This window comes from Longimicrobiales bacterium, from assembly GCA_035764935.1.
In the GTDB taxonomy this organism is placed as follows: domain Bacteria; phylum Gemmatimonadota; class Gemmatimonadetes; order Longimicrobiales; family RSA9; genus DASTYK01.
The window spans coordinates 1-45,519 of record DASTYK010000137.1; the positions used below are offsets into that span (position 1 = coordinate 1).

Genomic DNA, 45,519 nt, shown 5'->3' on the forward strand with positions numbered 1-45,519 from the left:
ACTGGACTCGTTCGACTTGCATGTGTTAGGCACGCCGCCAGCGTTCGTCCTGAGCCAGGATCAAACTCTCCAAAAAGAAAAGTCCGATACAGCTCTCATCAACGAAACGCTCACGTGTTGTTCTGTGAACGTTCGGAATCAATCTACTTTGGAATCCCTCGTACTGCTCCGGAGCGAAGTAGTGCGCTCCGATTCGAGGGCCGCCCAAATCTTCCGAAAACCCGAGTTGTCAAAGAGCGTTGGCCGATGTTGGTGGCCAGCTTTGAATCTTAACAGATGGGGCCTGAACCGTCAAGGGGCGGGCTCTTCCGTCACGGAACCGGTTCGCCCGCCATCTCGCCTCGACAGCACTCTTCGGGGAATACCCGCGACATCGGCCGGGGTGCTGCAGCTGCACTGCTGTGCCGCTGCGAGACCTACCCACGAAGAAAAAGCGCCGCGCTTGCGACGCTCGCCGTCCTGCCCCATGCGCCCGGAAGGAATCGAACCTTCAACCTTGGGATTAAGAGTCCCCTGCTCTGCCAGTTGAGCTACGGGCGCGAACACTCATGCTTCAAACATCCGGGCCGATGCCGTACGTGCTGCGCGGCGATCGAAGGGTGAGCGAGGGGACTTGAACCCCCGACCTCCAGGGCCACAACCTGGCGCTCTAACCACCTGAGCTACGCCCACCGTAACAGCGCGCCCGATAGGATTCGAACCTATGACCCGCGGCTTAGAAGGCCGCTGCTCTATCCAACTGAGCTACGGGCGCCCGGCGCGGTCTGCGGGATGACCGCCGAACCAGCCGAGCACAGCATTTTAGCGGCAATTGCGGTCTCCCGCAACCCAACCGATGCAGCGCGATGCGGCGGAAACGACAGCAGATGCGACAGCGAATGTGGCGAGATGCTTGCCCGGGGCCGGATGGGCTCGCATCCATGGTGTGGGCGTGCCCACGTCCTGTCCGCGGTTCTCCCCCTTCCCGGCCGTGGAGGTTGCATGCGAGTCGCACGAGTTGGTCTCTGCGTCGTGGTGTTGTTGTGGTCGCAGTCCGCACCGCTGGAAGCGCAGACGATGCGCGATGTACTCAACCGGCTGTTCGTATTCAGCAGCGGCAATGATCCCCTCTTCCTCGGCGGCTCGGCGGGCATTCCCGGCACGCAGGTTCACGGTGATCACTTCATCCCGTCGGAGTCGGAGGCGAACGGGAGCGTGCTGGAGTTCTTCAACGCGGCGATTGCATCGAACATTGCGCATTTCCCGCTCGGCTCGACGGTCAGCAGTCAAACGTTCGTGTTCCAGGCGGGTGTGCCGACGCCCACATCCGGCAGCTTCGGCCCGATCTTCTCGGAGCGGGCGCCGACACTCGGACGGGGACGGTTCAATGCCGGCGTCAGCTATTCGCGGCTTTCGTTCTCCACGATGCGCGGAGTGCCACTGGAGGATCTGACACTTCGCTTCGTGCACGCGAACAGCGACTTCCCGGGCTGCGACTCGATCTTCGGTGGCGACTGCTCGGAGTTCGGCACGCCGCAGTTCGAGAATGATGTAATCGAGCTGCGGCTGGACATGGGGATCCAGGCGGACGTATTCGCGCTGTACGCTGCGGCTGGCATCACCGACTGGCTGGATTTCAGTCTTGCTGTCCCGGTCGTGAAAGTGCACCTGCGGGGCACCTCGCGCGCGCAGCTGATTCCGAGCGAGGCCGATGTGTTTCATTTCTTTGGTGGCACGCGGGAGCAGCCCGTGCTGGACGCGACGACGAGCGTGGAAGACGAGGCGTCCGGTGTCGGAGACATTGCGGCGCGTCTGAAAGCTCGCTTCCTGCGCAGCGAAGTACTGGACATGGCCATACTCGGGGAGGTCCGGATCCCGACGGGCCGTGAAGAGGACTTCCTGGGCACGGGCGAGTTCGGAGGGCGTGGTCTGCTCATCATGTCGGGCACGTTCGGCGACTTTTCGCCACACGTGAATGCCGGCTTCATGCACCGCGGCGGTGAAGACGGCGGCAACATCGAGCTGGCCCTGGGCTTCGACCACCGGCTCGCGCCCTGGGTGACGCTCGCCGTTGACCTGCTGTCCACGTTCCACATCGATGAGGAACGGATCGCGTTCCCTGAGCCGCTCGAGATTCAAGAGCCGTATCACCGGATCATCGAGCGCACCAACATTCCGAACACGCGCGATGACGTGATCGACGGTGCCGTTGGAATCAAGTTCAGGACGGGCTCCGGGATCGTGCTCGTCGCGAACGCGCTGGTTGCGCTCAATGACGGCGGTCTGCGCTCACGCGTCGTTCCGACGTTCGGCGTCGAGTACGGCCGGTAGCCTGTGATGAACCGGCGTTCGCGACCGCGAGACATGCTGCGGGGCTGCGTGACGGCTGCGCCGTCGCTCAGCGGCTGCCTGTGACAATCCAGCTGCCGTCGCGGCGGGAGAAGATGAGGGTCTGCGGGAAGCTCGCGCTGTCGGCCGCGCGCCTGGATTCGTTGAAGTAGTTGTAGGTTGTCTGGAGCGACGCAGTGGCGCGATCCTGCTCGATGTCGATCGATCGGACGTCGAACGTCACGCGGATGTCGCGCGTGCCCGAGAACAGCGCGCGGAAGTTCGCCTGCTGCCGGGCGTCCAGGCTGGGCCACACCTCCAGCAGCGTCCCGATGTTCTCGCTTTCGATGGCGCGGGCGATCCGCTGCAGCGCGGCCTCCACTGCCGGTCTCTCGTTCCTGGTGACCGGCGCGCGCTCGGCGCTGGGCACCGTCGCCGGTGCGGGTGGCGGCGTCCGATACGCCTGCAGCGCACGCTCGTATCCCTGCAGCGCCTCCACGTACCGCCCGTCTGCCGCTGCGTCACCGGCGCGTGTCTCCCAGCGATCGCCTTCTGTGCGTGCGTCACCGCGCGCCGCGCTGCGGATCGTGGCAACGACAGTGCGGACGGAGTCGAGCCGGGCGGTCCAGAGCGCGGCGGCACGTGCGTTCTCGTAACCTTCGCGTGCCTGCTCGAGCAGTCGTTCGCCCTCGGAGAAGCGTCCCTCCCGTGCCGCGGTGGCAGCACGAGCACGGAGCGCATCCGCGGAGCCGAGCGTGCTGGCCGCAGCGCCACTTTCCAGTGCGCTCGTCCGTGAACGAAGTGCGACGCGCAGCAGCGCATCGTACCCGCTGCGGTCCGGTGCCTCGCGAGTCGCACGGGCGCTGCGCTCCGGGTCGCGCTGGGCGTCCGGAGCCGACGTACGGGAGCGTTGGCCGGCAACCGCATCGTTCGGCTCTGCCGTGCGGTCAGCGTCCTCGAGCTCCTGCTGCTGCACGGGGAACGGAGCCGGATCCGACGCAGGGCCGTACGCCAGGGCCAGACCGTACGCGAGTGGATTGCCCGGATCCACGTCCCTCACCACGCCCGACAGGTGCCGCACGACCTGCGCATCACCGCGCCGGTGTGCATCCTCCATGAGGTGGAGGTAGAGCGGCAGGAACGTCGAATCGAGTGCGAGGCCGTGCTGCGATGCGATCCGGAACGAGTCGGCCGCCACCGCGGCCGTGCGGAAGGAATCCACCGGGGTCGTGCGGTAGCGGTGGTAGTAGACATCGCCGAGGAGGAACCAGCCCTCGACGTCGTTGGGATACTTCGTGGTCAGCTCGTGCAGCATGGCGATCGCCTGGGGCCTGCCCGCTGCGGCCTGTGCGTGGGCGCGGATGAGCAGCGCCTGTCGCTCGGGAAGCCCGTCCACATAGCGCGCCGCGTGGGCGGCATGGTCATCGACGCGCGGCTCGTGTGGCGGCTCCGCCCAGGCCGACGTCAGGGACAGCCGGTAGCGGGCAAAAGCGAACTCCGGATCGGCTCTGACCGCCTCCGCGAATGCGACCCGCGCAAGCTCGAACCGCGACGCGCGGAACAGCCGCTCTCCCTCGAGGAATGCACGCAGCGCGGTCAGCTCTCGCGTCGTCAGCGCGCCGATGGCGAGTGGCCGGCTCGTCCCGTTGATCCCGAACAGGGATGTAAGCTGCATGGCGAGCCGGTCCGTGAGCAGGGCGATGCTGTCGGCGACGGCGCTTTCCTCGACGGAGCCGATGGACTCGCCCGTGCGCACGTCGTACAGCGAGGTGCGCACGCGGAGTCGTCCGTTGTCCGAGCGCACGCTGCCCGCAAGGACATAACGGGCGTCGAGTGCACGGCCGAGCTCGAGCGCCGACTCCGGTTCGTCGAAGTTCTCCCCGTCCCCTGCCCGACTCATCACGGCGAGGGGGTCGATCACGCGCAGGTCATTGCGGCTACCAAGAGTGAGCGCGAGCAGGTCGGGCACACCTTCACGCCATGAATCGAGTCCCTCGGAGGTCTCGAACGGCAGGATCGCAACGGCGCGGCCCGGCTCCGCGACGGCCTGCCGGGGACCGAGGAATCCACCGGCATCGCCGAGCGTGACATACGCGAGCGCGATTGCGAAGAGCACGCCGAACGCCATCACGCCACCCACGATCGCCCGCGGCCACGTCAGCTCGGGAATGCGCTGGTGGCGCAGCTCCTCCACCGCCTCCGACAGGTCGAGTGCCCAGGCGGGCTTCTGCTGAACCCTCCGCTCCCACGTCGGCCGCGCCTGGACCCAGCCGGTCCCCAGGATGACGAGCAGCCCGACGACGAGCAGCGCGATCGCGAGTGGCTCGACCCAGCCGGGCAGCAGAAGCTGCGCGGTGAGCGCACGCACGAGCTGCCACGTGATGACCGATGCAATGATGTACGCGATCAGCACTCGACCCAGCCGCGCCAGCCTGGTCAGCGTTGCGCGCCAGACCGGCAGTGGCTGCGAGCCCAGCTCCGGGCTGCCGGCCGGATCATGCACACTGAAGACCCAGACGCGGCCGGTGATGCCCTCCAGCTGGCGCTCGCCGAGTGAATCGAATGCGAACTCCCCGCGCGGCCGCAGGTGCCGCCACACGTCCTGGCTGCACACGATCTGACAGGGGCGCGCCATCTCCTGCAGGCGTGCGGCGGTGTTCACGCCGTCGCCGAACAGGTTGCCGTCCTCCGACTGCACCACGTCACCGACGTGCACGCCGATCCGCAGACATGCGTCGATGCCCGCCGCGGCGGCAGCGTCAGCGAACTCACGCTGAATACGCATGGCCGCCTTCATCGCGGCATCCGTGCTGTTGAACTCGGCGAGCGCCGCGTCACCGATGAAGTTGACGACGCGCCCCCCGTGCGCGGCGGTCGCTGCGCGCGCGGCCTGCTGAAGGATCGCGACGAGGCGCACCGCGGACTGCTCGTCCGAAGCGGAGAGGCGAGTAAAACCAACGATGTCCGCGAACCAGACGGCGGCGAGGCGGCGTGGGTTCAGAGTCATAGCCTTGGCAGGCCAGGGGGTGCCGGGCCGTGAGGACACTGGCCCACCGAACGTTAGAGACGCTCACGCCCGGCATCAAGACGGATGATGCGAACTGCGGACGAAACGTAGACGATTCGACGCGAACGGGGCCAAAAGGCAGGACGGGCCACAGGAGTCGGCGGGACCGCCGGATCGGGCCATCGCGTTGGCGCGGAACAGATACGGCAGGTGGCGGCAGCTGTGAACTGGGCGCGTGGATCGGGGGTGTCGATCCGGGCGGCGGCGACTTGCCGGGCTGGTTCAGGCTTACGGCCGACGGCCGCAAGCCGGGCTGCGAATCGGGGCGCTCGGATTCGAACCGAGGACCTCCTGCTCCCAAAGCAGGCGCGCTAACCGGGCTGCGCTACGCCCCGTGTACTGTCCGGCGTTGTGGATGCCGGCGCAGGAGTATAACGACCGATGGGCGGATCGTCATGGGTGCGGGCGCACGCTCACCCGCACGCCGCGAGCGCGCGGAACGCCCGGCCCCGGTGACTCACCCCGTGCTTCAGCTCCGCGGGCAGCTCGCCGAAGCTGCGACCGAGCTCGGGGACCCAGAACAGCGGATCGTAGCCGAACCCGCCGCTTCCGACCGGCTCGTGCAGGATACGACCGCTGCACGTGCCCACGCCGGTGACCGAGCCTGGCCACGCACCGACGAGTGCCGCGGCGCAGACGTAGTGAGCGGCGCGCTGCTGCTCGGGCACGCCCTCGAGCTTCTCGAGCAGCAGCGCATTGTTCGCGCGGTCCAGCGCATGGCCGGAAAGGTCGTTGCGCCCTGAAAACCGCTTCGAACGCACGCCGGGGGCGCCGTCCAGTGCGTGTACGACGATGCCGGAATCGTCCGCGATGGTCGGCAGTCCGGTGAGGGCGGCGAAGTAGCGCGCCTTGGCGAGCGCGTTCTCACGGAACGTCTCGAACGCTTCGACGTCGTCCTCTTCCGGCGCGGGCTGAATGCCGGCCGTGGCGAGATCGATCAGCTCCAGCGTCTCGCCGTGAATGCGCAGCGAGCCGCCGAGTATGGCTCGCACCTCCTCGAGCTTGTGCCGGCTGCGTGTGGCGATCACGGCGTGGCGCGGCATCATTCGGCGAGCGCAGCACGCTGTGCTGCGAGGAGCTGCTCGACACCGGCCATGCCGAGGTCGAGAAGCTCATCGAGCTGTGCACGCGTGAAGCTGTCGTTCTCACCGGTTCCCTGCACCTCGACCAGGCGACCGGACTCGAGTGCGACGATGTTCATGTCGACGTCTGCGGCGACATCCTCCACGTACTCCAGGTCGAGCCGGGGCTCGCCGCCGATCACGCCAACGCTGGTGGCTGCCACGAGGGTGTGCATCGGCTGGCTGCTGATGCGCCCCTCCCTCTGCAGCCAGCCGATCGCGTCGCGCAGTGCCACAGCTCCGCCGGTGATCGCGGCCGTACGTGTTCCCCCGTCCGCGACGAGCACGTCGCAGTCGATGGTGATCGTACGTTCGCCCAGCCCGGCAAGCTCTGTGGTTGCCCGCAGTGCGCGGCCGATGAGCCGCTGGATCTCCTGGGTTCGACCGCCGACCTTGCCGCGCTCCCGTGACGTGCGCGTGTGCGTGCTGCGCGGCAGCATGGCATACTCCGCCGTGATCCAGCCGAGGCCGCGCCCGCGGCGCCACTCGGGCACGTACTCCGCCACGCTCGCCGTGCAGAGCACACGTGTACGGCCGGTCGATATCAGGCAGGAGCCCTCGGCGTGAGGTGCGACACCGCGCTCGAGGGTCAGTGGCCGAAGTGCATCCAGTGCGCGATCGGTGCGCGCTGCAGTCATCGTATGGTTCCTTGCGTGTTGCGCCGTATTCGTGCCGCGCGCCGTGACCGGCGCGTGCGTGGCTGTGTTGTGTGCGAGTGCTGTTCGTCAGCTGACCTGGCCGCGCATGCGGCCGATGGTTGCGGTGGTGGAACGGCCTGCGACGAGCGGGATGATCACGACTCTGCCGCCCGCCGCCTCCACCACCTCGCGACCGACCACGGTGTCGGGGGTATAGTCGCCGCCCTTGACGAGCACGTCCGGGAGCAGCGCCCGGATCAGCTCGAGCGGCGTGTCCTCCTCGAACCACGTGACTCCGTCCACGCACTCGAGCGCGGCAAGCACGTGCATGCGATCGGCGAGCGGGTTGAGCGGACGCTCGGAACCCTTCAGCCGGCGCACGGACGCGTCGGTGTTCACCCCCACCACCAGGGCGTCTCCGAGCCTGCGCGCGGCGTCCAGGTATTCGACGTGGCCGCGGTGCAACAGATCGAACACGCCATTGGTGAACACGACGGTATTGCTGCGAGGACCACCGAAGCGCACCAGCAGTGCCTCGCGATCGAGGACCTTGGTGGCGGGCGAGCGCGGCTGACTCATGGCGCTGTCGGTCGCGGCACGCCATCCTCGCCCGCCGCGCGCACCTCTTCGAGGATGCGCGCTGCGCCGCGCTCGATCATGTCGTTGGCCAGGTTGATGCCGAGCTGGTGCGCGCGCGCAACCGGTCCGCGGATCTCGCCGCGCACCGACGTGCTGCCCGACAGGGCGGCGACGAACGCATTCAGATGCAGCTCGTTCCCATCGACAGTGGCGAGTGCGCCGATCGGGATCTGGCACCCGCCCTCGAGCGTGCGCAGCAGCGTGCGCTCGGCCGTGGTCGCTGCGCGGGTGGGGCCGTGGTCGAGCCCGGCCAGCATCTCGAGCATGGCGGAATCATCCTCCCGGCAGACGATCCCGAGTGCGCCCTGTCCGGCAGCCGGCAACCAGCGCGGCGGCTCGAGGAGCTGCGCCACTTCGTGCTCCCATCCCATGCGTCGCAGTCCCGCGTACGCGAGCAGGATCGCGTCGTACCGGCCCTCGCGGACGCGTGCCAGTCGCGAATCGAGGTTGCCGCGCAGATCGTCCACCTCGAGATCCGGTCGCTGATCGAGCAGCAGCGCGCGACGGCGAAGCGAGCTGGTACCGAGGCGGGCTTCGGGCGGCAGCATCTCCAGGGTCCTGGGCCGGCCGGGCGCAACGATCAGCGCATCCCGCGGATCTTCACGGACCGGCACGGCGGCGAGGACCAGCCCCTCGGGCGGCTTCGTCGGTACGTCCTTGAGCGAATGAACGGCGAAATCGGCGCGACCGTCCAGCACCGCGCGGTCGACTTCCTTGGTGAAGAGACCCGTGTCGCCGATCTGCGCGAGCGGCACATCCGTGATGCGGTCGCCGGTGGTCGTCACGACGTCGATCTCGACCGCGACGTCCGGCCACAGCTCGAGCAGCTGCGCCTGTATGTGGCGGGCCTGCCAGAGCGCGAGTGCGCTGCCGCGCGACGCGAGTCGCTTCATCGGCCGCCGCCGTGCACGACGTGCCGCGTCTCATCCGGAACACCCGGTGAGGCTGAGGCGACCCCATGCGCGAATGCCGGCTTGAGCAGCGGCGGCGCGAGGAACGTCGTGAAGATCACCATGATCAGGATGGCGCTGTACACTGCCGGCGTCAGGATCCCGCTCTGCATCCCGATATGGGCGAAGATCAACCCGACTTCGCCGCGGGGAATCATTCCGACACCGATGGCGATATGGCTGAGCTTGTCCCTGCCCCAGCCGACTGCGTAGCCGCTCACGACCTTGCCGACGATCGCGATGAGCAGCAGTGCGCCACCGACGAGCAGGACGTTCAGGTCGAACCTGTCGGACCAGGGCAGCAGCAGGCGTACATCGACGCCGGCTCCGACCGACACGAAGAAGATCGGCGTGAAGATGTCTGCGACCGGCTTCACCCGCTCCGTGATCACGTCGAACTGGTTGGTCGAGCTGAGCACGATGCCTGCCGCGAACGCACCGATGATCATGGCCGAGCCGGCGAGGCCCGCGAGCGCGGCGAACACGAGCGCAAAGGCAAAGGCGCTGACGAGCAGCACGCCCCGGACCTGCATGGAATCGATCAGCCGGAACAGGCGCGGTGCGATCAGGTTGCCGACGATGACCGCAACGACGAGGAAGCCGGCAGCGATGACGAACGTCGTTGCGATATTGAAGAGCGAGAGCGCGGCGCCGGCCGCGAGGCCGGTCACGATCGCAAGGATCACGAGGCCGAGGACGTCGTCCACCACCGCAGCGCCGATGATGACGCGCGCCTCGCGTGTGTGCATCCGGCCGAGGTCGGTCAGCACGCGTGCCGTGATGCCGACGGACGTTGCCGTGAGCGTGGCCCCGACGAACACCGCGATCATCGTCGAGCTGACGCCCGTCGCCTCGGCGGCGCCGCCGATCGCCGGATCGGCCAGGTACCAGTACAGGAAGCCGAGCAGGAACGGGACGGCCACGCCCACGACCGCGACGGTGAACGCGGATCCGCCGACGCGGAACATCTCCTTGAGATCCGTCTCGAGGCCAATTTCGAAGAGCAGGACCGCGACACCGACTTCGGCGAGCAGGGTGATGATCTCAACCATGCTCCCCTCGGCCGGTATCACGCCGAGCACGGAGGAGCCGAGAACGACGCCGGCGATCAGCTCGCCGAGTACGGCGGGCTGGCCGATGCGCTCGGCCAGCTCACCGAACAGCTTGGCGGCGATCAGGATCGCCGCAAACACCAGGAAGAAATGCGGTGCGCTCGTGCCGCCCTCTGCAGGTGCGGAGCCGAGCAGCGACAGGGCCAGGAGCGGCAGCGCCAGCCGTAGCGCGGTCCGCCCGCGCGAACGCGTCCCTACCATTGCTGCTGCGCCCCGTCCAGGATCCGCTGCGCGAGCTGCTCGATCGCGATCACCCGTCCCTGCTCCTCACTGCCGGATTCCGGACGGTACTCGCCCTGCGCCGTGAGACTGCTTGCGTCCCACAGAATGACGTTGCGTTTCACGTCGATGATCTCCACGGCCACCGCGATCTCGACGACGTGGACGAGGGGGCGGCTCGGGTCGTTGATGGGATTGCTCTGCGCACGATCGTCGTAGCGCAGGATGCGGCCGCGCACGATCGCGTCCGCGGACGTCTCGCTGGCCGGCCTCAGCCCGAGCTGGCGCGGCAGCGTTTCCTGAAGATGGTTGTAGACCTGCAGCTCGAGGTCGAACTGCGGAGTGGTGTTCTCGAAGGGCTCGATGAAGACGGTGCGGACGTCGTTGGGAAAGCCGCCGCCACCGGAGAAGCTGTAGCACGCCGCCGAAGTGAGCAGCAGCACAGCTGCGAGTATCCGCTCAGCGCGGAACGCGAAAGACATCATCGGAGAACGCCTCAGTCGGTTCTGCAGTGCGGATGTTCAGTTCGAGCTCGCGAAAGGCGATCCAGTCGCGGTAGCGCGCGCGTTGCGGCAGGCCGGGGCTCACCGTCCCCTCCAGCTCGACCGTGCGTCGGCCATCCGACCCGTTCTGCCACTCGGCGGAACGAAGCATGTCGCCGACGAGACGGAAGCGCCAGCGCTCATCGCCGAGCCGGTACTCCAGCTGTGTTTCCTGATCTGCGACGCCGCCCGCCGACGTGCTCGTCCCGGTGAGCTCCGCCCCCTCGGGCGGATACAGCACCCCGAGCGCAGCCCAGAGGAGTGCCGGCGGCGGCAGCGCGTCGCCCTCGGCTCCCGGCGGCAGCTGCATCCTGCCGTGGTCGATAGCCGCCACGAGGTAGGCTTCGCCGCGGGGGCCGAAGAGATCGAGCCGGCCGCGGTACGGCGGCTGCACACGCGCCGCACCAGCTCCGTTGTAGCGGGCCTCGCGCTCGCGCAGCGACCAGTCGAACGTCACGTGCAACGGCCCGGTGACGGCAGTGGCTTCGACGAGCCGCTGCGCGACCAGGGGCGCCGGGCCGCCGGCCGCGAAATCGCCGGACGATGCGCACGCCACGCACAACACGGCGATCAGCGCGGCGCAGGCACGCACCGGAGTCCTTCGCGGCAGCGACCGCAGCAGACGGTCGTGCCGACCGGATCGGCTTGCTTCCATCAGGGCATTACCTCGATTGCCAGGATTGCATCATCCTGCGCGATTGCGTCCGCGATGTCCATCCCCCCGACGACCCGGCCGAAAACCGTGTAGCCGCCATCGAGGTGCGGTTGCGGCGAGTGGGTAATGAAGAACTGGCTCCCGCCCGTGTCGGGCCCGGAGAGCGCCATCCCCAGTGTGCCGCGCCCGTAGCGCAGGCGGTTCATCTCGTCCCTGATCGCGTGGGCCGGCCCGCCGTTGCCGTCACCGCGCACGTCCCCGTCCTGGAGCACGAAATTCGGGACCACGCGATGCCAGCGCAGCGGAGCACTTGCGTAGTAGCCCGAGCGGATCAGGTCGAGGAAGTTCGCGACCTTGAGCGGCGCCTCGACCGGTGCGAGCTCGAGCACGATGGCGCCGCGCTCCGTCACGATGCGCGCGCGCGGGCTCGTGCCGGCAAGCGCAGGCACGACCAGGGCGCGCACGACCGCACGGTACTCCTCGGTCGTTCTCTCCGTTTCGACCGGAGCCGCTGCGCCCCAGCCGGACCCGATGTGGGTCGCCACCGCGCGACGGACGATCGCGCTGCGCGCAGGAGAGAACCGCACGAAGAAGGATCGCTCGACGGGGCTGCCGGTCTCGCGCAGGGCGCCCAGCGCCTCCACCGCTGCGACTGCAGCATCCGTGAGCGAGTCCTGTGCGCTGCGCTCATACGCCTGGAGCAGCAGGGGCAGATCCGTCGGGCGCGGTGCGCGTCCCATCCCACGCGCTGCCGCGGCGCGCACCATGACGTCAGGTGCGGCCAGTCCTTCGACGAACCAGCGGTATGCGGCGCTGCCGCTCCCGGCAGCCGCGGCGGCGGACGTGAGTGCTTCCGTCGCCACGCGCGCATCGGCATCGCGTACCAGCCGCTCCAGCACCCCGGCCGACGACGGCCAGGACGCGCCGCCCAACGCGCGCGCCGCGTAGAATCGTACCAGCCACTGCTCACTGGCGCTCCACTGATCCGCGATCGCGAGCGCGCCACCGGACTCGACCTGCAGGAGGGCCGCAAGCGCGGCGGCACGCAGGCTGAGCGGCCGGGACTCCGCGCTCACGACAGCGCGCAATGCGTCCTCGGCATTCGATGCGCCGAGCTCGCCCAGTGCACTGGCCGCCGCGGTCGCCACGTTGCGGTCCGCGGCATCCAGCAGACCGGCGATCGCGTGCACGTCCGAGCCATCGTGGTAGCCGGCAAGCGTACGAGCGGCCTGGATGACGACGTGAGGGTGCGGATCGACCAGTGCAGCGCGCAGCGCCTGCTGCGACGCCGCACGCACGCCAGCCGAATCGGCATCCACCGCGCTAAGCGCCCGTGCCGCGTTCACCCGCACCCGGTGGTCCGGATCGGCCATGGCCGCGATCAGCCGCTGCACCGCGTCCGGCGCACTCAATCGCATCAGTGCATAGGCAGCGCGCCAGCGCGTCTCCGGGTCCTGGCTGTCGAGGTGGTCCAGGACGACGTTTACCGCTTCGTCGCTGCGCGGCAGCCGCCAGATCGCGAGCAGTGCTTCGTGCAGAACGAACGACGGAGCGTCTCCGGTGAGTGCCGGCCACAGGTGCACGGGTGCAGACGACGGCCCGATCATCCCGAGCGCGTGCGCCGCCTCCGCAGCCACCTCCGGGCGCGACCATCCCACGGGCGATGCAGCGGACGCGAGCGCTTCCATGGTCGCACGGCTGGAGTCGTTCAGTTCACCGAGTGCGAATGCGGCTGCAGCAGCGACCTGGACGTCGTCATCGCCGAGCGCGTCCCGAAGCGGACCCGCGGCCGCGACATCGCCGATACGGCCGCCGGCGAGCGCTGCCTGCTCCCGCACGACGGGGCTCGCATCCGCCAGCGAGCCCGTGAGCAGCGCGACGTCGAGCACGCGACGGTCCTGCATTTCGAGCAGTGCGGCGACGCGCGCAATCGCACTCTCGTCGAGTGGCGCGGGACGCACGGCGGGCGCAGTCGTGACGCGTGCGGGGCCACAGGCGAGCGCCAGGACCAGCAGCAGCTCAGGACGCAGGCGCATGCACCACGTCCGCGAAGCGGGCAAGGAGGGACTCGGGAAGTCTGCGAGCCACGCCGCTGGTGTCCATCGCGATCAGCCGGGTGTAGCCGCTCGCCAGGCGGTCGTCGTCGCCGGCGCGGAGCACCTCGTAGGCGAAGGTCACGGCACGGGACTGGACGCGCTCGATCCGCGTCAGCACACGGACCTCGTCGCCGTAGCGGGCGGGCGCGCCGTAGCGGATGTGCATCTCGGCGACGGCGAGGAAGATGCCGTCACGCTCGACGTCGGCATAGTCGACGCCGATCTCGCGCATGTAATCGGTGCGGCCCTGCTCGAACCAGATGATGTAGTTGGAATGGTGCACCACGCCCATCTGATCGCTTTCGACGTAGCGGACGCGAAAGCGCGATTCACCCTGCTTCATTCGCCGTATGGAACCCAGATGTTCTTGACCTGCGTCGCCTGACGCAGGAACTCACGACCGCTTCCCTGCTCCGCGTCGTACCAGTCGCGCTGCACGCCGTGTGCGCACCAGGTCCGCTTCATGTTGCCCGCGGAAAGGCGTTCCACCTCGGCCGCGCCGCCATCCGCCGGGAAGTACCAGATACCGTCCACGTCGTCGTGCGCTGCGAGGACGGGCGCGAGCTCGGCACGACGACCGGTCACGATGTTCACCGTGCCTCCGGGCACGTCGGAGGTGTCGAGCACCTGGTAGAGATCGGTGGCCGCAAGCGGAGCGCGCTCCGAGGGAACGACCACGACGCGGTTGCCCATGGCAATGGCGGGGGCGATCGCGCTCACCAGCCCCAGCAGCGGCGCCTCGTCCGTGCAGACGATGCCGAGCACGCCGATCGGTTCGGGCATGGCGAGAGTGACATTGCGGAACGGCGTCGGGTGCACGCGCCCGTCGTACTTGTCCGCGTATGCGGCGGCCTGGAACAACCGCTCGACGGAGCGTGCGACCTCCTCGTCGGCGTCGCGCGGTGCGGGATCGCCCGCTCGCAGCCGGTCCGCGAGCTCGGCGGCGCGCGCTGCCAGGTTCTCGGCAACGTAGTAGAGCACCTGCGCACGGTTGTGCGCGGTGGTGCTCGACCATGCGCGTGCTGCGTGCGCGGCCTCGACCGCGTTGCGGATGTCCTTGCGGTTCCCGTGCGCGACGTCACCGATCACTGCACCGTCAGCCCCCCGCACGGCGAGGCTGTACCCCTGGTCGGGCCGTGCCTGCCTGCCGCCGATGTAGAGCTTGGGCGTGCGATCGATGGGCGGCAGCGAACCGTCACCTGCGGCTGTCGCGATCGGGGGCTGCGCAGCCGCGGCCTCTGCCTGCTCCGACGACCGCGTCGTCCTCGCCCCGTCGCGTGCTGCACGCTCCCAGCGCGGCCGCAGGTACTCGTACATTCCCTCGCGCCCGCCCTCGCGGCCGAATCCGCTTTCGCGGTAGCCGCCGAACCCGGACGCCGCATCGAACTGGTTGGTGCAGTTGATCCAGACGGTGCCCGCCCTGATGCGCGGTGCGATGTCCAGCGCGAGGTTCACGCTCTCCGTCCAGACGGAGGCCGCAAGGCCGTAGCGCGTGTTGTTCGCCAGCTCGACCGCTTCGTCGGGGGTGCGGAACGTCATCAGCACGACGACCGGTCCGAATATCTCCACCTGCGCGATGGTCGCCGCGGGCGCAACATCGGTGAAGAGGGTCGGCGGATAGAAGCACCCCTCCTGCGGGCAGCGCCAGGACGGCTGCCACATCGTTGCGCCCTCGTCCACGCCCTGCTGCACGAGCGATTCGATGCGCTCCAATTGCACGGGCGCCACGATCGCGCCGATGTCCACACCCTTGTCGAGCGGGTCACCGACCCGGAGTGCTTCCATGCGCGCACGCAGCTTCGCGACGAGCCGCTCCGCGATCCCCTCCTGCGCGAGGATGCGCGAGCCGGCACAGCAGACCTGTCCCTGGTTGAACCAGATCGCATCGACCACACCTTCCACGACGCTGTCCAGGTCCGCGTCCTCGAAGACGACGAAGGGCGATTTGCCGCCCAGCTCGAGGGACAGCTTCTTCCCCGTGCCGGCGGTTGCCGTGCGGATGATGCGGCCGACATCCGTCGACCCGGTGAACGCGATCTTGTCGACATCGGGGTGCGCGACCAGTGCCGCGCCGGTGTCGCCGTCGCCGGTGACGACGTTGACCACGCCGGGTGGCAGTCCGATCTCGCTGCACAGCTCAGCGAAGCGCAGCGCAGTGAGCGGGGTGTACTCCGCGGGCTTGAGCACGACGGTGTTACCGGCCGCGAGTGCGGGCGCGATCTTCCACGCCAGCATGAGCAGCGGGAAATTCCACGGGATGATCTGCCCTACGACACCCACTGGCTCATGGCCGGCGAACTCTTCGTCCAGGAGCTGCGCCCAGCCGGCGTGATGATAGAAATGGCGTGCGACGAGGGGGACGTCGATGTCACGCGACTCGCGGATCGGCTTGCCGTTGTCCAGCGACTCCAGCACGGCGAACATGCGCGCGTGCTTCTGGACGTGGCGTGCGATCGCGTACAGCCAGCGCGCGCGGACATGGCCGGGCAGTGCCCGCCAGGCCGGCAGTGCAGCCCGCGCCGCGGCAACGGCCGCGGCCACGTCCTCCGGCGTCCCTTGCGCGACCTGCGCGAGCGGCTCGTTGCGTGCGGGATTGGTCGTTTCGAACGTGTCCGCGGCCTCTCGCCAGGCGCCATCGACGTAGTGGCCGAAGCGGCGGCCATGCCCATCGAGCCAGGCCTCGGCGGCGGTCGTGCTCTCGGGCGCGGGGCCGTACTCGAGCGTGCGGAAGATCTCGGCGATGCTCACGTTCTGCCTCAGGCCATGGGGTGACGCCACGCCGCCGAATAGCGGCCGGTCACGTGGTGCTCGAGCTGGCGCTCGATGTCGCCCAGCAGCGAGCTCGCGCCGAACCGGAACAGGTCGGGCTGGAGCCAGCGCGTGCCCAGCTCCTCCCTGATCAGCAGCATCCACTCGATGGCGTGCTTCGCGGTGCGGATCCCGCCGGCCGGCTTGAAGCCGACCTGGTGGCCAGTGCGCTCGAGATACTCCCGGATCGTGCGCGCCATCACGAGCGAGACGGGCAGCGTCGCGTTCACCGGCTCCTTGCCCGTCGACGTCTTCACGAAGTCGGCGCCGCCCATCATGCACACGAGGCTCGCGCGCGCAACGTTGCGCAGCATGCCGAGCTCGCCGGTCGCGAGAATCGTCTTCATGTGCGCGTCGCCGCATGCCGCGCGAAACGCACGCACCTCGTCGTAGAGCGCTTCCCAGTTGCCGGTGAGCACGTGCGCGCGGGTGATCACGACGTCGATCTCCTGCGCGCCCGCATCGACGGATGCGCGGATCTCGGCCAGCCGCTGCGGAAAGGGGGACAGCCCCGCGGGAAAACCCGTGGACACGGCTGCAACCGGGATGTCGGAGCCATGCAGCGCCGCTACCGCCGTCTCGACCCACGCGTGGTAGACGCAGACTGCGGCGGTCCGGATCGGCAGCCCGGTTGCGCCGAGCGCCTCGAGCAGGTCGGCGCGCACCGGATGACGAGCCTTGGCGCAGAGACGCAGCACGGTGCCGCGCGTGTCGTCGCCGGACAGCGTGGTCAGGTCGATCAGCGTGATGGCCCGCAGCAGCCACGCGGCCTGCCAGTCCTTCTTCACGCTGCGACGCGTGCCGATCGTGGCCGACCGCCGCTCGACCGCGCTGCGGTTCACGCGCACGTCACGGATCCAGTCGAGCTCCAGCGGGAACCCCGGGTTGCGTGCGTGCCCGGTGGGCGACGCGGCCGGGCGCACGGGCGCCTTTGTCACTTCAGCAGGGGCCATGGTCCTCGTGGATGAGGAGCGGACGTACTCGCCTCGTCCAGTAACATACATCGCCGGTCGCGCCGCATACAGCCGAGCCGCCGTCTGCTTGCGGGCGCGGCCGTGCGCCGTAGCTTCGCGGCTGATGAGCAAACCCGATTTGATCGTCAGCGATCTGCACCTGGGCGGCGTGCCGGACGAGACGGAGCGCCGGTTTCTCCGCTTCCTCGAGCGGCAGGCGGCGAACGCGCGCGCGCTGCTGATCGCCGGTGATCTCTTCGACTTCTGGTTCGAGTACCGGACCGTCATTCCCGGCCGGCACTTCCGCGTGCTGGCGGCGCTTTCGGAACTGGTCGAGGCGGGGGTGCCGGTCACGCTCGCGGGGGGCAACCACGACGCCTGGGGCGGCCGTTTCCTGCGGGACGAGGTCGGCGTCGCGTTCCACGACCGGCCGTTTCGCACGACGATCGCCGGCAAGCCGGCTCTGGTCGCGCATGGCGATGGACTCGGCAGCGGCGACCTGCGGTATCGGTTCCTCAAGTCGGTAGTCCGCTCGCCTCTCACGATCGGCGTCTTTCGCTGGCTGCATCCCGACCTGGGCATCCGTCTGGCGCAGGCGGTCTCGCGCACCGAGGGGCGCGAGACGGACGATGCGATGCGGGGGCGCGCCGCGTTCATCCGGGACTGGGCCCTCGCCCAGCTGGCGGCCGAACCCGACCTCCGCTACGTGGTGTGCGGTCACTCGCACCTGCCCGATCTCGTGGAGGCGGATGCCGGGCGGTGGTACCTCAACGCCGGCGACTGGATCAACCACTTCACGTACATCGAGGTCCCGCCGGATGGCGCGCCACGGCTCGCGCACTGGGAGGAGCCGGGCACGAGCCCGCATCACGCGGCCCGGCCGTAGCCTTCCACGTCCACCCGCTCCACGCTGCGCAGGATGTCGCCGACGAACGCGCGGCCGACATCGCGGAAGCGCAGCGGCGAGTCGCTGGCGACGAAGGTGTACTCGGGGGGTGCATCGATGGTACGCAGCAGACCCTCCCGGCCCAGTCGCTCCTCCACCTCACGCGCCGTCTCCTCCGCAGAATCGACGAGTGTCACCGCGGGCCCCATCAGTTCGCTCAACAGCGGACGCATGAGCGGGTAGTGCGTGCAGCCGAGAATCAGGACGTCGACGTCCATCTCCTGCAGCGGGCGCAGGTACTGCCCGGCGACGAGTCGCGCAGCGTCATCGCTCATCCACCCCTCCTCGACCAGCGGTACAAAGAGCGGGCAGGGCTGTGCATACACGCGCGCGTCCTCGAGCTTGCGGCGGACGGCCAGGTCGTAGGCGCCCGAGCCGATCGTGCCGGCCGTGCCGATCACCCCGATGCGTCCCGTGCGCGTGGCTGCCACGGCGGCGCGGGCGCCTGGCTCGATCACGCCGAGCACCGGGACGGGCAGTGTGCGCGCGAGCACGTCTCCCGCATGCGCGGTGGCCGTGTTGCACGCGATGACCACCGCCTTCACACCGCGCGACATCAGGAACGCCGCTGCCTCCTGCGAGTAGCGGCGCACGGTCTCGGCAGACTTGGAGCCGTACGGCACGCGCGCAGTGTCGCCGAAATAGAGGATGGATTCGTTGGGCAGGCGGTGCACCAGCTCGCGCACCACGGTAAGGCCGCCGATGCCCGAATCGAAGACGCCGATGGGGAGATTGGCGCTCATTCCCGTCGCGCAGGCAGGGCGAGCCGCATGCCGACTGCAACGCCGCCATCCGCACGCCGCTGGACATCGAGCTCCCCCGGGAAATCCGCCAGGTGCGCAGCGACGTACGCATCCAGCGCGTTCAGGAACGTGAAGAACAGGGTGTACGCAATCCAGTCCTGGCGCTGCTGCCGGCGTGCCTCGACCAGGCTGGTGCGGTGGGCGACCAGCGAATCTCCCATGACCGCCTCGCGGAACGCGATCGGATCCTTGAGCTGCTCCGCGATCAGCGAGTCCTCCCTGACCAGCGTCATCAGCGAGTCGACTGCCGCCGTGACGGCGGCGTCCCGTCGGTCCTCCGCGTCGCCCAGCTTCCTGATCGTCTTGCCGAGCATGCCCCAGCTCGTCACGCCGATCGTCATGTAGATCGGGCCGCGCACGTACGCGCCTGCAGCGAGCTGCCCCCAGCCCGGCACTACGAGTGAGCGCAGCAGAGCGCCGCGCGGGCTCGGCCCGTGCCGCGTCGTGTCCACGGGAGCGGGCGCACGCGGCCCCACGGCCTGTGGCACCGTTGTCGTGGCGGACGTGTCGGCGCGCACCGCGGCGGTGTCGCGCGGGACCGGCTCCTGGGCGGCCGCTGTGCCTGCGCCACCGAAGGCGAGGACCGATGCAAGGAGCAGACGGCAGGTACGTCGCATGTATGCTGGGTTCATCCTTCCACCGGGATGGCGCTGACGACGCGCAGTGCGCCGGGCACCGTGGACACGCGCAGCACATGTGCGCTGCCCGCATCGCGCAGCTCGCCGTCGAGCTGAAAGAAGAGATGCGTGCCGGCGGGCACGGCGAGCGTGAACGACGGCGCGCGCAGCATTCGTACCCACGGCATGCGGCCGTGCGTTCCCCGCAGCACGCCGAGCAGCGTCGCGGGAATCTGGTGCCAGGGAAGCTCCTGGACGAAACACGCGTCCAGCGCGCCATCGTCGGGAACGCTGTCCGGACAGATGCGCAACCCACCGGCTATGCGGCTCCCGTTGCAGATCGCCGTCACGTATGCCGGGCGGTCGACCACCGTGCCATCGCCCTCCATCCGGAGCGGGACCGGACGGAACACCCGCAGCGTACGCAGCACGGCTCCGAGATAGATGAGGGCACCGGGCAGCCGACTCGTCTTTCTGAGCTGGCGCACGACCTCGACGTCCATGCCGGTACCCATCGCATTGACGAAGTACTCGGCACCGCCGTCCCACTCGACCACGCCGGCGTCGACCTGGCGCGTACGGCCGTGCACCAGTGCGTCGTATGCGGCCTCCCGCGTGGTGATCCCCGCCACCATGTGCGCGAAATCGTTGCCGGTGCCGCACGGTATGATGCCGAGCGCGGTGTCATGCTCGCGTTCCGCACGTGCGCGCAGCAACCCGTTCGCGACCTCGTGCACCGTGCCGTCACCGCCGACCGCGACCACGACGGGTGCGCCCTCCAGTGCGGCACGCCTCGCGATCTCGACGGCGTGGCCGGGGCCGGACGTGTCGACCCGTGTCCACGAGACGCCGCGCGCCTCGAGAGCACGGGCGATCTCCGCGCGCACCGCGGCCGCGGCACCACTGCGGGCGGTCGGATTCAGCACCACCTGGATGCGGCGTGCGTCAGCGGATGCGGGCTGCGCCGCAGCGGATTGTGAGTGGCTGATCACGCGTAATCCTATCGCATGGCGGGGTGACTCTGCCACCGGCCGCCTCCCGGCGGTTGACCCTGACTGCGGCTTCCGTCAGCTTCCCGGGCTGCGCCCGCAGGCGCAACTGGAGGAGATGAATGGAGCCGGGACGGGAGCGGCGGTGGGTCACCGCCGCGATTCTTGTTGGAATGCTGCTGGCCGCCCTGGAAGCGACCGCCGTGGCCACGGCCATGCCTACCGCCGTCGCTGACCTGGGCGGCGTCGAACGATTCAGCTGGGCCTTTTCCGCCTACCTGCTGACGTCCACAACGACCGTGCCGATGTTCGGCAAGCTGGCCGACATCTATGGCCGGCGTGCGGTCTACCTGGTTGCGACCGGGATCTTCCTGCTCGGCTCGGTGCTGTGCGGCGCCGCGGGCTCGATGACGCAGCTCATCCTGTTTCGTGCACTGCAGGGGATCGGCGCGGGTGGCGTCCAGCCGGTCGCCGTCACCCTGATCGGCGATATCTACACCCTGGAGGAGCGTGGCCGCATGCAGGGGCTGTTTTCCGGGGTCTGGGCGACGGCAAGTGTGACCGGCCCGGCCGTGGGCGGCCTGCTGACCGACCTGGTCTCCTGGCGATGGGTGTTCTACGTCAACCTGCCGTTCGGCATCATCTCGGCTGTCATGCTGATGATGATGCTGAAGGAGACGCGCCAGCGCCGCGAGCACCGGCTGGACGTGGCGGGCACGCTCTCACTGACATCGGGCGTCGCGCTCCTGTTGCTGGCGCTCCAGGAGGGCAGCGCATCCTGGGGGTGGCAGATCTGGCCTACTGGCATCACACTGGCAGCAGCACTCGTCCTGCTGGTGCTGTTCATCCGGATCGAGCGGCGCGCACCCGAGCCGATGCTGCCGCTCGACCTGTTCCGCCACCCCGTCATCGGCGTGTCGAGTGCGGGCTCCGTCGCGATCGGCACGCTGCTCTTCCCGCTCGCCGCATTCGTGCCGATGTACACGCAGGGCGTGCATGGCGGCAGCGCCGCGGAAGCGGGCGCGACGCTCACGCCGATGATGATCGGCTGGCCGATCGCGAGCACACTCGCAGGGCTGCTGCTCATGCGTGTCGGTTACCGGCCGCTCTCGGTTCTCGGCGGCATCCTCGCGACGACCGGTGGCGCACTGCTCGCGTTCGTCGACGCAGGCTCCTCGCCCGTCATGCTGGGCATGGCAATCGGTTTCATCGGGCTGGGTCTCGGCTTCATGTCCACGCCCTTCATGGTGTCCGTGCAGACGGCAGTGCCGTGGGAGCGGCGCGGTGTCGCGACCAGCTCGCAGCAGTTCTTCCGCACGATCGGTGGGGCAATATCGGTGGCCGCACTGGGCGCCCTGTTGAACGCGAACCTGGCGGGCAGCGGCTTCGCCGAGAGTGCGCAGCACGTGCTCGAGCCCGGCGCGCGCGCGCGGCTCGACGCCGGCGCTGTCGCAGGGGCAAGCGCCGCGCTCGCAAACGGTCTGCACTGGATCTACGTCGTGCTCGCGGGAGTCGCCCTGATGAGCCTGCTGATTGCGCTCCGGTTCCCGCGCGGTCGTGCCGAGTCGCTCGCGCACCGGCCGGCGACGGACAGCGCCTGAGGCGATCATGACGCAGCTTGCATTCAATGGCGTCGGCATCGACCTCGGCGGAGTCACGCTTCTCGACGGAGTGACCTTCACGGTCGCGCGCGGCGAGCGCTGGGGCGTGCTCGGCCGCAACGGCAGCGGCAAGACGACGCTGTTCAACCTGGCCGCCGGCCGGCTCGAACCCTCGCGCGGAAGCATCTCCCGCGCGTCTGCGCTGCGCCTCACCCTGCTCGACCAGCACCGCGAGTTCGGCGCCGGGACGACGCTCTGGGACGCTGCCGCTTCCCCCTTTGCCGCGCTGCGTGCACTGGAGCACTCGCTGGCGGAGCAGGCGCACGCGCTCGGTGAAGGCGATGATGCGGCAATGGAGCGCTACGGCCGTGACCTGGAACGTTTCGAGCGCGAGGGCGGCTACACGTATGCCGCACGCGTGGACGCGATCCTGGACGGCCTGGGCTTCGATCATCATGCTGCCCGGCACCGACAGGTGCGGGAGCTGAGTGGCGGAGAGCTCGGACGGCTCGCGCTGGCGCAGCAGCTTGCGGCACCCGCGGACATCCTGCTGCTGGACGAGCCGACCAACCATCTCGACCTGGACACCACGCGCTGGCTCGAGCGCTACCTGCGCGAGCTGGACAGCACGGTCCTCGTGGTCAGCCACGACCGCGCGTTCCTGGATGCCGTGGCCGACCACATCCTGCACGTGGAGCACCGCACGGCCGTTCCGTACACCGGGGGCTATCGCGCCTTCGTGGAGCAGCGCACGCAGCGGCGGCTGTCGCAGCAGCGGGCGTACGAGAATCAGCAGAAGACGATCGCGGCCGAAGAGGACTACATCCGGCGCAACATCGCAGGGCAGAACAGCCGTCAGGCAAAGGGCCGTCGCACGCGACTCGCCCGCCTGCCCCGGCTGAGCCCGCCGCCGGGTGAGGCGGGCGCAATGGCGCTCCGGCTGGAGCCGGCGAGCCGCGGCGGCGACCAGGTGCTGGTCGCCGAGAATGCACGTCTCGAGATCGGCGGGCGCACACTGCTCCGGACGTTCAGCTCGCGCATCACGCGCGGCGAAGTCATCGGCCTGGTCGGACCGAACGGTGCCGGCAAATCGACACTCGTGCGCGCGATCATCGGTGAGCGCGCACTCGATGGCGGCAGCATCAAGGTCGGTGAGTCGATCGACGTCGCATACTACCGCCAGGACCTTTCGCAGGTACCACCGGACCGCACGATCTATTCGATCATCCACGACCTGCGGCCGCTCTGGAACCGCGGGCAGGTGCAGAATCATCTCGGTCGCTTCGACTTCTCCGGCGACAGCGTGCAGCGCACCGCCGGCTCTCTGTCGGGCGGCGAGCAGGCCCGTGTTGCGCTCGCGATCCTGATGCTGTCACGTGCAAACTTCCTGATCCTCGACGAGCCGACCAACCACCTCGATGTCGAGTCGATCGAGGCGCTGGAGGACGCGCTGCGCGAATACCAGGGCACGCTGCTGCTCGTCAGCCACGACCGCGCGCTGCTGGATGAGCTGGTCGACCGCGTATGGTACCTGGAGGACGGCAGGATCCTGGACTACCCGGGCACGTTCGCCGACTGGCAGACGCAGCACGAGGAGCAGCGGGCTGCGGCAGCGGCATCACAACAGGAGCGTGAACAGAAGCAGCGCGAGGAGGAGCGTCGCGTCGCGCGACGTCGAACGGCGTCACAGAAGGGCGGCCGGGTGGACCTTCGCATGCTGCGCGCGGACGCCGAAGAGGCGGAGCTGGCCGTGCACGAGCTGGAAGCACGCCTGGCCGAGCTGCGCACGGCACTCGCCGATCCCACGCTCTACACCAGCGAAGCCGGCGTGAGCGAGTCCCGCCGGCTGGATCTGGAACGGCTCGAAGCCGAGAAGCAGCTCGAGCTGGCATTCGCGCGCTGGGCGGAGGCCGGCGACGCCCTCGCCCAGGCCGAAGCCGCAGGCGCTGCCTCGCGCTAGTCGCTCTTCAGCACACGCGCGGGATCGACCCGCGTTGCACGCCGGGCAGGAACCAGGCAGGCAACGACAGCCACCGCGCCGAGCAGTAGCGGGGCCGTCATGAACGCCGCCGTATCGGTCGTGCTGACCTGGTAGAGCAGCGAGCGCAGGAGCCTCGTCAGCATGCCCGCCCCCACCATCCCGAGCAGCAGACCGACGGCGGCGACGACCAGCCCCTGGCGCAGCACCATGGTCAATACGCTGGACGGGTGTGCGCCGAGGGCCATGCGAATCCCGAACTCCTGGCGTCGCTCCTCCACGGAGTACGCCATGACGCCGTAGGTGCCGATCGCCGCGAGTGCCAGCGCCACACCGGCGAAGATGCCGAGCAGCAGGGTCAGGAAGCGCGGCTGTGCCATGGACGCGTGCAGCACGTCGTCCATGGGAGCCAGGTTGGCAATCGGCAACGTCGGGTCGGCGGAGCGAACCACGTTGCGCACGTCACCCGCGAGATCGAGGGGATCGCGCGTGGTGCGCAGCACGATGTTCATGGTGCGCGGCGCGAAGCCCAGCGTGTTGGCACCCTGCGGGTAGAAGAAGTACAGCTCCGTGCCGGTCTCCTCGGCTATGCCGCCCTGCTTCACGTCACGCACGACACCCACGACCGTGAACCACGGCAGCTGGTCACTTCCGAACGGACGGATGCGCCTGCCGATCGGGTCCTGCCCCGGGAAGAAGACGTCGACGAGTCGCTCGTTGACGAGCACGGCCGGTGCACCTGCCTCGTCGGGCGCCTCGAAACCGCGCCCTGCAACGAGCCCGATGCCCATCGTCTCCAGGTAGTCCAGCGACGTGAACTGGTAGTAGTCGACGTTCTGCGGCGGGCTGTCCGGCGTCTGCGGCAGGCCTTCGAACTCCGTGTCGTTGGCATCGAGGTCACGACGGGGCGGAAGGCCGCTCATGGTGCTGACGGATACGACGCCCGGCAGTGCGCGCAGCTCCGGCAACAGCCGATCGTAGAACGCGTCCTGCGCCGGCCCGTCGCTGTATCCCGCTGCGGGCAGGAACAGCTGGAAGCTGAGCAGCCCGTCGGGGCGGAAGCCGGGGTCGACGGCCTGCAGCGCGGCAAAGCTGCGCAGCATGAGGCCGGACCCGACCACCAGCATGACCGCGGGCGCGACTTCGGACACGACCAGCGCCCGTCGCAATTGCTGGCGGAACGAACCTGCCGTCGTGCGGCCGCTGCCGTCGCGCAGCGCACGGTTGGCAACACGCGGCCCGAGGTTCAGGGCAGGTGCCAGGCCGAAGATCAATCCTGTGACCACGGACACGGCCAGCGTGAACAGCAGCACGGTTGCATCGATCCCGATGGTTTCCGCACGCGGTATCGCGTCCGGGTTCGTCGCCATCAGCACACGCACGCCCACCCAGCCGAGCGCCAGGCCGAACGCGCCGCCCAGCAGCGCGAGCACCACCCCTTCGGTAAGGAACTGACGCAGCAGGCGACCGCGGCCGGCGCCGATCGCGGCGCGTACGGCGATCTCCCGCTGTCGGCTTTCGGCACGCGCGAGCAGCAGGTTCGCCACGTTGGCGCACGCGATCAGGAGGACGAAGCCGACCGCACCCAGCAGCAGCATCAGCGCCGGGCGCACGTCGCTGACCAGGTCCTCCTGCAGCGCCGTCATGAACATCGGATGGTTGTCGGGCGCAGGCACGTGGGTGGAGGGGTTGATTGTCCCCCACTCCGCCACCAGCCGCGACAGGTCGGCTTCCGCCTGCCCGAGTGTCGCACCGGGCCGCAGGCGGGCAATCACGTCGAGGTAGTGCGAGCCGCGGTTCTCCCGGTTCGAGCGGTCCAGCGCTGCCGGCAGCCAGACCTCGACACCCGCATCCGCCACGTCGAAGCCGGGCGGCATGATGCCGGTCACCAGCGCCTCACTGCCGTTCACTCGGATCTGCCGGCCGAGCACATCCTCGGATCCGCCGAAGGCGCGCTGCCAGAGCTCCCACGACAGCACCACGACGGGCGCGGTGTTCGGCGCGTCTTCCTGCGCGTTGAAGGGGCGTCCGCGCAGGGGTGGCACACCCAGCACCTCGAACAGCTCGTGCGTCGCGATCGCCGAGGTGACCCGCAGCGGGGCCTCGTCGCCGCCGACGCTCGCCTCCCCCGTGCGGTAGCCGGCCACTGCGAGCAGCGTCCGGTTGCGCTCCTGCAGCTCCATCAGCTCCGGCGGCGAAAGCCAGAACTCGTCGAACCCCAGTGTCGGAAACTGCGAGGCGATCCGGACCAGGCGCTCCGGTGCGCCGTACGGCAGCGGGCGAAGCACCACACCGTTCAACACGGAGAAGATCGCGCTGTTGGCACCGATGCCGAGGGCCAGGGTCAGAATCGTGACGAGTGCGAAGGCGGGCGACTTGCGCAGCGAGCGGATGGCGTAGCGCACATCCGTGTACAGCTCTGACATGTGGCCTCCGGAGGACGCATGCTCGGTCGGAACTGATTCATTCTGACGGGTGCCGGATGCCGTACGCGTGGGACGGGGGATGAGTTGCGGGCTGTGCGATATGGATCAACCGGAATGAGGGGGCGCGGACACGCGCGGGCCCACCGGCTCAGGCGGAAAATGGCGAGGGTGCATGGGAGTCGAACCCACCCGACCGTCGTGGACGGTCGCACGGCGTTTGAAGCGCCGGGCCAGCACCGGCTGACACCCACCCCCGTTACTGCTTGCCGTCAGATCCCGCTTTCGCTGTCCTGCTCGAGGCGTGACAGTCGCTCCGCGAGTTCCTGCAGATGCCGATTGCTGCGCAGCATGGCCTCCTGTGCCGCCCGGCGCTCGCTCACGTCATGCAGGGTACCGTGCACGGTGATCACCGCACCCTGGCGGTCGCGCACGACGTCGCCAGTGCACTCGAACGTCCGGTAGCCGCCGCGCGTGTCTGCGACCCGCACCTCGAACGGCCCGATCCGCGATCCCGGAACTCCCGGCTCACCCGCGGGCGCACACCGGCCCCACTGCCCTTCCACAGCAGCGACGTCCTCCGGATGCAGCCGTGCCCGCCACTCCGACCAGTCGCGCTCGCCGCCGTCGGGATATCCCAGCAGCAGGCAAAGCGAACCATCCACGTTGATGCGTCGCCGTGCGGGGTCGATCTCCCACACGCCGACCCGCCCGTTCGCCGTCACCGCCCGGTAGCGCTGCAGCAGTCGACGATAGCGCATCTCCGCCGCGTGGGCGCTCGTGACGTCCAGGTGTGTGACTACCGCGCCGCCTCCCGGCAGCGCCGTCGCTTCCAGTACCTGCCGGCGTTCGCCGTGCGCCGCCGGGTGCTCCAGGCGAAACCGGGGCGTGCGCGCCGCCAGCACCGCTGCGATGCCGTCGTGCAGCAGCCGCGCGTGTGCCGTGCCTCCCTCTGCCAGGTGCTGCAGGCTCTTCAGGTAGTTGAACCCGCCTCCAGCCCGGAATGCCGACGCGCCCGGCGCGTGCTGCTGCCACGCCGCTGTCGCGAAACGCACCACGCCCGCAGCATCGAGGACGCAGAACGGCAGCGCCGCAGCCTCGACGGCAATGCGCACCAGCGTCGCATCTTCCCGTCCGAAGTCAGTCATGTCGCGCGTCCGGCGTCGCGTGGTGCCAGCTGTCCAGGAACATGGCGCGAATCGCATCAACGCACCAAACTAATAGAACGCCCGCTGTATCGGGCAAGGACGGACTTCCTGCCCGCCGTCCCGACTCTCACGATGCGACAGCGCACCTGCGCCACGATGCTTGATGGGAACTGATCTCCACGACCAGGTTGGTGAGGCGCTGATCGAGGTTCTGGCAGCGCGAGTTCTGGGGACCGGTGCGGAGTTCGTGCTGGTGACGGACGCGGCCGGTCACATCCGCTGGGCAAGCGCAGAGCCGGTGCGCTGGGATGCGAGTCACTGGCGCGGCATGGCGTTCGCCGCGCTCCTGGATGACCTCGGCAGCGCGCCGGGCGAACTGCTGCGGCCGCGGCGTGCGCGTTCGCACACGGTCGTGGCGCGTGACTCGGCCGGGCGGCGCATCGAGCTGCGACTGCAGGTCGAGCCCCTGCAGGGAGCGGATGGTCACTCGCTGATCGTTGCCCGCAGGCTCGAGGCGCCGGTGGAGGCGCCTTCGAGCGATGCGGGAATGCGCGCCATCCTGGAGGGTCTCCCGGTTGCGGTTGCGCTCATCAATCCCGCCGGTCTCGTCACGCAGACGAACAGCGCCGGTCGATCGCTGTGGGGGGAAAGCCCGCTGCATGCCGTAGTCGAGCGTGCACCGGACGTCGAGACACTGTACGACCTGTTCAACCAGGCGTTGCGCAGCCAGAGACCGATCATCGGCCGGATCCTGGATGTGCGTGCGCTGGACGGCACCCGGCACGTCCTGCGCGCGAGTGCCCTGCCCTGGTTCGATCCGAGCGGGCGGACGGCCGGCGTGATTGGCGCTGCCACCGACGTCACGGACATGCACCAGATGCAGGCCGAGCGATCCGAGCTGCAGAGTGCGCTGCGCAATGAGCGGCAGCGCTTTGCGAGTGTGCTGCGCCAGGTTCCTGCGGCCGTAGCGATGACGGTGGGGCCCCAGCACCGGCTGGAGGCTGCGAACGAGCGCTGCATCGGTCTCGCGGCACGACCGCTCCAGGAGGGCCGCACGGTAGCCGAGCTGTTTCCGGACCTGGTGGAGCGCGGGCTGCACCGCCTGCTGGATCGCGCGTACGCGACCGGGAACCCGGTCGTGCGGCGGGAAGTGCACCTGGACCACCCGCTGTACGGCCAGCGCAACATCGACTTCGTGGTGCAGCCGCTGCTGGACAGCGCTGGTGCCGTCTTCGGCCTCATGCTGCACGCCATGGACGTGACGGAGCAGGTGCAGGCGCGACGCTCGGTCGAGAGTGCCAGCCAGGCGAAGACGGAGCTGGTCGCCCACCTGAGTCACGAGCTGCGCACGCCGCTCAACGCGATCATCGGTTACTCGCAGCTGCTGCTTGCCGGAAGTGCTGGCGATGTCACCGAGAAAGGCCGGGAGTACGTACGCCGCGTGGAGCGCAGCGCGCACACGCTGCAGAGGCTCATCGACGACATCCTCGCGCAATCGCGACTGGATGCAGGGCGCGAGCCGCCGAATCCCGAAGACATGGACGTGCACGCCTTCCTCGATGACGTGCGCACCACGATCGAGCCGCTGGCAGCGGCGCGCGGCCTCGCGTTCAACCTCGATGTCGACCGGATGCCGCACACGCTCTTCATGGACCGGCGCAAGCTGCTGCAGATCGTGCTGAACCTGCTGTCCAACGGCGTACGCTACACCCGGGAGGGCGAGGTCAGCCTCACGATGTACGTGGACGGCGGAATGCTGCACATACAGGTGCGCGACACCGGAATCGGGATGGACACCGCCACGCAGGCGCGCGTGTTCGAACCGTTCTGGCAGGCCGATCGCACCCGCCGGGAGGGTACGGGTCTCGGGCTCACGATCACCAAGCAGCTGATCGAGACAATGGGCGGCTCGATCGGCGTCGAGAGTACGCCGGGGCGCGGCACGACGTTCCGCGTCGCGCTCCCGGCGAAACGCCGGCGCATACCCGAGTACTGACGCTGGCAGGGCGGCGCGGCGGCAGCGATGCCCGCCGCGCCGTTTCCATCACTGCAACGAGCTAGCGCACCAGCTTCCGGTACTTCACACGGTGCGGCTGATCCGCGTCCGCGCCGACACGGCGCCGGTGATCCGCCTCGTACTCCTGGTAATTGCCCTCGAACCAGACGACCTGCGATTCCCCTTCGAACGCGAGGATGTGCGTCGCGATCCGGTCGAGGAACCAGCGGTCGTGGCTGACGACGACGGCGCAGCCGGGGAATCCCAGCAGGCCTTCCTCGAGCGCGCGCAGCGTATCCACGTCGAGGTCGTTGGTCGGCTCGTCGAGCAGGATCAGGTTGCCACCCTTGCGCAGTACCCTGGCGAGGTGCACGCGGTTGCGCTCACCACCCGACAGCACGCCAACCTTCTTCTGCTGGTCCGCGCCCTTGAAGCCGAACCAGGAGCAATACGCGCGTGAGCTGACGGTCGCGCCGCGGCCCAGCTCGATCTCGTCCTGCCCGTTCGAGATCTCCTCCCAGACGCTCTTTTCCGCATCCAGCGCATCTCGGCTCTGGTCCACGTACGCGAGCTCCACTGTCGAGCCTACCTTCAGCGTGCCGCCGTCTGGCTGCGCGTCGCCCGTGATCATGCGGAGCAGCGTGGTCTTGCCTGCGCCGTTCGGCCCCACGATGCCGACGATGCCGCCGCGCGGCAGCCGGAAGGAGAGGTCGTCGAACAGCAGCTTGTCGCCGAAGGACTTGCTGACGCTTTCCGCGACCACGACCTCGTCGCCGAGACGCTGCCCCTCGGGAATCACGATCTCTGCGCGCGTCAGCTTTTCCCGGGCGCCCTCGCTCGCGAGCTCCTCGAACGCCTGCAGTCGCGCCTTGCCCTTGGCCTGGCGTGCACGCGGCGCCATGCGCACCCACTCCAGCTCGCGCTCCAGGGTGCGCTGCTTCGCCGATTCCGCCTTCTCCTCGCGCCGCAGCCGCTCCTGCTTCTGCTCCAGCCAGGATGTGTAGTTGCCCTTCCACGGAATGCCCTCGCCGCGATCCAGCTCCAGGATCCATTCGGCGACGTTGTCCAGGAAGTAGCGGTCGTGCGTGATCGCGACGATCGTCCCCTTGAACTCGGCCAGGTGCTTCTCGAGCCAGGCGACCGACTCCGCATCGAGATGGTTGGTCGGCTCGTCGAGCAGCAGCATGTCCGGCTCCTCGAGCAGTACGCGACAGAGCGCAACGCGACGGCGCTCACCGCCGGATAGCGTCTCGACCGACGCGTCATCCGGGGGCAGCCGGAGCGCGTCCATCGCAATGTCGATCTTGCGGTCCAGCTCCCAGAGCCCCTGCGCCTCGATCTGGTCCTGCAGCGCCGCCTGCTCGTTGATGAGCGACTCCATCTCCTCGTCGCTCATCGGCTCGGCGAAGCGTGCGGAGACCTCCTCGAACCTGCGGAGCAGCTCGCGCTTGGAGCGCACCGCCTCCTCCACGTTGGCGCGGACGTTCAGCGCAGCGTCCAGCTGCGGCTCCTGCGGCAGGTAGCCGATGCGCGTGCCCTTCATCGGCCAGGCCTCTCCCTGGAAGTCGGCATCGATGCCGGCCATGATGCGGAGCAGCGTGGACTTCCCCGCCCCGTTCGGCCCGACCACGCCGATCTTGGCGCCCGGGTAGAACGACAGCCAGATGCCCTTCAGGACCTCACGCTTCGGTGGGACGACCTTGCGCAGGTCCTTCATGACGTAGATGAACTTCGACGTATCGGTAGTGCTCATGACCTTCCGGAAAGCCGGTGAAACGGCCGCCACGGGGCGGCCGGCCGCTTGCGTAGTCGCGCACGGAAGCTAGGCAAAGTGCCGCAGGCGTCCAGTCCCTCCGGGGCGCGACCCGCGGCTGTCGGAGCGAACCACGGGCGCATTATGTTGGACGCCATGGCGATCCAATACCTGGACGGCGCGAGGCTGCGCAGCGCACTCGTCGCCGGCTGCGATTTCGTGCAGCACCGTCGCGCCGAGCTGAACCGGATCAACGTGTTCCCGGTTCCCGACGGCGACACAGGCACCAACCTGGCGCTGACCGCGGCGGCCATCGCGGACCGCCTGCGGGTGAACCGCGCGCACTCCGTGGCGGTGGTCGCACGGGAAGCCGCCGAGGCCGCCGTGCTCGGCGCGCGCGGCAACTGCGGCATGATCCTGTCCCACTTCCTGCTCGGCTTCTCCAACAGCGTTCGCGATCGGCGCCGGCTCGACGCCAGCGAGTTTGCACACTCGCTGCGCGATGCGGTGCACCACGTCTACGACGCCCTCGAGCATCCGGTCGAGGGCACGATCATCACGGTGATGCGGGAAGTCGCCGAGGAGGCGTGCAGGAAGGTCACCAACGATTTCGGCGACCTCGTCGAGCTGATGGTGGTGCGCGCACAGGAAACACTCGCACGCACTCCGGAGCTGCTGCCGGCGCTGCGCAAGGCCGGCGTCGTGGATGCCGGCGCCAAGGGCTTCGTCGCCATGATGGAAGGGATCTCGGCACTGGTGCGCGGCGAGCCGTTCGTCGAGCTGGGCGCCACGCCCGACTACGGCGACGCACCGATCGCCGCGGCAACCGTGGACTACCCGACGGAGAGCGAGCGCTTCCGCTACTGCACCGAGGCGCTGGTGCGCGGTGAGACGCTGCCGGACGCCGCCGAGGTGCGCGGGACGCTGCAGCATCACGGCGATTCGCTGATCGTGCTGCGCACGAGCGACGTGCTCAAGGTGCACGTGCACACCGACGATCCCGATGCCGTGTTCGACTGGCTGCGCACCCACGGCGAGCTGGTGACGCACAAGGCCGAGGACATGCAGGCGCAGCACGCCGCGGTCGAACGGGCGGCCGCCGCGCACGTGGCGCTCGCGCGCCGCCCGATCTCCATCGTCGCGGACAGCGGCTGCGACCTGCCGAACGAGGTCGTGCAGGCGCACGGCATCCACATCGTCCCGCTCTCGCTGGTCTACCCGGACCAGGTGCTGCGCGACCGCATCGACATCGACAGCGACGGATTCATCGAGCGGATGCGCCAGGGCGAGCACCCGACCACGTCACAGCCGCCGCCCGCCGCCTTCCTGGAGGGTTACCGTCGTGCGGCCGAGGACGGCGAGACGGCGCTCGGCGTGATCCTCGGCTCCGGGCTGTCGGGCACGTACGCGTCGGCCGAGGCAGCCGCCCGTCAGCGGCCCGACCAGCCGATCCGGCTGTTCGACAGCCAGGCAGTCACCGTTCTGCAGGGCATGCTGGTACTGCGCGCGGCAGAGCTCGCGGAGCTGGGCCGGAGCGCAGACGAGATCATTGCGGACCTGCAGCGGGTGCGCGCCCAGTCGGGCATGATCTTCACCGTCGACACGTTCGACCGGCTGCTCGCGTCGGGCCGTGTGGGCCGGGGGCAGGTCATGATCGCGGGACTGCTCGACATCCGCCCGATCCTCGAGCTGGGGCTGGACGGCAAGGTACGGCCACTCGCCCGCGTGCGCGGTCGGGCCAATGTGTCGGAGCGCGCGCTCGCCGTGCTGGAGGAGCGCGTGCCGAAGGACGCGAAGCGCATGCGCTTCGGCGTCATCCACGTCGACTATCCGGAGATCGGTGACGTGATGAGGCGCGAGCTGCGGCAGCGGTTCGGCGAGCACGACGTCCTGGTCGTGCCCGCCTCACCCGTGATCGCCACCCACGTCGGACTGCGTGCGTGGGGTCTCGCCTGGCAGGTGGAGGACTAGCGCGTCAGCCGACGCGCGCGATCGCCTCGATCTCCACCTTCACGTTGCGCGGCAGCCCGGCCGCCTGCACCGTCGAGCGCGCGGGCTTGTGATCGCCGAAATGCTTCGCGTACACCTCGTTCATCGCCGCGAAATCACCCATGTCGCTCAGGAACACCGTCGTCTTGACGACGCCCTGCAGCGACGTGCCGGCCGCCTCGAGGATCGCGGCCAGGTTCTTCATCACCTGTTCGGTCTGCGCGACGACCTCGTCACCGGTAATGTCCTTGGTGCGCGGATCGAGAGCGATCTGCCCGGCCGTGTACACCATGTCACCAACGATGATCGCCTGGCTGTAGGGCCCGATCGCCTGTGGCGCATCATCGGTCTGTACCTGCTTCAGCTTCCCCATCTCCGATCTCCTCGTCAGTCTGCCGAGCGGGCGTCTTCAGCACCCGCTTCCTCGTGGGAACGCACTGCAGCCCGCAGCTCCTGCGGTGATACGGTCGCGACACCCGCCTTGCCGACCTCGACGCCCGCCGCATGGTTCGCGATGAGCGCTGCCTCCTCGATGCTTGCGCCGCTCGCAAGCGCAACGGCGACCGTCGCGACGACCGTGTCGCCAGCGCCGGAAACGTCGTATACCGAGCGGGCGACCGTCGGCACACGAACGTAGCCGCCGGACTCGGTCGCCAGCACCATCCCGTCCTCGCCGAGCGTGAGCAGCAGGTGCGCACACCCGAGCCGCGCACGCGCGTCCTCCATCCACTCGGGATCGTCCGGGTGGACACGGTCCCGCAACGCCGCGGCAAGCTCCGGCAGGTTGGGCTTGAACACCGTGCAGCCGCCGTAATCGAAGAACGAACGGGACTTCGGGTCGACGATGACCGGGATACCGGCCTCGCGGCTCGCGTCCAGTGCGGCGTCGATCACGTCCGGCACCAGGACGCCCTTGTTGTAGTCCTCGAGCACGACGGCGTGCGCGTCGCGCACCAGCCCACGGATCACTTCCGCGAGGCCCTGTGCGGTGACCTCGTCGAGATCGTCGTCGCTTTCCATGTCATAGCGCGCGACCTGCTGGTGGCGCGCCATGATGCGCGTCTTGACCGTGGTCTGTCGGCCGACCTGCTCGATCAGGCCCGCGTCGTCGATCCCCGTGCGCACCAGCTCGCCGCGCAGCTCCGCGCCCGACCCGTCACCGCCCAGCACCCCCGCCAGGCTGCACTGCGCACCCAGCGCCACGACGTTCGCCGCGACGTTGGCTGCGCCACCGAGGGCCCGCCACTGCTCCTCGATGCGAACGACGGGGACCGGCGCTTCCGGCGAGATCCGCGAGGCGCTGCCCTGGAAATACACGTCGAGCATCACATCGCCGACGACGAGCACGCGCACATCGGGCGCGCGCTCGAGCACCTCGTCGAGGCGCTGCAGGCTGAGTCCGTCCATGGGGCCAGTCCCGGGGCGGCATGGAATTTGTGTCGGAAGCCGCCCGTTCAGAGGGACGGCGGAGGCGGCAAGCTACCCTCCGCCCCCCACGATGTAAAGCGATCACACACATCCGGTTCGGAGGCTGATGGCGGGTTTTGCGGCTACGGTGGAGCAGCGCATTCGCGGTGCGAGCTCGGGGGTCTACGACTACTTCACGCTCGCGCGCCGGGCCATCGGCTTCATCTTCGCCCGCCCGTTCTACTGGCGTGACACCCTCATCCAGATGGACAGGATCGGCGTCGGCTCCATCCCGATCGTCGTGCTGACCGGCCTGTTCACAGGGATGGTGCTCGCGCTGCAGAGCTCCGTCGAGCTGTCCAACTTCGGCGCGGACATCTACATCGGGAACCTGGTCGGCGCCTCCATGGTGCGCGAGCTGGGGCCGGTGCTGTGCGCGCTGATGGTGGCCGGACGTTCTGCCTCCGGAATCGCGGCAGAGCTCGGCTCCATGCGCGTCACGGAGCAGATCGACGCACTCCAGAGCTTCGGGACGGACCCGATCAAGAAGCTCGTGACGCCGCGACTCCTGGCCGGACTCGTCATGCTGCCGGTCCTCACCGTCATCGCCGACCTGATCGGCATCCTGGGCGGAATGGTGATCGCCCTGTTCCGCATCGGTATGACCGCCGACGCGTATTTCACCGGTGTGCTGAACGCACTCGCGGAGCCCGGCTTCGTGCTCGGCATCTTTCCGAAGGACTTCGTGACCGGATTGCTGAAGCCGTTCGTGTTCGGCGGGATCATCACGCTGACGGCGAGCTACTACGGGCTTTCGACGCGTGGCGGCACGGAGGGTGTCGGCGATGCCGCGACGCGTTCCGTCGTCGCCTGCTCCGTGCTGATCCTGGCGGTCGACTATTTCATGACGCAGGTGCTGCTCGTGGTGCTCGGCCAGGTCTGATGATGCGCAACGAGAGCGTGCGCACGGTGCACGATGACCCGATTCCCACGATCCGGCGGGAGCTGGCGGAGGAGCGCGAGCGGGAAGGTCAGCTGCAGGCGCAGGATGCGATCATCCGTCTGGAGGATGTGCACCTGACCTTCGAGGAGCCGATCCTGTGCGGGGTCTCGCTGGAAGCGCGCCGCGGAGAGACGCTGATGGTGGCCGGTGAATCGGGATCGGGCAAATCCACGATCCTGAAGCTGATCCTGCGACTGCTCGTCCCGGACAGCGGCAGGATCGAGGTGCTCGGGCGCGACGTCATCCATCTCACCTTCGCCGAGGCGCTCGACCTGCGCCGGCACATCGGCATGGTGTTCCAGAACGCGGCGCTCTTCGACTCGATGACCATCTTCGAGAACGTCGCCTACCCGCTGCGCGAGAACCGGGACCTCGAGGACGACGAGCTGGAGCGCATCGTGCGCGAGCGCCTCGACTTCGTCGACCTCGAACCGGATCGCGTGATGCACCAGCTCCCGAGTCAGCTGTCGGGCGGGATGCGCAAGCGCGTGGGCATCGCGCGCGCCATCGCCACGGACCCCGAGGTCGTGCTCTATGACGAGCCGACCGCCGGGCTCGACCCGCTCACGATCGGAACGATCAATGACCTGATCAGGAAGCTGCAGCGCGAGCTCAAGGTCACGTCCATCATCGTGACCCACGACATCCGCGCCGGCTTTCGCGTCGCGCAACGCGTGAACCTGCTGCGCAACGGCGAGATCGTGTTCGACGGTTCCCCCGAGGAGATGGTCGTCGCCAACGATCCGTACATACAGGAGTTCCTGAGCTGATATGGCCGAAGCCAAACGCAGGCCGACCTTTCCCGTGCGCAGGGCACGCGTCGCCGCACTCGTCGTGATCGGGGTGCTGCTGCTCGCATTCGCTGTCTACCAGGTCGGCAGCGTCTTCGACGTCTTCGCGAGCCGCTACCAGCTCCACGCCCTCGTGCCCAGCGCGCTCGGTCTCAGGGAAGGTGCTCCCGTCACCCTCGCCGGCCAGCGCATCGGCCAGGTCGAGAGCATCGACTTCATTCCCGTCGAGCAGCGCCGCGCCGATGCCAACCTGAACGTGACCCTCGCCGTCAGCGAGGACGTACGGGAACAGATCCGCCGCGACTCGCGTGCATTCTTCCGCATGCAGGGCCTGCTCGGCGACAAGTACGTCGACATCGCGCCCGGTACCGCCGGCGCAGCGATCCTGCAGCCGGGCGACACACTGATCGTGGGCGAAAGCGTCGACATCGAGCAGTTCATGGAGCGCGCTGCCCTGGCCATCGACGAGGCGCAGGTCATCGTCACCGACCTGCGCGAGGTCACGGCCGGACTCGCGGCCGGAGACGGGACCATCGGACAGCTGCTCACCGACGAGGCCCTCTATGCGCGCATGGTCACCGCGACGGCACAGCTCGAGAACACGCTGGCGCAGCTCAACCGCTCGGATGGCACATTCGGACGCATGCTGCGCGACCCCACGCTGTACGACAACCTCAATCGCGCCGTCCTGCGCGTCGACTCGCTCGGCGCAATGATCGTCGCCGGTGATGGCTCGCTCGGCCGGCTGCTGCGCGACGACTCGCTCTACAACTCGCTCTCCAGCATGGCGACCAACGCAGACAGCGCCGTCCTCGCCCTGTCCGACATGGTGCAGCGCATGAGCGAGGGCGACGGCTCACTGGAGCGGTTGATCACCGATCCCCAGCTCTACGACGAGTTCCTCCGCGCCGTCATCGAGCTGCAGACGCTGATCATCGGCATCCGCGAGAACCCGGACGCATTCAAGCCGAACATCCGCGTGGACGTGTTCTGACGCCCCGCACTCGCTTTCACCACGGAGAACACTGAGCACACGGAGCTGGCGGGCCGTCGTCTCTGCCCGTCCGCGTCATCTACGGCTTTTCCCGTTGACAGGCGGACGGCTGCCGGGTATGTTACGGGAAGTTCCGTAGCAACACTCGTCGGAGGAGGTGCCGTGGACGATGGACCGCTGTTCACCAGCCGCGAGCTCGACGTGATGAGCATCCTCTGGCGCACGGGGTCGGGCACGGTGAGCGAGGTCAGGGAGGCGCTGGGGGAAGACCTGGCGTACACCTCTGTCCTGTCCGTGCTGCAGACGCTGGAGGAGAAGGGCTACGTCGGGCACGAGGCCGAAGGTCGGGCTTACCGCTACTTCCCCACCGTGGACCCGGACACTGCGGGGGCGAGTGCGCTCGGCCGGATCCGCGATGCGATCTTCCACGGCTCGGTGGAGCAGCTCTTTGCGCACCTGGTAAGTGATCGCGGGCTGTCGCGCGCCGAGCTGGAGCGGATGCGGCGAATGCTGGCGAAGCGGCTGAAGGAGGAATCCTGATGCTGCCTATGCTGATTGCCTACGGCCTGTTTACCGCCCTGGTCCTCCTGATTGCGGCGTCCGCGGCCGAGACGATACTGCGTGTCCTGCGCCTTCCGCGCCGCTGGGTATGGGTGGCGGCCCTGCTGGCGCTGGCAGTGCTGACGGCGGCTGCGCCGTGGCGGCTGGCGAGTCCTGCACCTGCCGTGTCGGCCGTCGACGTGCCGCTGCCCTCCGCCGACGCGCCGGCTTCCGCCACGGTCGATTCGCGGACCGTCATTGCGTGGGACGCGTTTGCATGGATCGTCAACGCGCCTCTTCGCCTGATTGCGGACCTTCTCACTCCCTCGGCGGCGGATCCTGTAAACTCCGGCAGTGTCGCGCACAGTGCCCTGCCTCGCGTGCTCGGCGCGCTGTGGGCGACGGCGAGCGTGCTGCTGCTCGCTGGTATGCTGGTCACCACGTTGCGCATCCGTTCTGCGCGACGCACATGGCCACTCCGACTGGTGGCGGGTGAACCGGTCCGTGTGAGCCGTGATGCAGGGCCGGCCGTGTTCGGTGCATTCCGACCAGAGATCGTGCTGCCGGCCTGGCTGCTGGATCGTCCGGAAGCGGAGCAGCGGATGATCGTGGCCCACGAGCGTGCACACGTGGATGCGCGCGACCCGCTCGTGCTGCTGGCTGCCTGCGCCGTTGTCGTGCTGTTTCCGTGGAACGTATTCGCCTGGTGGATGATGCGACGCCTGCGGCTCTCGCTCGAGATCGATTGCGATGCGCGTGTGCTCCAGGCCGGAACCACTGCCCTTCCCTACGCCCGGGTACTCCTCGCCGCAGCCGAGCGACGCTCGACCTTGCGTGTACTGAGCGCAGCCCTGGCTGACTCGCCATCCGATCTCGAAAGGAGACTGGACGCCATGAACGAGAGACCCGGTTCTCACCCACTCGTTCGTGCCACCGGTGGTGCGCTTGCAGCCGTGACCCTCGTCCTTGCGGCATGCGAAGCCGACCTGCCGACCAGCGCTGCAATCGACGAAATGAGCGTCGCGGATGCAGTCGAGGCGGCTTCGCCGGTAGCCCCGCTCGCCGATGCGCTCTACATCATCGACGGCGTGGAGGCCGATGCCGCCGCAGCGCACGTGCTGGCGCCGGAGAAGATCGCCTCCATCGTGATTCGCAAGGGTGAGAGTGTGCCCGCCGGTACGGATGCGGCGGCGGTGGTCGAGATCAGCACGCGTGATGGTGCCCGGACCAGCGAGATCCTGGCCGATCATGTCGTACCGGATGCAGACGACGACGGCTCGGTCGAGGTTGCATCGACGCCGGCCGGTTTCAACGGTCTTCTGCTCGTCGACGGCAAGCGCACCGAGCCCACCGCGTTGCGTACGCTCGACCCCGCGGGCATCGAAAGCATCGAGGTAATCAAAGGCGCGGCTGCGGCGCGCATCTTCGATGAGCCGGAGGCGCGAAACGGCGTGATCAGCATTCGGCTCAAGCCTACCCCGCGCTGAACAACGCGTCCCTACGGTCTTCCACAAGCTCCACGACCTGTCCAGGACAGCGTCGCGGGCATCACGGGCATCGTGCGGATTGACACGATGCCCGTTTTCCATCAACGTATCGCTGCCCACCGGCGCCGCTCCATGAGCGGCGGGCCGGCGCGGGAGACAGCAACCCTCCTCAGAGGCCCGTATGCGGATCGTTCTGACTGGTGCTCACGACAACGCAACCGTCAGGACAGGAGTGTATCCGCATGCAAACCACTACGGGCCCGCGCGACGCGCGCATATCGACTGACCGGCTGAGCTACGCGCTACCGGACGGTCGCACCCTATTCAACGAACTCACGATTTCCTTTGGCCGGGAGCGAACCGGCCTGGTCGGACCGAACGGCTCCGGCAAGACTACGCTCGTGCGCCTGTTGTCCGGAGATGCGCGTCCCACTGCTGGCAGCGTTCACCGGAGCGGCCTGGTCGCGCTGCTGCCGCAGGACTTCCGGCCGCCCCCGGGCGCTTCGCTGGCGGCCGTGCTGGGCGTGGAGAAAACGCTTGCTGCCCTGGAGCGCAGCGAGCGGGGCACAGCCACGCTTGCCGACATCGAGCTGATCGGTGATGACTGGGACCTGCGCGAACGAACCGCAGCGGTCCTCGCCCGCTTCGGGCTGACCGGCCTCACCCTCGACCGACCCCTCGCAGCCGTGAGCGGCGGCGAGACGACGCGTGTCGCACTCGCGGGACTGGTGCTGCAGCAACCGGATTTCCTGCTGCTGGACGAGCCCACGAATCACCTCGATGCGGCGAGCCGTGCTGCGCTGTACGCATTCATCGAGTCGTGGGATCGCGGTGCGCTGTGCGTCAGCCACGATCGCGAGCTGCTCCGCCGCATGGACCGGATCGTCGAGCTGTCCGCGTTCGGTGCACGCGTGTACGGTGGCAATTACGATGAGTATCGCGCGATCCGTGACGCGGAGGACGCGGCGGCGGAGCGCGAGCTCGACAGTGCGCGTGCAGCGCTGCGCGCCGCGGAGCGGGACGCACGCGAGGTACGTGAGCGGCAGGCACGGCGCGAGGCGCAGGGACGTCGCAATGCGGCAACTGCGAACCTGCCGAAGATCCTGCTGAACGGGCGCAAGGCGCGTGCACAGGAAACAGGAGCCCGGGTGCGTGCGATCACGGCGCGCGAGGTGGAGGAGCGGCGGGAACGTGCGGCCGCGGCCAGGCAGCGGGTCGAAGAACGTGAGCGTCCTCGCTTCGCCCTGCCGTCGACGAACCTGCCTGCAGGACGCGTCGTGCTCGAGATCACGGAAGCGTGCGTCACGTTTGCGGGCGCTACCGATGCGATCCTCGAGAACGTTTCCCTGCGCGTCGTCGGACCGGAACGTGTTGCCGTCGTGGGGCCCAACGGTTCCGGGAAGACGACACTGCTGCGTGTCGCCCTGGGCGAGCTCACGCCGGACAGCGGTGACGTCCGGCGCCTGCCGGATGATGAGATCGGATTTCTCGACCAGGCTGGTGCGCGGCTCGACCCTGCACTGAGCGTGCTCGACAATTTCCGTGGCTGCCAACCGGAGCTGGACCCGACGGCCACACGCTACGCGCTCGCCCGGTTCCTCTTCTCCCACGAGGCGGCGCTGCAGCCCGTCGGCACGCTCAGCGGCGGGGAACGATTGCGTGCCTCACTCGCGTGCGTGCTCGGGGGCCGGACACCGCCGTCACTCCTCGTGCTCGACGAGCCGACGAACCACCTCGACCTCGACGCGCTCGCGGCACTGGAGGACGCGCTGCAGGCGTATGACGGCGCACTGCTCGTCGTCAGCCATGACCGGCCGTTCCTCGATGCGATCGGCGTACAGCGGCGTGTGCGGCTCGGGTAATCGCGCGCTCGGTCTCGATCTGCACGCCGCCCAGCCGTGACGCGACCTCCTCCGCCAGCGTGACGAACGCCCGTGCGGTGCCGCTGTCGGGAGCGGCCAGCACCGGCGGCGCACCCGCATCTTCGCCTTCGACGACCGGCTCCTCGAACGGGACCGCAGCGAGCAGCGGTACATCAGCCGCCGCGGCGAGACGCTCGCCGCCACCGGCGCCGAACGGATGCGAGCGCCGACCACACGCGCACTGCGCGAAGCTCATGTTCTCCACGATGCCGAGCACGGGTACGTCGAGTTTGCGGAACATCTCGAGCGCCTTGCCGGCTTCCAGCGTGGCGAGTCGCTGCGGCGTGGTTACAACGACGGCCCCGTCCACGACGATCGACTGCGCGAGCGACAGCGGCACGTCTCCAGTGCCGGGCGGCAGGTCCACGACCAGCACGTCCAGCTCCGGCCACACCACACCACGGGAGAACTGCTTGACGGCTTTGCCCACCATCGGTCCGCGCCAGACTGCCGGTGACTGGGGCCCGAGGAAGAAGCCGAACGACACGATCGACAGTCCGTGTATTTCCAGCGGAATGATCTTGCGGTCGTCGGTGAGACGCACGTGTCTCGCACCGTCTTCGATGCCCATGATGACCGGAAGGGACGGGCCGTAGATGTCGGCATCCATCAGGCCGGTGCGCAGGTTCAATCCGTGCAGCGCCAGGGCGAGGTTGGCGGCAACCGTGCTCTTGCCGACGCCACCCTTCCCTGCGCCGACCGCAACCACGCGCTTCACTCCCGGCAGGCGCGCGCGATCCGCCCACGGGTCGAGCTTGCCGCCCCGACGCTCCGGCGGCACGATCTGCACTTCGGTGCGCACCGCGCCGGCCTCGGCCAGCCGCTCACGAATCGCCGCACGGAGCAGATCGGGCACATCTTCGCGGGTCGTGGAAAGGACGAGGGAGACGTGCACCCGGCCGTTGCGGACGGCAACGCTGCGTACCAGCCGGAGGGACACGATGTCGCGCTTCAGACCCGGATAGGGTACGCGCGCGAGCGCCGCCCGGACCTGCTCCTCAGTGAGGCTGCTTTCCACCATCCTCGCCTCCACGCTCAGGGTCCGGCGACGCACGCAGCCGGACCGCGCTACCGCCGCTCCCGGATGTCAGCTATGCGCAGCATGCAATGCCGACGGCCGCACGCTCGGCGCTCGCCCGATCGATGTCCCATGCTTCGCGCGGACTCAGCGCGTCGTCTCCTGCCATCTGCCGGAGCAGTGCCGCATTGCGTACCGCTACCACGGCTCCGCGCTGCTGGATCGCCCCCGCCTGCCGCAGCCGGCGGAGCGCACGGGCAACGCCTTCCCGCGTCGTACCCAGCTCCGCTGCCAGCTCCTCCTGCGTCTGCGACATCCGGTACGCCGCTCCAGTGTTCAACACACCGGACCGCCCGGCCTGCGCGAGCACCGCGGACGCGACACGCATCGGCACGTCCTGCAGCGAGAGTCGATCGACCAGCGCGGCCAGCGTACGCACCTGGGCGCCGAGCTCGCACACCAGTGCCTGGGCTACGTCCGGATGGCTGCGGTACAGCGCCTGTACTTCACCGAGCGGCAGAAACAGCACACGGCCGTCCTCGATGACCCGCGCCGAAGCCAGGTACGGCCCCCCGTCGAACATCGAAACCTCACCCAGCGATTCGCCGGGGCCGATCACGCCGAATACCTGCTCCTGGCCCGTCCGGTTCGCGCGGTACGTGCGCACCGCCCCTTCCACCACCAGGTACAGTCCGCGACACGGTGCCCCTTCCCGGAACAGCACCTCGCCGCGTCTCACGCCCCGGCAGACGGAGCGGCGCACGAGCCCCTCGCATTCCTCCGCGGTGAGCGAGGCGAACAGCGGCTGCCGCGCGACGACGCGTGCCGGTTCATGGCTGCAGCGAGCTGTCATCGGGTCTCCGCCTTGCACTTGAGTCTCATTCTCAAGTATACAGCGCCTGCGCCTGCACCGACAGGACAGCGCCACGGCTCAACCGGGCCGGGGGGTAATGATGGCCAGGAAGCGGAGGCGGTCGCCGTCGTCGGCTTTCATCGAGTGGACCTCACCGGGCGCATAAACGGCGGTGCCGCCGGTCTGGAGTTGGGCCGTGCCGGTCTCGCCGATGAACGTGCCGCTGCCCTCGATCACCTGCACGAGCACGCTGGACTCGCTGGTGTGCGGCAGGACCTCCTGCCCCGGGAGGAGGTGAAAGCCGACGATCCTGACGTTGGGCTCGTCGTGCAGCAGGGCCGTGGCAGGCCGATCGGGACGCGGCGCCGGTCCCTCCGGTGGCAGGACGATCATGCGACGTCCGTCAGCGCCTGGTTCAGTGCTGCCAGCAGCTCGTCGGGGTCGGCACCGTCGCGCACGGCGGCGTCCTGGATCGAGCTGGCTCCCCCACAGCACGAGTCGATGCCGAAGCGGTTGAAGACCGCCACGGTGACGGGATGCATGCGGACGACCTCGTTCACGGTCCGATCTGCCGTGATCACGCCTGCGATTTCCGTATCCTTCATCGAGCACTCCTGGTTTCTCGTTTCTGCGCTGTTAACCGGCGTGTGAGCCGGCGCGTGAGGACGATAAGACCGCTCCACCCGAAAGACTGTGACTCACGTCACAGACCGGACCAGCCGGCGGGTGCGATCCTGTCACGTTCGTACCGAAACGGCAGCACGGGCCACCGGAACCCACAAGGGACGTCAGGAAGACGATGCAGAGACCGAGACTGAAGATCCTCCGTCGCCTGGGCACACCGCTGCCCGGTCTGACCCGCAAGGAGGCGCGCTGGAAGACGTATCCGCCGGGTGCGCACGGCGCGGGACAGCGCCGGCGCGTCAGCGGCTACGGTGCACGGCTGCGGGAGAAGCAGAAGCTCCGCTGGCATTACGGGATCTCCGAGCGACAGCTGCAGGGCGTCTTCGAGGAGGCCAGTCGGCAGACGGGTGCGACGGGGGAGCAGCTGCTCGCGCTCCTGGAGCGGCGGCTGGACAGCGTCGTGTTCCGGCTCGGCCTTGCGCCGACGATTCCCGCCGCGAGGCAGCTGGTTGGCCATGGCCATGTGCTCGTGAACGGAGCACGCGTCGACCGCGCGGGCTTCCGCGTGTCTGCCGGCGACGAGATCGCGGTCTCGCCGCGCGGAAGGCGCATCGCGGACGTCGCTCGGGCGGTGGAGCACGGCCCGGAGGTGAAGCTGCCCGGATGGCTGGCGATCGACCCCGGCGATCCGTTTCGCGGTCGGGTCGTCGGTGCGCCGATGCGCGCGGACACTCCGTTCATCGTGGACGAGACGGCGATCGTGGAGTTCTACGCGCGCTGAACGGACGCGGAACGCAGCGGCCGCTGCAGGTCCTGCGGCAGCCGCGCCGGGCGACGCGCAGCAGCCTCGTGGACAGCGGCGTGCTCCCGGTCGCATCTTACCGCATATGCGGCCGCGACCAGACCAGCGTCCCGGCCCGAACGTGACGACGCGCGGAGGGGCCGGTGCTTGGAAAGAATGCACGAGAGACGGCAGTCGACCGGAGCAGTGATCAGGCGGTGACCCGTGGCGGACGCGGCGAGCGACGCGTCGCAGCGTGGATCGGGGCGTCCATCGTGATCAAGGGAGACCTGGTCAGCTCGGAGGACACCACGCTGGCCGGCCGCGTCGAGGGCAATGTCGATGTCCGCAACCACGCGCTCGTGATCGCGCAGGGCGCGAAGATCGACGGCGACGTCCACGCCGGCAGCGTCTCGCTCAACGGAGAAGTGAAGGGTTCCGTGACCGCGGCGCGCAACGTCGAGATCGGCGAAAGCGGGTCGGTCGTGGGTGACATCGTTTCACCCCGGCTCAGCATCGCGGAGGGCGCGGCATTGCAGGGGCGGCTGAAGATCACGCCGGGAGGCGCGCAGGGCAGCTGAACGTCCCGATCGCGCTCGTGCCGCGCAGTGGGTACCAGCGACACTACAGCCGCAACGAGCGAACGCCCGAAACCGTCACACGAAACCGCCCGACCAGAATCTCGCATTCTGGCCGGGCGGTTGCTTTTGCAGACAGTGGAGCCGGCGGGAATCGAACCCGCGTCCGCG

38 protein-coding genes, 5 tRNA genes and 1 rRNA gene are annotated in these 45,519 nt (G+C 68.7%); 14 read left to right on the plus strand and 30 right to left on the minus strand.

Annotated features, from left to right (window positions below; translation table 11 throughout):
- The 4 genes from VFU06_10960 to VFU06_10975 form a co-directional block, all read right to left on the minus strand.
- Nucleotides 1-76 (minus strand): 16S ribosomal RNA (locus tag VFU06_10960); the annotation flags it as partial.
- A gap of 391 nt (nt 77-467) precedes the next feature.
- Nucleotides 468-540 (minus strand) — tRNA-Lys (locus tag VFU06_10965).
- A gap of 58 nt (nt 541-598) precedes the next feature.
- Nucleotides 599-672, minus strand: a tRNA-His gene (locus tag VFU06_10970).
- Nucleotides 673-680: 8 nt separating this feature from the next.
- Nucleotides 681-754: transfer RNA gene (locus tag VFU06_10975), tRNA-Arg, on the minus strand.
- Between the two features lie 227 nt (nt 755-981).
- On the opposite strand from VFU06_10975, the gene VFU06_10980 reads away from it, so the two are divergent.
- Nucleotides 982-2,310 carry a hypothetical protein gene (locus VFU06_10980; protein ID HEU5209904.1) on the plus strand — a complete coding sequence of 443 codons (1,329 nt, stop codon included), beginning with the start codon at nt 982-984 and terminating at the stop codon, nt 2,308-2,310.
- Nucleotides 2,311-2,377: 67 nt separating this feature from the next.
- Here the strand turns inward: VFU06_10980 and VFU06_10985 are convergent, their stop codons facing one another.
- The 13 genes from VFU06_10985 to deoC all read right to left on the minus strand — a co-directional run bounded on the left by VFU06_10985 (nt 2,378) and on the right by deoC (nt 17,107).
- Entirely contained in the window at nt 2,378-5,314 is a 2,937-nt protein-coding gene (locus tag VFU06_10985) for an adenylate/guanylate cyclase domain-containing protein (GenBank protein HEU5209905.1), read from the minus strand.
- A gap of 320 nt (nt 5,315-5,634) precedes the next feature.
- Nucleotides 5,635-5,709, minus strand: a tRNA-Pro gene (locus VFU06_10990).
- Between the two features lie 78 nt (nt 5,710-5,787).
- Nucleotides 5,788-6,420: a non-canonical purine NTP pyrophosphatase gene (locus tag VFU06_10995; GenBank protein HEU5209906.1), complete on the minus strand. Its 633-nt coding sequence runs from the start codon at nt 6,418-6,420 to the stop codon at nt 5,788-5,790.
- Entirely contained in the window at nt 6,417-7,133 is a 717-nt protein-coding gene (gene rph, locus VFU06_11000) for a ribonuclease PH (GenBank protein HEU5209907.1), read from the minus strand. Before rph ends, VFU06_10995 begins: the two co-directional genes overlap by 4 nt.
- Before the next feature lie 87 nt (nt 7,134-7,220).
- A complete protein-coding gene (gene rfaE2, locus VFU06_11005; GenBank protein HEU5209908.1) occupies nt 7,221-7,712 on the minus strand; it encodes a D-glycero-beta-D-manno-heptose 1-phosphate adenylyltransferase in 492 nt (163 codons plus the stop codon).
- Nucleotides 7,709-8,665 (minus strand): hydroxymethylbilane synthase, encoded by a 957-nt coding sequence (gene hemC, locus VFU06_11010; protein HEU5209909.1) that lies wholly within the window; start codon nt 8,663-8,665, stop codon nt 7,709-7,711. The genes rfaE2 and hemC overlap by 4 nt, the downstream gene beginning before the upstream one ends.
- Complete coding sequence (locus VFU06_11015) at nt 8,662-10,035, minus strand: cation:proton antiporter (GenBank protein HEU5209910.1); 1,374 nt, start codon at nt 10,033-10,035, stop codon at nt 8,662-8,664. Before VFU06_11015 ends, hemC begins: the two co-directional genes overlap by 4 nt.
- Entirely contained in the window at nt 10,029-10,496 is a 468-nt protein-coding gene (locus VFU06_11020; protein HEU5209911.1) for an LptE family protein, read from the minus strand. Before VFU06_11020 ends, VFU06_11015 begins: the two co-directional genes overlap by 7 nt.
- Nucleotides 10,497-10,512: 16 nt before the next feature.
- Nucleotides 10,513-11,250: a hypothetical protein gene (locus VFU06_11025; protein HEU5209912.1), complete on the minus strand. Its 738-nt coding sequence runs from the start codon at nt 11,248-11,250 to the stop codon at nt 10,513-10,515.
- Nucleotides 11,250-13,286 carry a peptidylprolyl isomerase gene (locus tag VFU06_11030; protein ID HEU5209913.1) on the minus strand — a complete coding sequence of 679 codons (2,037 nt, stop codon included), beginning with the start codon at nt 13,284-13,286 and terminating at the stop codon, nt 11,250-11,252. The genes VFU06_11025 and VFU06_11030 overlap by 1 nt, the downstream gene beginning before the upstream one ends.
- Complete coding sequence (locus VFU06_11035) at nt 13,270-13,689, minus strand: thioesterase family protein (protein HEU5209914.1); 420 nt, start codon at nt 13,687-13,689, stop codon at nt 13,270-13,272. Before VFU06_11035 ends, VFU06_11030 begins: the two co-directional genes overlap by 17 nt.
- Complete coding sequence (locus VFU06_11040; protein ID HEU5209915.1) at nt 13,686-16,094, minus strand: aldehyde dehydrogenase family protein; 2,409 nt, start codon at nt 16,092-16,094, stop codon at nt 13,686-13,688. The genes VFU06_11035 and VFU06_11040 overlap by 4 nt, the downstream gene beginning before the upstream one ends.
- An 8-nt stretch (nt 16,095-16,102) precedes the next feature.
- Entirely contained in the window at nt 16,103-17,107 is a 1,005-nt protein-coding gene (deoC, locus tag VFU06_11045) for a deoxyribose-phosphate aldolase (GenBank protein HEU5209916.1), read from the minus strand.
- A 124-nt stretch (nt 17,108-17,231) separates the two neighbouring features.
- On the opposite strand from deoC, the gene VFU06_11050 reads away from it, so the two are divergent.
- Nucleotides 17,232-17,993 carry a UDP-2,3-diacylglucosamine diphosphatase gene (locus VFU06_11050; GenBank protein HEU5209917.1) on the plus strand — a complete coding sequence of 254 codons (762 nt, stop codon included), beginning with the start codon at nt 17,232-17,234 and terminating at the stop codon, nt 17,991-17,993.
- Here VFU06_11050 and murI read toward each other — a convergent pair.
- From murI to VFU06_11065, 3 genes are read right to left on the minus strand one after another with little or no spacing between them, the layout of a single operon-like run.
- A complete protein-coding gene (gene murI, locus VFU06_11055) occupies nt 17,975-18,796 on the minus strand; it encodes a glutamate racemase (protein ID HEU5209918.1) in 822 nt (273 codons plus the stop codon). The genes VFU06_11050 and murI overlap by 19 nt on opposite strands.
- Entirely contained in the window at nt 18,793-19,473 is a 681-nt protein-coding gene (locus VFU06_11060) for a DUF5683 domain-containing protein (GenBank protein HEU5209919.1), read from the minus strand. Before VFU06_11060 ends, murI begins: the two co-directional genes overlap by 4 nt.
- A gap of 11 nt (nt 19,474-19,484) precedes the next feature.
- Nucleotides 19,485-20,465 (minus strand): diacylglycerol kinase family protein, encoded by a 981-nt coding sequence (locus tag VFU06_11065; protein ID HEU5209920.1) that lies wholly within the window; start codon nt 20,463-20,465, stop codon nt 19,485-19,487.
- Nucleotides 20,466-20,584: 119 nt separating this feature from the next.
- On the opposite strand from VFU06_11065, the gene VFU06_11070 reads away from it, so the two are divergent.
- Together VFU06_11070 and VFU06_11075 are read left to right on the plus strand one after the other, a co-directional pair.
- Nucleotides 20,585-22,063: an MDR family MFS transporter gene (locus tag VFU06_11070; protein ID HEU5209921.1), complete on the plus strand. Its 1,479-nt coding sequence runs from the start codon at nt 20,585-20,587 to the stop codon at nt 22,061-22,063.
- A gap of 7 nt (nt 22,064-22,070) precedes the next feature.
- Nucleotides 22,071-24,023: an ABC-F family ATP-binding cassette domain-containing protein gene (locus VFU06_11075; GenBank protein HEU5209922.1), complete on the plus strand. Its 1,953-nt coding sequence runs from the start codon at nt 22,071-22,073 to the stop codon at nt 24,021-24,023.
- On the opposite strand, the gene VFU06_11080 is transcribed toward VFU06_11075, so the two are convergent.
- The 3 genes from VFU06_11080 to VFU06_11090 form a co-directional block, all read right to left on the minus strand.
- Entirely contained in the window at nt 24,020-26,467 is a 2,448-nt protein-coding gene (locus tag VFU06_11080; GenBank protein HEU5209923.1) for an ABC transporter permease, read from the minus strand. The genes VFU06_11075 and VFU06_11080 overlap by 4 nt on opposite strands.
- 160 nt (nt 26,468-26,627) lie before the next feature.
- Nucleotides 26,628-26,722 (minus strand) — tRNA-Sec (locus VFU06_11085).
- 14 nt (nt 26,723-26,736) lie between these two features.
- The gene (locus VFU06_11090; GenBank protein ID HEU5209924.1) at nt 26,737-27,612 is read right to left on the minus strand and encodes a PAS domain-containing protein; all 876 of its coding nucleotides are present in this window, start codon (nt 27,610-27,612) and stop codon (nt 26,737-26,739) included.
- 163 nt (nt 27,613-27,775) lie between these two features.
- On the opposite strand from VFU06_11090, the gene VFU06_11095 reads away from it, so the two are divergent.
- Nucleotides 27,776-29,608, plus strand: coding sequence for an ATP-binding protein (locus VFU06_11095; GenBank protein ID HEU5209925.1), 1,833 nt, complete (start codon nt 27,776-27,778; stop codon nt 29,606-29,608).
- Between the two features lie 61 nt (nt 29,609-29,669).
- Here VFU06_11095 and ettA read toward each other — a convergent pair whose 3' ends face one another.
- Nucleotides 29,670-31,361 (minus strand): energy-dependent translational throttle protein EttA, encoded by a 1,692-nt coding sequence (gene ettA, locus VFU06_11100; protein HEU5209926.1) that lies wholly within the window; start codon nt 31,359-31,361, stop codon nt 29,670-29,672.
- A 156-nt stretch (nt 31,362-31,517) separates the two neighbouring features.
- Between ettA and VFU06_11105 the strand changes: the two genes are divergently transcribed.
- On the plus strand, nt 31,518-33,332 hold the full coding sequence (locus tag VFU06_11105) for a DegV family protein (protein ID HEU5209927.1): 1,815 nt from the start codon (nt 31,518-31,520) through the stop codon (nt 33,330-33,332).
- 4 nt (nt 33,333-33,336) lie between these two features.
- Here VFU06_11105 and VFU06_11110 read toward each other — a convergent pair whose 3' ends face one another.
- On the minus strand, nt 33,337-33,723 hold the full coding sequence (locus VFU06_11110) for a RidA family protein (GenBank protein ID HEU5209928.1): 387 nt from the start codon (nt 33,721-33,723) through the stop codon (nt 33,337-33,339).
- Nucleotides 33,724-33,737: 14 nt separating this feature from the next.
- On the minus strand, nt 33,738-34,757 hold the full coding sequence (locus tag VFU06_11115) for a bifunctional ADP-heptose synthase (GenBank protein HEU5209929.1): 1,020 nt from the start codon (nt 34,755-34,757) through the stop codon (nt 33,738-33,740).
- A gap of 127 nt (nt 34,758-34,884) precedes the next feature.
- Between VFU06_11115 and VFU06_11120 the strand changes: the two genes are divergently transcribed.
- From VFU06_11120 to VFU06_11145, 6 genes are all read left to right on the plus strand, one after another.
- Nucleotides 34,885-35,700: an ABC transporter permease gene (locus VFU06_11120; protein HEU5209930.1), complete on the plus strand. Its 816-nt coding sequence runs from the start codon at nt 34,885-34,887 to the stop codon at nt 35,698-35,700.
- Nucleotides 35,700-36,530 carry an ATP-binding cassette domain-containing protein gene (locus tag VFU06_11125; GenBank protein ID HEU5209931.1) on the plus strand — a complete coding sequence of 277 codons (831 nt, stop codon included), beginning with the start codon at nt 35,700-35,702 and terminating at the stop codon, nt 36,528-36,530. Before VFU06_11120 ends, VFU06_11125 begins: the two co-directional genes overlap by 1 nt.
- Before the next feature lies 1 nt (nt 36,531).
- On the plus strand, nt 36,532-37,545 hold the full coding sequence (locus VFU06_11130; GenBank protein HEU5209932.1) for an MlaD family protein: 1,014 nt from the start codon (nt 36,532-36,534) through the stop codon (nt 37,543-37,545).
- 162 nt (nt 37,546-37,707) lie between these two features.
- Nucleotides 37,708-38,085 (plus strand): BlaI/MecI/CopY family transcriptional regulator, encoded by a 378-nt coding sequence (locus VFU06_11135; protein HEU5209933.1) that lies wholly within the window; start codon nt 37,708-37,710, stop codon nt 38,083-38,085.
- Entirely contained in the window at nt 38,085-39,572 is a 1,488-nt protein-coding gene (locus tag VFU06_11140) for a M56 family metallopeptidase (protein HEU5209934.1), read from the plus strand. Before VFU06_11135 ends, VFU06_11140 begins: the two co-directional genes overlap by 1 nt.
- Nucleotides 39,573-39,814: 242 nt before the next feature.
- Complete coding sequence (locus tag VFU06_11145; protein ID HEU5209935.1) at nt 39,815-41,434, plus strand: ABC-F family ATP-binding cassette domain-containing protein; 1,620 nt, start codon at nt 39,815-39,817, stop codon at nt 41,432-41,434.
- On the opposite strand, the gene VFU06_11150 is transcribed toward VFU06_11145, so the two are convergent.
- The 4 genes from VFU06_11150 to VFU06_11165 all read right to left on the minus strand — a co-directional run bounded on the left by VFU06_11150 (nt 41,373) and on the right by VFU06_11165 (nt 43,970).
- Nucleotides 41,373-42,515, minus strand: coding sequence for an Mrp/NBP35 family ATP-binding protein (locus tag VFU06_11150; protein ID HEU5209936.1), 1,143 nt, complete (start codon nt 42,513-42,515; stop codon nt 41,373-41,375). The genes VFU06_11145 and VFU06_11150 overlap by 62 nt on opposite strands.
- Before the next feature lie 70 nt (nt 42,516-42,585).
- The gene (locus VFU06_11155) at nt 42,586-43,365 is read right to left on the minus strand and encodes a Crp/Fnr family transcriptional regulator (protein HEU5209937.1); all 780 of its coding nucleotides are present in this window, start codon (nt 43,363-43,365) and stop codon (nt 42,586-42,588) included.
- A 78-nt stretch (nt 43,366-43,443) separates the two neighbouring features.
- Nucleotides 43,444-43,758 (minus strand): AraC family ligand binding domain-containing protein, encoded by a 315-nt coding sequence (locus tag VFU06_11160; protein ID HEU5209938.1) that lies wholly within the window; start codon nt 43,756-43,758, stop codon nt 43,444-43,446.
- Entirely contained in the window at nt 43,755-43,970 is a 216-nt protein-coding gene (locus tag VFU06_11165) for a DUF542 domain-containing protein (GenBank protein HEU5209939.1), read from the minus strand. The genes VFU06_11160 and VFU06_11165 overlap by 4 nt, the downstream gene beginning before the upstream one ends.
- A 194-nt stretch (nt 43,971-44,164) precedes the next feature.
- Between VFU06_11165 and rpsD the strand changes: the two genes are divergently transcribed.
- Together rpsD and VFU06_11175 are read left to right on the plus strand one after the other, a co-directional pair.
- Nucleotides 44,165-44,770, plus strand: coding sequence for a 30S ribosomal protein S4 (rpsD, locus tag VFU06_11170; protein HEU5209940.1), 606 nt, complete (start codon nt 44,165-44,167; stop codon nt 44,768-44,770).
- Nucleotides 44,771-44,934: 164 nt separating this feature from the next.
- Nucleotides 44,935-45,351 carry a polymer-forming cytoskeletal protein gene (locus tag VFU06_11175; GenBank protein ID HEU5209941.1) on the plus strand — a complete coding sequence of 139 codons (417 nt, stop codon included), beginning with the start codon at nt 44,935-44,937 and terminating at the stop codon, nt 45,349-45,351.
- Nucleotides 45,352-45,519 lie beyond the last annotated feature (168 nt).

Excerpts from the sequence above, each read along its gene's own strand:
- VFU06_11030 (HEU5209913.1), bottom strand. The coding sequence starts at position 13,286 with ATGCGCCTGCGTCCTGAGCTGCTGCTGGTCCTGGCGCTCGCCTGTGGC.
- VFU06_11165 (HEU5209939.1), bottom strand. The coding sequence starts at position 43,970 with ATGAAGGATACGGAAATCGCAGGCGTGATCACGGCAGATCGGACCGTG.
- rph (HEU5209907.1), bottom strand. The coding sequence starts at position 7,133 with ATGACTGCAGCGCGCACCGATCGCGCACTGGATGCACTTCGGCCACTG.
- VFU06_11130 (HEU5209932.1), top strand. The coding sequence starts at position 36,532 with ATGGCCGAAGCCAAACGCAGGCCGACCTTTCCCGTGCGCAGGGCACGC.
- VFU06_11070 (HEU5209921.1), top strand. The coding sequence starts at position 20,585 with ATGGAGCCGGGACGGGAGCGGCGGTGGGTCACCGCCGCGATTCTTGTT.
- VFU06_10985 (HEU5209905.1), bottom strand. The coding sequence starts at position 5,314 with ATGACTCTGAACCCACGCCGCCTCGCCGCCGTCTGGTTCGCGGACATC.
- VFU06_11155 (HEU5209937.1), bottom strand. The coding sequence starts at position 43,365 with ATGACAGCTCGCTGCAGCCATGAACCGGCACGCGTCGTCGCGCGGCAG.
- VFU06_11150 (HEU5209936.1), bottom strand. The coding sequence starts at position 42,515 with ATGGTGGAAAGCAGCCTCACTGAGGAGCAGGTCCGGGCGGCGCTCGCG.
- VFU06_11125 (HEU5209931.1), top strand. The coding sequence starts at position 35,700 with ATGATGCGCAACGAGAGCGTGCGCACGGTGCACGATGACCCGATTCCC.
- rfaE2 (HEU5209908.1), bottom strand. The coding sequence starts at position 7,712 with ATGAGTCAGCCGCGCTCGCCCGCCACCAAGGTCCTCGATCGCGAGGCA.
- VFU06_10995 (HEU5209906.1), bottom strand. The coding sequence starts at position 6,420 with ATGATGCCGCGCCACGCCGTGATCGCCACACGCAGCCGGCACAAGCTC.
- VFU06_11075 (HEU5209922.1), top strand. The coding sequence starts at position 22,071 with ATGACGCAGCTTGCATTCAATGGCGTCGGCATCGACCTCGGCGGAGTC.
- murI (HEU5209918.1), bottom strand. The coding sequence starts at position 18,796 with ATGAGCGCCAATCTCCCCATCGGCGTCTTCGATTCGGGCATCGGCGGC.
- hemC (HEU5209909.1), bottom strand. The coding sequence starts at position 8,665 with ATGAAGCGACTCGCGTCGCGCGGCAGCGCACTCGCGCTCTGGCAGGCC.
- VFU06_11095 (HEU5209925.1), top strand. The coding sequence starts at position 27,776 with ATGGGAACTGATCTCCACGACCAGGTTGGTGAGGCGCTGATCGAGGTT.
- VFU06_11120 (HEU5209930.1), top strand. The coding sequence starts at position 34,885 with ATGGCGGGTTTTGCGGCTACGGTGGAGCAGCGCATTCGCGGTGCGAGC.
- VFU06_11115 (HEU5209929.1), bottom strand. The coding sequence starts at position 34,757 with ATGGACGGACTCAGCCTGCAGCGCCTCGACGAGGTGCTCGAGCGCGCG.
- VFU06_11080 (HEU5209923.1), bottom strand. The coding sequence starts at position 26,467 with ATGTCAGAGCTGTACACGGATGTGCGCTACGCCATCCGCTCGCTGCGC.
- VFU06_11050 (HEU5209917.1), top strand. The coding sequence starts at position 17,232 with ATGAGCAAACCCGATTTGATCGTCAGCGATCTGCACCTGGGCGGCGTG.
- VFU06_11145 (HEU5209935.1), top strand. The coding sequence starts at position 39,815 with ATGCAAACCACTACGGGCCCGCGCGACGCGCGCATATCGACTGACCGG.
- VFU06_11060 (HEU5209919.1), bottom strand. The coding sequence starts at position 19,473 with ATGCGACGTACCTGCCGTCTGCTCCTTGCATCGGTCCTCGCCTTCGGT.
- VFU06_11025 (HEU5209912.1), bottom strand. The coding sequence starts at position 11,250 with ATGGAAGCAAGCCGATCCGGTCGGCACGACCGTCTGCTGCGGTCGCTG.
- VFU06_11160 (HEU5209938.1), bottom strand. The coding sequence starts at position 43,758 with ATGATCGTCCTGCCACCGGAGGGACCGGCGCCGCGTCCCGATCGGCCT.
- rpsD (HEU5209940.1), top strand. The coding sequence starts at position 44,165 with ATGCAGAGACCGAGACTGAAGATCCTCCGTCGCCTGGGCACACCGCTG.
- VFU06_10980 (HEU5209904.1), top strand. The coding sequence starts at position 982 with ATGCGAGTCGCACGAGTTGGTCTCTGCGTCGTGGTGTTGTTGTGGTCG.
- ettA (HEU5209926.1), bottom strand. The coding sequence starts at position 31,361 with ATGAGCACTACCGATACGTCGAAGTTCATCTACGTCATGAAGGACCTG.
- VFU06_11035 (HEU5209914.1), bottom strand. The coding sequence starts at position 13,689 with ATGAAGCAGGGTGAATCGCGCTTTCGCGTCCGCTACGTCGAAAGCGAT.
- VFU06_11015 (HEU5209910.1), bottom strand. The coding sequence starts at position 10,035 with ATGGTAGGGACGCGTTCGCGCGGGCGGACCGCGCTACGGCTGGCGCTG.
- deoC (HEU5209916.1), bottom strand. The coding sequence starts at position 17,107 with ATGGCCCCTGCTGAAGTGACAAAGGCGCCCGTGCGCCCGGCCGCGTCG.
- VFU06_11105 (HEU5209927.1), top strand. The coding sequence starts at position 31,518 with ATGGCGATCCAATACCTGGACGGCGCGAGGCTGCGCAGCGCACTCGTC.
- VFU06_11090 (HEU5209924.1), bottom strand. The coding sequence starts at position 27,612 with ATGACTGACTTCGGACGGGAAGATGCGACGCTGGTGCGCATTGCCGTC.
- VFU06_11110 (HEU5209928.1), bottom strand. The coding sequence starts at position 33,723 with ATGGGGAAGCTGAAGCAGGTACAGACCGATGATGCGCCACAGGCGATC.
- VFU06_11140 (HEU5209934.1), top strand. The coding sequence starts at position 38,085 with ATGCTGCCTATGCTGATTGCCTACGGCCTGTTTACCGCCCTGGTCCTC.